Here is a 57,418-nt window from a genome sequence, read left to right on the forward strand (position 1 = left end):
GTGAAATCGCCTTTATCAGCGGGGTGCTGGACTCCCCTACCGCGCGGGAGCGCCTGGCGGGTTACAAAGAGGCGCTTGAGCAGGCGGGTTTAACCCCGCGTGACGAGCTGATTGTTGCCGGAAAATGGACGCCAGCAAGCGGCGCTGCGGGTGTTGAAAACCTGCTTGCCCGCGGGGAAAAGTTTAGCGCTCTGGTTGCCAGCAACGACGACATGGCCATTGGCGCCATCAAGCAGTTGAGCAACGCCGGGCTTAGGGTTCCCGACGATGTTTCGATTATCGGCTTTGATAACGTACCCACCGGCGCATTTCTCAGCCCGGCGCTGTCCAGCGTGAAAGAGCCGGTAAGTGACATGATTCATGAAGTGATAAACCGCCTGACGGCGATGCTGGACGGGGGCTATTTCTCCAAAGATAACCTTTACGCTTCTGACCTGATCGTGCGGGATTCGGTGGCGAAAGGTCCGCATTTTATGGCGAAATAACCTTACTCAGTAAAATCGGCAAAGGAGACTCACCCCGCTCTTTTGCCGGTTTTTTTATGCCGGAGCGCCCATCACCGCTTCAACCGTAAGAGCGGCAATCTGCCCGTCCTGCTCTTTAGTTGCCCCGGAAATACCGAGCGCGCCAATCACTACGCCTTGAGCATTGCGCAGCGGAACGCCGCCGTCTATCCCCACCAGCCCGCCGTTACTGTTTTCCAGCGAATAAGCCGGTCCGTTGGGGTGCAAATTAGCCCCAACATCGCCGCTGTTTGCCTGAAATAGCACCGCAGTTCGCGCTTTTTGCATCGCAATATCGATGGTTGCCAGGAAAGTCCCGTCCATGCGGGCAAACGCGGTCAGGTGGCCGCCAGCGTCCAGCACCACCGCCGACACGGGCGGCAAATCATGGGATTTCACCACGGTTTTAACGCCGTCGAGAAGCGCTTCTGCGAGAGTAAGAGTTAACATCACGGGGAAACCTTAATGGGTTAAAGGAGCCTGTTTTTTGGCGTCAATAACCGCCCAGGTGTGGATAATCAGGCCGAAGACCGCCAGAATCGCGCCAACCCAGCCGGTAGACTGCCAGCCAAAGCCCGCAGAAATGGTCACCCCGCCGAGCCATGCGCCGAGCGCGTTTGCAATATTGAACGCAGAATGGTTCATCGCCGCCGCCATGGTTTGCGCATCTCCCGCCACGTCCATCAGGCGAATTTGCAGCACAGAAGAGAGCGAAACCATAGTGCCGACCAGCATCACGGTTACCGCCCCAAGCCACGGATAATGCGAGGTATAGACGTAGGCGCTGAGCACCAGAATGGCCCATATCAGCAGCAGGCGAACGGTTTTCTCCAGCCCTCTGTCCGCCAGGCGGCCGCCTACGATATTACCGACGATCATCCCGAGGCCAAACATTGAGAGAATAACCGGGATCATGCCCACGGACTGATGAGCCAGCTCCAGCATGGTTGGCTTAACGTAGCTGAATACCGAGAACATACCGCCGCTGCCGATGGCCCCGATAGCCAGCGTCAACAACACCTGTTTGCGGGTAAGCGCCGTCAGTTCCCGCAGCGGACTGGCGTCTTTGTCGCCTTCACTCCACGGCACCCAGGCGCGAACCAGAATAAGCGTCAGCACTGCAAGCCCGCCGACGATGGCGAACGCGCTGCGCCAGCCAAACAGCTGCCCGATAGCGGCAACCGCGGGCACGCCCAGCAGGTTGGCAATCGTCAGGCCGAGCAACACCATCGACACCGCCTGGGCGCGTTTCGCCCGGTCAACCAGACTTGCCGCCAGCAGCGCGGCAACGCCGAAGAAGGTGCCATGCGGGAAACCGGCGAGAAAACGCGCCAGCATCATCGAGTAATAACCCGGCGCAAAGGCGCTCAGCAGGTTGCCGACGGCAAACATCGCCATCAGGACAATCAGAAAATCACGGCGCGCCATGCGTGCGCCGAGCACGGCCAGCAGAGGTGCACCAATAACCACGCCGAGCGCATAAATGCTAATCAGGTGACCGGCTGACGGAATAGAAACGTGCAGCCCGTTGGCAGCATCGGGCAATAAGCCCATGATGACGAATTCGCCGGTGCCGATAGCAAAGCCGCCCATACCAAGGGCGAACAGCGCTTTCAGCAGCCCGGCACGCGACAGAGAGGATGACCCCGCTTCCGCGCTTACGGTCTGTTCATTGAGTGATGACATAGCGTTTTTTACTTATGCAGGTGAACAAAAAAATGCGCCTCAGGCAGCGGTCTGCATGAGGCGCGGGACTCTTTTACGCCAGGTTATGCGCGGTGCGGTGGTGCCATAAATTCGGCGCCAAGCGGCTCCGGGATATGCTTATTCAGGATAGCGTCGATATCGCGCATGTCGTCAGCGCTAAGCTGCCAGCCATACACTTCCTCAACACCTTCAAGCTGCTGAGGGCGGCGTGCGCCCCACAGTGCAATAGTTGGGCCGGAGTCCAGCACCCAGCGCAGCGCCAGGGCCATGACGCTTTTGCCGTAGCGCTGGTGAGCAAAGGCTTTCAGCTCTTCAACCGCAGCCAGATACTGCCCAAAGCGCGGCGGCTGGAACTTAGGATCGAAGCTTCGCAGGTCGCCTTCGCCAAAGGTGGTTTGCGGATCCATACGCCCGGACAGCAGGCCGCGGCAGATAGCGCCGTAAGCCAACACCACCAGTTGATGATATTTCGCATAGGGCAGCAGTTCGGTTTCGGTTGCGCCACGTTCGAACAGGTTAAGCGGCGGCTGAAGCGTTGCCAGCGGGGCCACGCTGCGGAACTTATCCATCTGAGCCGGAGAATAGTTGCTGACGCCAAGCGCCAGGAACTTGCCTTCGCGGTGCAGGTCTTCAAGCGTACGGGCGGTTTCTTCTATCGCCACCAGCTTATCCGGCCAGTGAACCTGGTACAGGTCGATATAGTCGGTTTGCAGGCGGCGCAGCGAGTCTTCTATTTCCTTGCGGATGCGTTCCGGGGTGGAATTACGGGTAACGCGCCCGGCATCGTCCCAGTCCAGCGCCACTTTGGTGGCAATAATTGCCCCGTCACGACGGCCCAGCAGAGCCTTGCCCACCACCTCTTCAGAATGGCCAAAACCATAAACCGGGGCGGTATCAATCAGGTTAATGCCTCGCTCAAGCGCGGCGTGCAGTGTGGCAATCGACTCGTCGTCGTTGCTCCCGCCCCACATGCTGCCGCCAATTGCCCAGGTGCCCAGCCCGACACGGCTGACCGGTTTAGAAATGCCTGCGATGTGAATCGTTTCGACTGCCATTATTGACTCCCGTCTGTTCTGTGAATCTATAATAACTCATGTCAGGTTGAATTAATTTCAACGAACCCTTGATGATTGAGGCCACTTTTATGCCGGTTCCGGTACGCGGCGAGCTCGCCGATCTGAACGTTTTTCTCGCTATCTGCCGCCGCAAAAGCTTTCGCCTGGCGGCCGCTGAACTGGGGGTTTCCACCTCGGCGCTGAGCCATACCATGCGCGGGCTGGAGGAGCGCCTTGGCGTCCGCCTCCTCAACCGCACCAGCCGCTCGGTAGTGCCCACCGACGCCGGAGAGGCGCTGCTGGGCCACCTGGAAACCGGCTTTTCCCATATCCGCATGGCGCTGGACGAGCTGGATCATTACCGCGAATCCCCCGTCGGCCGGCTGCGCATTAACATCCCGCGCGACGCGGCTCAGCTGCTGTTCACTCCGGTGCTGGCGCGATTCATGACCATGTACCCGCGGCTCCAGCTGGAAATCACCGTCGACAATACGCTGGTAGACATTATCGGCAGCGGTTATGACGCGGGCATTCGCTACGGCGAAAGCGTTCCCCGGGACATGATTGCCATGCCGGTGACGCGCAAGCTGAAATGGATTGTCGTCGCCTCGCCCGGCTATCTGAAGAATAGCGCTCACCTGCCCTTATCACATCCCAACGATCTGCTGGCGCACCAGTGCATCCGCATGCGGCTCGGCAACGGAACGCTTTATAAATGGGAGCTGAATCATGCGGGAGAGGCGCTGGCGCTGGATGTGCCCGGCTCGCTTATCCTCAACGAGAGCGAGATGATTATTGATACTGCCTTAAACGGCTTCGGGCTTGCCTACTGCCTGGACGTGCGCGTGCGCCCGCTGCTGGAGAGCGGCCAGTTGGTGCAGGTTATCCCGGAATGGGTGTGCGAAGACGAACCGATGGTGATGTATTACCCCAGCCGCAGGCAGCTGCATCCGGGTTTGAGAAAGTTAATTGAGATGATGCGCGAAGTTACGCTGTACTGACCGGGATAACATCAGAGGTATATCCTTCTGCACCGAGCGCGACTCCTGAAACATGTGAATATTTCATCTGGCGGGTACGACCCGTTTGATTTCGATCAACGCGAAAAGCCCCCGTAAGCGCAAGATGCAGCGGCGGAAATAATAGATATCTTATTATCCCGTAACGAAACAAATAATCTAACAGGGTCGATGAGTGAATGATGAGTAAGCTGAAATTACTGGTGCTGGCGCTGGGTCTGGCCAGCGGTATGGCAAACGCCGCGCTGCCGCTGTTTAACGGGCACGGTGCGCCGGGCGATGTGCATATCGACAACGGCGGGCCGGTATACCTTAACGATAAAGAGATGGTTTTGAAGAAGGTGAACGATAACTTCTATGAAGCGCGGGGCCAGGGCGTGATTCTGTCTATCGCTATCATGCCGGACGGGACGGCCTCGGTGAGCTGGAACGGCAAACGCCGGGCGAACGGGATGATTGCGCCAGTTCAAAAATAACCACGCTTTCAGGCGGGTGAGTTTGCCTCACCCGCTGCACCGTTTATTCCGCTTTAGCCGGCTTAACGCGCTGGGTCAGGCCACGCAGGAAGTAGCGCAGGAACTGATCGCCACATTCGCGATAGTTTTTATGATCCGGGTTACGCATCATCGCGGTGATTTCCGGCATAGAAATGCGGAACTCCTGGGCAGTCAGGATCTCGAGCACGTCGTCGGACTTCAGCTCAAAAGCGATACGCAGTTTTTTCAGGATGATGTTATTGGTCATCCGGCGTTCGATCTTCGGCTCCGGCTTGCTCTCATCTTTGCCGCGTTTGAAATAGATAAGCCCGTTGAGAAAGTTTGCCATGATAAGATCCGGGCAGGCCTTAAAGCCTTCTTCGTCCTCTTTCTTCAGCCACGGAACGATTTGTTCCGCGGGGACGTCGGTGCCGGTCAGGGCAAGGATCTTAACGATTCCATCGTTATTCAGGTTCAGCATATAGCGAACGCTTAGCAATACGTCATTATTCAACATGGGGCAATCTCAGGGTCTAAAAACGGGCAGTATATAGATAAGCGAGCCCATTGTAATAAAAACCGAGCGTATTTACCCGCCAGAGCCTAAATTAGTGGCTATTTATTGGAAGCCTGATGGCGTAAAGTCAGGCTCAGGCTGATAAACATTTTCACGCTAAAAGGTAGACATTTGATCCTAAGACTCTGGCAAGAATCCGACCGCCCTTTCTTACGCACCCTTTACCTCCATTCCCGCCGCGAAGCCTGGCCCTGGCTCGATAGCAGCAGCTGGCACCTCGAAGATTTTGATAGCGTGACTCAGGATGAAAAAATCTGGGTAGCCGAAGATGATGGGCATCGCATCGGCTTTGCTTCGGTATGGGAGCCGGATAACTTTTTACATAACCTGTTTGTTAGCCCGGACTACCACGGTAAGGGCGCGGGCAAGGCGTTATTGCAGAAAGTACAAAGTGAATTCACCAGCACCGGCTCGCTGAAATGCCTGGTGAAAAACCAGCATGCCGCCGAGTTTTATCAGCGTAACGGCTGGCATATTGAAGCCACCGGGGACAGCCCGGACGGCGAGTATTATTTAATGCATTTTGTGTTGGGCCGCTGATGCTAAACCTCCCCCTTAGCGGGAGAGGTTTATAGCGAAGTCCGCCGTATTATACCGCTCTGAAAGCGATTTCAGCCGGGATAACTTCCCCATTCCAGTAAAGCTGAGCCGCAACGCTCCCCGCCAGCTCGCGGTAAAGTGTGGTGATATCGCTTTCCGGGCGGTTAACCACCGTTGGTTTACCGGCGTCCAGGTCTTCACGCAGCGAAATATGCAGCGGCAGCTGACCCAGCAGGGTTGTGTGGTATTGCTGCGCCAGTTTCTCCGCGCCGCCGGTGCCGAAAATAGGCTCGTGGTGGCCGCAGTTGCTGCAAATGTGGATACTCATGTTCTCGACGATGCCGACCACGGGCACTTCGACCTTCTCAAACATCACAATGCCTTTGCGGGCGTCGATAAGCGCGATGTCCTGCGGCGTGGTGACCACCATCGCGCCGGTTACCGGGATATTTTGCGCCAGCGTCAGCTGAATATCGCCTGTGCCGGGCGGCATATCGATAACCAGATAATCCAGGTCCGGCCACAGGGTTTCCTGCAGCATCTGCATTAACGCTTTGCTCGCCATCGGCCCGCGCCACACCATGGCATTTTCGTCGGTCACCAGGTAGCCAATGGAGTTGGTTGTCAGCCCATGAGCGACAATCGGTGCCATATGTTTGCCGTCCGGCGAGGTTGGGCGCTCGTGCTCCGCGCCCAGCATGTTCGGAATAGACGGGCCATAAATATCGGCATCCAGAATGCCCACTTTCGCCCCTTCGGCAGCCAGCGCCAGCGCCATATTGACCGCCGTGGTGGACTTACCTACCCCGCCTTTGCCGGAGCTGACGGCGATAATGTTTTTCACGCCGTTCACGCCGGGCTGGTTTTTCACCCGCTTAAGGGTGGCAATCTGGTGGGTCAGCTTCCAGTCCACCGCCTTCGCGCCGGTGATGCGCAGCAGATCCGAACTGCAACTCTCTTTTAGCGCTTCAAACCCGCTTAACCAGGCAAACGGCATTTGCAGTTCAACGTGCAGCGTGTCGTCCAGCATCGCAACGTGGTGCAGCGCTTTCAGGGCGGTGAGATTGTGTTTCAGGGTAGGGTGCTGAAAATTTGCCAGGGTCCCGGCGACCATCGCGCGTAGCTGTTCCGGGGACTTGCTGGACGGGGATTGAGAGTTCATCCCGGCTCCTTATGTTTTTATCGGACATTGCAGTGTGCTAAGCATACCAGAAAGGCGAACAGCTATTCATATCCGGTTATTGCGGGCTTTGGGGTTACTAATCAATTGCCAATCCGGTAATATCAAAACCCCTTTTTTAAATCAGAAGATGCAATTCCCACTATGGCTCAAACCGCGAAGAAAATATTGGTAACGTGCGCCCTGCCGTACGCAAACGGCTCAATCCACCTCGGTCACATGCTGGAGCATATTCAGGCTGATGTCTGGGTCCGTTACCAACGAATGCGCGGCAACGAGGTCAACTTCATCTGCGCCGATGACGCTCACGGCACGCCTATCATGCTGAAAGCTCAGCAGTTGGGCATTACCCCGGAACAGATGATTGCCGAAATGAGCCAGGAGCATCAGACCGATTTTGCCGGCTTCAACATCAGCTATGACAACTATCACTCCACCCACAGCGACGAAAACCGCGAGCTGTCGGAGCTGATCTACGGCCGCCTGAAAGAAAACGGTTTTATCAAGAACCGCACCATCTCTCAGCTTTACGATCCGGAAAAAGGCATGTTCCTGCCGGACCGGTTCGTAAAAGGCACCTGCCCGAAATGCAAAGCGCCGGACCAGTACGGCGATAACTGCGAAGTCTGTGGCTCAACCTACAGCCCAACCGAGCTTATCGACCCTAAATCCGTGGTCTCCGGGGCAACGCCCGAGATGCGTGACTCCGAGCACTTCTTCTTTGACTTGCCTTCCTTCAGCGAAATGCTGCAAGCGTGGACCCGCAGCGGCGCGCTGCAGGAGCAGGTTGCGAACAAAATGCAGGAGTGGTTCGAGTCCGGCCTTCAGCAGTGGGACATCTCCCGCGATGCGCCTTACTTCGGCTTTGAAATTCCAAACGCGCCGGGTAAATATTTCTACGTCTGGCTGGATGCGCCAATCGGCTACATGGGCTCCTTCAAGAACCTGTGCGACAAGCGCGGCGACACCACCAGCTTTGAAGAATACTGGAAGAAAGATTCCTCTACCGAGCTGTATCACTTCATCGGCAAAGACATCGTTTACTTCCACAGCCTGTTCTGGCCAGCCATGCTGGAAGGCAGCAACTTCCGCAAGCCGACCAACCTGTTTGTGCACGGCTATGTGACGGTAAACGGCGCGAAGATGTCCAAATCTCGCGGCACCTTTATCAAGGCCAGCACCTGGCTTAAGCATTTTGATGCCGACAGCCTGCGCTACTACTACACCGCCAAGCTCTCCTCACGCATCGACGATATCGACCTTAACCTGGAAGACTTCGTACAGCGCGTGAACAGCGACATCGTGAACAAAGTGGTTAACCTGGCCTCCCGTAACGCTGGCTTTATCGCCAAGCGCTTTGACGGCCAGCTGGCGGCGGAAATTGCCGATGCCGACCTGTACAAAACCTTTACCGACGCGGCAGCAAGCATCGGTGAAGCGTGGGACAGCCGCGAGTTTGGCCGTGCGGTCCGCGAAATCATGGCGCTGGCCGATATCGCTAACCGCTATGTAGATGAGCAGGCTCCGTGGGTGGTGGCAAAACAGGAAGGCCGCGATGCCGACCTGCAGGCCATCTGCTCCATGGGCATTAACCTGTTCCGCGTGCTGATGACTTACCTGAAGCCGGTGCTGCCAACCCTGACCGAGCGAGCTGAAGCTTTCCTTAACGCCGAGCTGAGCTGGGACAGCATTCAGGAGCCGCTGCTGAATCACAAAGTGAACAGCTTCAAGGCGCTGTATAACCGTATTGAGATGAAGCAGGTGGAAGCCCTGGTAGAAGCGTCTAAAGAAGAAGTTAAGGCGCTGTCTGCTCCGGTCACCGGCCCGCTGGCCGACGATCCGATTCAGGAAACCATCACCTTCGACGATTTCGCCAAAGTCGATATGCGTATTGCGCTGATCGAAAAAGCAGAATTTGTGGAAGGCTCTGACAAGCTGCTGCGCCTGACGCTGGATTTAGGCGGCGAGAAGCGCAACGTGTTCTCCGGTATTCGCTCCGCATACCCGGACCCGGCGAAGCTGGAAGGCCGTTTAACCGTAATGGTGGCGAACCTTGCGCCGCGTAAAATGCGCTTTGGTATTTCCGAAGGCATGGTGATGGCCGCAGGCCCTGGCGGGAAAGACATCTTCCTGCTCAGCCCGGACAGCGGTGCTCAGCCTGGTATGGCGGTTAAATAAAAACAAAACCCCGGATATCCGGGGTTTTTCTTTTGTCAGGCGTCTCTGGCCTGCCCTACCGTTTTGTCCTTCAGGAACAAGAACATCAGCCCCAGCCACACTAACCCACCCAGCAAGTTAAACAGGCTGAACAGCCCGTTGCCGCCAAATTGATAAGCGTGCTTGCTCAGCTCAATACCCACGGTAAAGATCAGCATTTGCAGCATCCCCATCGCCGCAGACACCGTGCCTTTACTCATGTCGCTGGCGAACAGCGTCAGGCGGACCAGGCCGGCGTTTGCAAGGCCAATCCCGAATGCATACAGGCTCAGACCGGCGGTCATCCACAAATAAGCGTGGGATGAAACCACCGTCGCCACGGCGGCCACAATCAGACCAGGCACAATCCACCAGCCGCCCATAATAATCAGGCTGCGGACGCTGCGGCGTGCGGTCAGTTTTGCCAGCACCAGGTTACCGAGGATCAGTGCGCCAAAAATCGGCACCTGCAACAGGCCATATTCGTAGCTGCTGAGGTTTTCGCCGCTAATGATGATAACCGGCGACTGGGCAATCCACGCCAGCAGCGGCAGGCTTACGAAGCCGGTAGCCAGCGCGCCCGCCACAAAGCGGACGTTCTTCAGCACCAGCTTGTAATCACGGCCAAGCTCGGGCAAAGAGAGCTTTTCGCCGAGGCGGGTCGCAGTTTCAGGCATCGCTTTGTGCAGGCCAAAGAAGGAAACAGCGGCCAGCACGGCAAACAGCACAAACATCGTTTCCCACGGCGCAACGTGGATCCAGGCAGCCCCTACCAGCGGGCCGAGCAGCGGCGCTATCAGCGCTACGTTTGCCATCAGGGCGGTGATTTTAATGCACACCGCCTCTTCAAACGATTCCTGAATTGCGGCGTACCCCACCGCGCCAATAAAGCAAAGGCTGATGCCCTGCAGGAAGCGCAGGAAAGTAAATTGCTCAATATTTTGTGCCAGCAGCGTCGCCAGGCAGGTGACGATAAACCACACCACGCCGGTCAGCATTACCGGACGGCGGCCGATACGGTCGGACAGCGGCCCCAGCAACCATTGCAGGAACATGCCGCCCGCCAGATAGGCGGTCATCGAGGTCGGCACCCATTCAATACCGGCCTGGTATTGATCCACCACGGCCAGCATTCCCGGCTGGATCATATCGTTGGCGATATAAGTTGAGAATTCGTAGAGCACCAGGCAGAGCGGAAACAGCAACGCCTGACGGCCTAACGATTTGTTAGCTATCGTATTATTTTGCATTAGGAACTCAGAAGATAAAAAAACGCGCAGAGTGTATTCAATTGCCCGCGCGGATAACAGTTTGTTGCAGATGAAAAGCACGGGTTGTAAAAGCGCGCATATGATAACCCAATTGTATTAAGGATTTCTTAATCTGTGATGAATATTCTCTCCTCATCATTTTCCTACCCGCGCAGCACTCGCCGTTTACATAATGCAAAGTTTTCCTAAACCAACGGTAAATAAGACAAAACTGCTTTACCGACTGCCGCCACGCTTCTATCTTTTCCAGCTTTTCATCCTGATAATGCTGGCTATCATTTTTAGCTGGCTTGCCAGAGATGAAGGGCTGGATCGCTGGATAACCGGGTACTGGTTTGATGCCGCCACCCGGCAGTTCCCGCTACAGAACAACCGGCTGCTGGATTTGCTGAACCACCGCCTGTTAAAGGATTTGGTGATAGTCGGGGGAGCGCTGTCCCTGATGTGGGGCCTCTGGCGCCGCCAGCCACGGCTGGTGGTCGTGGCGCTCTTAATCGGCCTCGGGGCGTTAACCGTCGGCATCCTGAAGGATTTTAGCCACCACTCCTGCCCGTGGAGCCTGGCCGAATACGGCGGTAATGCCGTTTCTTATCCGCTGTTTGGCGCCGTTCCGGCAGGCAGCGGGCCGGGGAGATGTTTTCCCGGCGGCCACGCGTCCAGCGGCTTCGGGGTGATGGCATTGTTCTTTTTGTTTTATCGCGAACGCCCGCGCCTGGCGTGGTTTTGCCTGTTTGCCAGTGTCTTTCTCGGCATAATGATGGGCTACGGCCAGGTGATGCGCGGCGCGCACTTTTTCAGCCACAACCTGTGGGCGGGTTGGTGGGTATGGTTAACCCAGGTGGCGATTTATGGCCTGCTGTCCACCTGGCTTGTAAAGGAACAGGAAACGTTATGATGGAAAGTCTCAACCAGAATCTGTTTTTGCTGATTAACGCCACTCCGGCCTCTCCGGAATGGATAATCAAGCTGGCTATTTTCTTCGCCAAAGACCTGATAAGCATCGTCCCGCTGCTGATAGCCATTCTCTGGCTTTGGGGGCAGCGTAAGCAAATGACCGCCCAGCGCCAGGTGGTTATCAAGACGGCGATGGCGCTGATTATCAGCGTGATCCTCTCGTGGGTCATTGGGCAACTGTTCCCGCACGATCGCCCGTTTGTTACCGGGCTGGGCTATAACTTCCTGCATCATGCGCCGGACGACTCCTTCCCGAGCGACCACGGCACGGTGATTTTCACCTTCGCGCTGGCCTTCCTGTGCTGGCACCGCGTCTGGTCCGGTATTTTGCTGTTTGTTATCGGCTGCGCGATTGCATGGTCCCGCGTGTATCTCGGCGTCCACTGGCCGCTGGATATGCTGGGCGGCCTGCTGGTCGGCATGAGCGCCTGCCTGCTGTCGCAGCTGGTCTGGAACCTGCGCGGGCCGCAAATCCACCGACGCCTGCACCTGATCTACCGTTTTTGCTTTGCGCTGCCTATCCGTAAAGGTTGGGTGCGTGACTAAGCCTCTTGCGGCAGGTAAAATACGTTAACTAAAGCCCTGCCTTAGCGGGGCTTTTTAATGTTCAGAGGCCGCTATGGAAACCCGCCGTGACGAGCGCATTAACCGCCTGGTACAGGCGCTAAAGCGCAGCGATAAAATGCATCTTAAAGAAGCGGCACAGCTGCTTGGTGTGTCGGAAATGACCATCCGCCGCGACCTGAACAGCGAGCCGGGCCAGGTCGTGCTGCTTGGCGGCTATGTGGTGCTTGAGCCAAGAAGCGCGGGTGCCAGCCATTACCTGTTAAGCGACCAGAAAACACGCCAGATTGATGAGAAACGCCACGCCGCGCAGCTTGCTGCCCGCCACGTTGTTGCTCACCAGACGGTGTTCTTCGACTGCGGCACCACCACGCCCTATATCATCGATGCGCTGGACGACGAGCTGGTCTTCACCGGCGTTTGTTACTCGCTGAACACTTTTCTAGCCTTGCAGGACAAACCTAACTGCCGGGTGATTTTAAGCGGCGGTGAGTTTCACGCCAGTAATGCGATTTTTAAGCCGATAAACTTTCAGGAATGCCTCGGCAATATCTGCCCGGATATCGCGTTTCTTTCCGCGGCAGGGGTTCACCTTCGCCACGGCGCGACCTGTTTTAATCTCGATGAATTACCGGTTAAACACTGGGCGCTGAGCATGGCTCAGCAGAGCATTCTGGTGGTGGATGATACCAAGTTTGGCAAGGTGCGCGCCGCCTGCATGGGACCGCTGACGGCGTTTGATACAATAATCAGCAATCAGCCTCCCGCCGCAGAGTTTGTGGACTACGCCGCGGCGGAAAGCATTACTCTGGAGTGGTAAGCCTTACGAGAACCAGCTGCCGAACCAGCTGTGGAATTTCATCAGCACAAAGTCCCACATGCGGCTGAAGAAGCCGCCCTCTTCTACCGGCTGCATCACCATCAGCGGGCGCTGCTCGATAGATTTGCCGTTCAGCTGGAAGTCGATAGTGCCGACAACCTGCCCCTGCTTCAGCGGAGCGGTAAGCTGCGGCTGATTCAGCGTAAAGCTGGCTTTCAGGTTTTTAAGCTGGCCGCGAGGAATAGTGACCGAGCCGCCCTCGCCCGCACCAAGATTCACTTCGCTCTTATCACCGAACCACACGCGCTGGGTCACAAAAGTGGCATCCGGCTTAATCGGGGTTACGGTTTCATAGAAGCGGAAGCCCCACGTCAGCAGCTTTTCGCTTTCGTTAAAGCGGATGCGGTCGGTTTTAGCCCCGAGCACCACGGAGATAAGGCGCATATCCCCGGAAGTTGCAGAGGCGACCAGGTTGTAGCCCGCCCCTTCGGTGGTGCCGGTTTTCATGCCGTCCACGTTCAGGTTAGAGCTCCACAGCAGGCGGTTGCGGTTCGGCTGCTTGATGTTATTAAAGGTGAACTCTTTCTCTTTATGTACCGCATATTCGTCCGGCACATCATGAATCAGCGCCTGCCCAAGCAGCGCCATGTCGCGCGCGGTGCTGAACTGGCCAGGCGCATCGAGGCCGTGCACGGTTTTGAAGGTGGTATTGGTGAGCTTCAGCTTTTGCGCGTAGTTGTTCATCAGGCTGACGAACGAGTCCTGGCTACCCGCCACGTAATCGGCAATGGCGATGCTGGCATCGTTGCCGGACTGAATAATCACGCCTTTGTTTAAATCCTCAACCGAGACTTTATCGCCCGGCTTCAGGAACATCAGCGACGAGCCGCGCAGCACCGGGTTGCCGGTAGCCCAGGCATCTTTGCCGATGGTCACCATATCCGTGAGGTGAATTTTGCCGGCCTTGAGCGCCTGTCCCACCACGTAGCTGGTCATCAGTTTGGTCAGGCTTGCCGGATCCAGCTGCGAGTCAGCATTCCCTTCGGCCAGCACTTTCCCGCTGGCGTAGTCCATCAAAATCCAGGCTTTGGCGTCTACCTGGGGAGCATCTGCGGTCTGCTCAGCGCTCAGCGCAGGAGCCGCCACCAACAGCAGGGTCGTTCCCGCCGCTAAAGCACGTAACGTTGCAGGCATTTGCAAGCTCTTCATAAAACCACCTGAGTATCCATTCTTAAAAATCACGGCGCGCGCCGCCACCCATATGTCAGGATGTGAGTAATAACGCACGAATCCACTTAAAGAAACATAGAGTTGGTAAAGTTTGTTAAGTTTATTCGATATCTGGCCGACTTGCCGCCGTTGCGCTTATTTTTTTAGCTTTGGTTGAGTTGTTGTGGTGTTTTCGTCATCAAGCTGCGCGATACTCAACCTCCACCAGCAAAAAAAGGAACCATCATGATTACCGTTTGGGGCAGAGATAATTCCACTAATGTTAAAAAAGTGTTGTGGTGTCTGGAAGAGCTGAACCTGCCGTACCGTTCTATTCCCGCCGGAGGGAAGTTTGGCCTGACGCACGATGCAGAATACCTGGCGATGAACCCGAACGGGCTGGTACCTTGCCTGCATGACGACGCGCACGGGCTGACGCTCTGGGAGTCGAATACCATCGTGCGCTATCTCGCCGCTGAATATGGCCGCGATAAATTATGGGTAAATGAACCCGCCCGAAGAGCGAAAGGGGAAAAATGGATGGACTGGTCGGCAACAGCCGTTTCCGGCCCTTACCGCGACGTCTTCTTCAATATGGTGCGCCTGCCGCCCGAGCAGCGCAGCCAGGAGCAAATTGAGCGCGGCATCATCGCCTGCAATAAGCTGTTCGCCATTGCGGATGCGGAGCTCGCCAGACAACCCTGGCTCGGCGGCGATGCATTCGGCACCGGCGATATCGCCTTCGGCCCGCAGATTTACAGCCTGCTTAACCTCGACATTCCGTGGGACGCGGTGCCAAATCTACAGCGCTGGTATCAGCAGTTGACCCAGCGCCCGGCGTTCCAGAAAGTCATTATGATCCCGCTAAGCTGACGGGCTCAGCTTTAACAGCTCGCCGTGAGTTTCGTCGGTCAGGACATACAGATAGCCGTCCGGGCCGACTCTTACATCACGAATGCGCTGTTTTCTCCCTGCGCGATAAATAAATGGCCTTTGCCGTCAAACGCGCGGCGACAATAACATGCCGCAACGTCGGCCACAGGCCAGAATCCAGAACAGCTAAGGGCTGTCAATCCGGTGGCGACTAATCCCGAATAATTAAGAATAAGCTTCAAAAATATCGCTGTCTCAAATGCTCCTGACAGCACAAAGGGTGAATTAACCATTGATTGAATAAGCAATCTATTTTTTCGATTGTAGATACTTCCCTGTATTACTGAGGCAATTATTAAAAAGCATATCTATCTGCCTTTTATCTTCGGGCGTCTGTAACGGATATACTTTCGGTACATCAACGGCATTTGTAACTCTGTTAACTATACCCGCAACGCCGACAGGCCTACCTTTTGAATCATTATAGGCGCGCCCATCAGTAACAATATGCTGAGATGATAATTCATTAACTTTCATGCGAAAACCTCGAAATAAAAAGTAAAGTAATAATTTCCAGAACCTTTCAGCCTGAAGGGATATTTTTTCACAGAGTTTAAGCCATTATCTTTAGAAGTGATATTTTCACGTTGAGGAATGAGTGAAATCTTAATGTTTCAATAGCAGCACCCAGCGATGCCCGATGCCACTTTTATAAGCTTTAATCGCGTAGCCGGTTGATATGAATGGTCAAAAATATGATTTCATCGTGACTCAGGCTGTAGTTATAGTTTTTGCTGAGATAAGCGTTAATTTTATGAGCGCATTGCCAGGCCTGAGTCATTGCCTCTTTAATGCCTTCGTACAGGCTTTTATCTTCATGGCTGACCGCCTGGTTATTCATCATTCGCAGGGTGAAGAACTTCAGGTGGGTAATAATGCGCTGGTAGTTCAAAGAACTCTCATCGTATTTAATTTTTAATTCATACTTAATAATCGAAAGAACATCTTTAATGATATTAGCGCTCTGCATCGTGCTTTGCATATCGTTCACTTTGGCATTTGCCAGATGCAATGCAATAAATCCGGCCTCGTCTTCCGGCAGTTCAACCTCAAGCTTGCGGTTGATTAACGCGACGGCTTCGCTCGCCAGATCAAACTCCGGCGCGTAAAACTTTTTAATATCCCACAGCAGCATATTCTTTATCGCCAGCCCTTTTTTATGGCGCTGCACGGCAAAGTTAATATGGTCGCTAAGAGCAAAAATAAGCGACTCCTGTACTTCAATAGCCAGACGCTGCTGCGCCAGCTGCAAAATGGCCTGAGTGATCAGCAAGTGTTCCAGCGGAATAGAGTTCACCAGCTCGCTGAGCACCTCGCTGATGCCGCCGCTTTTTTTAATAAACTGGCTCTCTATTTCCTGTGCCGCAAGCGGGTCGCCTTCGCGTTTACCAAACCCGATTCCACGGCCAACCGCCACAATCTCGCAGTGCTTGTCATCAACGGCAATTACCGCGTTATTGCTCAAAACTTTCAGGACTGTAATCACTGAAACCCCTATCGGTTACTGATTGACGGCGGCAGCACTCCGGCGCTGCCGCTCGTCGCTGGCTGGTTGTTATAACGCGTTATTTTTCATAACGTCAGCATACCAGCCAGCGCTTTTTTTCGGGATTCGACGCAGATCCTTCAGGTCAAATTCGTCGCGATTAACATAGATAAGACCGTAGCGTTTGGCGCAACCCTGGTGGGTGGAAATCAGATCCAGCGCCGACCATGGCGTATAACCAAAGACCTCAACCCCATCGGTGATAGCCAGCTGCATCTGTTCAATGTGCAGGCGCAGGAAGTCGATACGGTAATCATCATTAATCTCGCCATTCTCATCGAGTTTATCAAATGCGCCCAGCCCGTTTTCGGTTATCAACAGCGGCAGATGGTAGCGGTCCCAGATTTCACGCAGCGTATTACGGAAGCCCACCGGATCGATTTCCGTACCAAACTGCGTACGCGGTAGATGCGGGTTCGCCGCCCCACGGTGTACGCCATCTTCCCCCGACTTCAGCAGCTTATTGCCGCCGCGCACCACTTCATCGTTGCCGTCGCCGCGGCTGGCCTCAACCGCCTGCGTGGTGTAGTAGTTAAACGCGATAAAATCTGGGCGGCCGCTTTTTAGTACTTCGGCATCCCCAGGCAGCATCTCCGGGGTGTAGCCTTTCTCTTCCATATAGCGCCAGGCCTGAGTGTTGTACTCGCCTCTCGCCGCCACATCCAGATACAGCCAGTTGCGAATAGCGTTGTAGTTAAAGGCCGCCTGAATATCTTCCGGCTTGCTGCTGGCCGGGTAAATCACCGCAATATTGGGCGCGGGGCCAATTTTTGAATCAGGATATTTAGTATGCAGATCCCGCATCGCCATCGCCTGCGCCACCATCATATGGTGGTTTTGCTGGTACAGGTTTTTCTTTTTATCGGCCTGGGTCGAGAGTTTAGGATCAAGCGTTCCCAGCGCCTCGCCCTGAAGGATCATTAAGTTCTGCTCGTTGATCGTCAGCCAGTACTTCACCTTATCGCCAAATTCATCAAACAGAACGTTGGCGTAGCGGGCAAAAGCATCGACGCTCGCGCGGTTATGCCAGCCGCCTTTTTCCTGAAGCGCCTGAGGAAGATCGAAGTGATACATCGTCACAATCGGCACAATATTATGCGCCAGCAGTTCGTCTATCAGGTTGCGGTAAAAATCTACCCCGGCTTTGTTAACGTCCCCTTCTCCGTCCGGGATTATTCGTGTCCAGGCAATTGAGAAACGGTAGGTTTTAAACCCCAGTTCGGCAAACAGGGCGATATCTTCGCGGTAGCGGTGGTAATGATCGCTGGCGACTTTGAAGTCGGTTGTTCCCTCGGGGTAGCTTTCACGGGCATCAATTACCGACGGCCCTTTACCGTCTTCGTTCCATGCGCCCTCAACCTGATAGGCCGAGGTTGAGGCTCCCCAGAGAAAGTTTTTTGGAAAGGGTTTGAGTTCCCGATATCTCATAGTTAACTCCTTAATGAATCATGATAAAGAGAGCAGCGTGTCGCCAACGCGAGCCTGCGGCTGGGTCTGTTTTTGCAGCTGTTGGTAACTGTCAGCATTGGCAATGATGACCGGCGTAATGGTGTCGTACCCCGCCAGCTCTATCGCTTCTCTGTCGAACTCGAGCAGCAGATCGCCGCGCTTAACCTGCTGGTTTTCTGCGACGTGGATTTGATAGTGCTCGCCGTTGAGCTGCACGGTATCGAGGCCAACGTGGATCAGAATTTCGGCCCCGTGTTGGGAGAGAATTTGCAGCGCGTGGCCCGAGTCAAAAGTGGCCGAAACCGTGCCGTCGACCGGGGAAAAAACTTTGTTGCCGTCTGGCCGGATGGCCAGGCCGTCGCCGACAACGCCGCTGGAAAAGACCTTGTCGTTAACCTGCTCCAGCGGAACGATGGTGCCGCTCATCGGTGCCACAATTTTTTCGGCACTCACGGCAGCAGCCAGGGTCGCCGCAGGCTTATTATCTGCCGTCGCCCCGGCGCTGCCTTCTTCGGGAATATCCTCGAAACCGACGATATAAGTAAGGACGGCAGCAAGTACAAACGAGACACAAATCCCAAGGATCAGCCCGCCGAAACCTTCACCATAGAAAATCGGCAGCGTCAGCAGGCTGGGGATACCGGTAGAAATCGCCGCGCTGTTAGAATACCCAACGATGCCGCCCCCGACCGCCGCCGCAATAACGGCGCAAACGAACGGTTTTTTCAGCTTTAAGGTCACGCCATACACGGCGGGCTCGGTGATGCCAAACAGAGCCGTAATAAAGGTACTTCCTGCCAGGGCCTTCATTTTCTTATTTTTGGTTTTCAGCATAACCGCCAGCACCGCCCCGGCCTGGGCAAATACCGCCGGTACGGTGGCAGCCTTGAGGGTGCTGCGCCCGATAGTCGTGATGTCGTTGATGATCACCGGCGTAAACGCCCAGTGCATCCCAAAGATAACCAGAATCTGCCAAACCGCGGCAATCAGCGCGCCGGCCAGAATCGAGTTAAAACCGAAGATGGTGACGAAGAAGCTGGCCGCCAGTTCGCTGGTATAAATACCGATTGGCCCGATGGTTATCAGCGTCAACGGCACCATAATCACTAACAGCAAAAACGGAGTGACAATGCTGCGCACCGTTTCATGGATGAATTTGTTGAACAGTCGTTCCAGCTGGCACATCACCCAGATGGATAAAATAATCGGAATGACGGTTGAGGTGTATTTCATCAGCACCACCGGAATACCGGCAAAGCTAACGTCCGCTTTGGTGTTGAAAAGCTCAATAATGGAGGGGTAAATCAGCGCCCCGGCTATCGACACCGCAACAAAAATATTGCCCTGGAATTTCCGCGCCGTGGTAATTGCCAGCATGATCGGCAGGAAGTAAAACAGGCTGTCCGCCGCCGCCGCCAAAATCACATAGGTGCTTTCGGTTTTGCTCATCCAGCCTTCTGCCAGGGCAATGCTCAAAAGCCCTTTCAGCACGCCGGATGCGGCCATCGCCCCCAGCAGCGGGGTAAAGATCGATGAGATAATGTCGATCATTTTGCTAAACACGTTGGTGTTATTGGACCGGCTGCCCTGCTGGCTAGCGTGAGAGTCATCCAGCAGGGATGAGATCTCTCCAATCTGGCGATATACCTCCGAAACCCGGTTGCCAATAACCACCTGAAACTGGCCAGAAGCCTTCATTGTGGCAATCACGCCTTCGAGCTGTTCGAGGCCAGCCACATCCACTTTATTGATATCACGCAGAGAAAAACGCAGTCGTGTAGCGCAGTGCACCACCGTCACGACGTTATCTTCTCCGCCAACAAGGCGCAAAACATTTTCAGCCAACCATTTGATATTCATATTATTTACCTTTCGCTTAGCGCGCTTTTGTTATCCATGGGCCAAAAAAAAACCTGACCAGCAGCATGTCGGCACAGGGCAACATGCTGCTGGTCAGGTTTCGCTCGGGCTTTACCCGATAACGTCCTTAATCAGGTTTCGTTATATAAAACTCCCTCGTGGCTAACAATCAACAGTTTGTGAATCTGTGACTGAGAGCAGAAAAATTGTTACCGGGAACAATGTGGAAACTCATTGCCGTCCAGCAATGACTCGCAGTGGCTGAAGTGAACCAGGCTAGATTCCTGCTGTACCGCCCAGACGCCTGCCTGGCCAAGCATAGCGAAGTGACGCCCGTTGTGAACCGGCACGATAACCTTATTGCAGTAGCGCCTGATGTTACTAATCAGGACCGGGAAAATGGGCCTGCTGATGTTCAAAGTGGCGTAATGCTTATTAAAGCGGACAACTTCACAACCCTGAGTGAATAAGGGGATCGCGCTGCTATTGAAGGCTCCCATCTCATCAATCCAGAATCCAGTCTCTGGCCGCTCGCGGGAGTGATTACTGAAAAATTTAATAAACGGCAACCCCTGCGCCAGGGATTTTGCCTCGCTGCTGACAATGCAGAACAACCCGTTATCGATAAACCAGCCGGCTTTTCTATCCAGCCACCCGGCCTCCTCCTCAAAAATACGCCTGCCGATACTTTCGTCCTGCATAGCGTAATTTGTTAACACCCGACACCCGTTAACCTCAACACGGGTTTCCAGTTCAACGCCTAATAATTGCCCATCCGGAGAGGAGATTGGCAGCGCCCAATGCTGCATGTTCATTAATATTCCCTTATTATCGTAACCCACTGATAATTGATCGTTTTTACCAATCAATCAAATAAAATTGATCGTTCTCGCAAAACCTACCAATTTTAGTGGTATATCCATCTGGTTGATTTAAGGAAAGATTAAAATCCACAATGAGATTAATCGCAGTCGATATCCAGCATTTTTCACCGCTCAATCAGCGCCCGGGGCTGAGGGTTAAAGCAACACCTGTTGAATGCAGGAGGGCGCGCTCAAAAAACGAACTGCAATTATCCAGTACAAATTCCGGCCCAACCTCTGTAGAATCGCTGCCTTAATATTTCTAATAATTGAACACTTTTTAAGCTATGAGCAATGTAACCCACCAGCCGCGTATCGGCTTTGTCTCCCTCGGCTGCCCGAAAAACCTCGTGGACTCCGAACGTATCCTGACCGAACTGCGTACCGAAGGCTACGACGTGGTGCCAAGCTATGACGACGCCGATATGGTTATCGTCAACACCTGCGGTTTTATCGACAGCGCCGTGCAGGAATCGCTGGAAGCGATTGGCGAAGCCCTGAACGAAAACGGAAAAGTGATCGTCACCGGCTGCCTGGGTGCAAAGGTAGATCAGATCCGTGAAGTGCATCCTAAAGTGCTGGAAATCACCGGCCCACACAGCTATGAGCAGGTTCTGGAGCACGTTCACCACTATGTGCCAAAACCTCAGCACAACCCGTTCCTGAGCCTGGTGCCGGAACAGGGCGTGAAGCTGACTCCGCGCCACTACGCATACCTGAAAATCTCCGAAGGCTGCAACCATCGCTGCACCTTCTGCATTATCCCGTCTATGCGTGGCGATCTGGATAGCCGCCCGATTGGCGACGTGCTGGCAGAAGCTAAGCGCCTGGTAGAAGCCGGCGTCAAAGAGCTGCTGGTTATCTCCCAGGATACCTCAGCCTACGGCGTGGACGTGAAGCACCGCACCGGTTTCTGGAACGGCGCGCCGGTCAAAACCAGTATGGTGAGCCTGTGCGAACAGCTGGCTAAGCTTGGCGTGTGGACGCGCCTGCATTATGTCTACCCTTACCCGCACGTTGACGACGTAATTCCGCTGATGGCCGAAGGCAAAATCCTGCCGTATCTGGACATCCCGTTACAGCACGCCAGCCCGCGTATTCTGAAGCTGATGAAGCGCCCGGGTTCTGCTGACCGCCAGTTGCAACGCATTAAGCAGTGGCGCGAAATCTGCCCGGATCTGACCCTGCGTTCGACCTTTATCGTCGGCTTCCCGGGTGAGACCGAAGAAGATTTCGAGATGCTGCTCGAGTTCCTGAAAGAAGCTCGCCTGGATCGCGTTGGCTGCTTCAAGTACAGCCCGGTTGACGGCGCAACGGCCAATGAGCTGCCGGACCAGGTACCGGAAGAAGTGAAGGAAGAGCGCTGGAATCGCTTTATGCAGCTCCAGCAGAAGATCTCCGCCGAACGCCTGCAGGAAAAAGTGGGTCGTGAAATTCTGGTGATGATCGACGAAGTTGATGAAGAAGGTGCGATTGGCCGCAGTATGGCAGACGCCCCGGAAATCGACGGCGCGGTTTACCTGAACGGTGAAACTAAGCTGAAGCCGGGCGACGTAGTACGCGTGAAAGTTGAAAACGCGGACGAATACGATCTCTGGGGTTCAGTCGTTTAATCCTTTCTGTCCTCCTCCACCCGGAGGAGGACAATTCTACTCAGAACGTATAGCTCATCCCCACCGTAAGCTCACGCAAATTATTCTTATTCACCATCGGGCTGTCGCTTATCGTATCCGGGTAAAAGCGCTGGGTAAGCTGCGCCCAGGTATTCCACTGCGGCGTCCAGGCATAGTTCATGGCGAGCCGGGCATAAGGCAGGAAGCTTGCCTGCGGCCGCCAGGTCGCTAACCCGGTCTTCGCCGATTCTTTATCAGAGATACCGTAGTAGTAGCGAGTATTCTGCGCGTTAGAGAAATCCACGCCCACTTCCGGCACCAGGGTAAACCCGCCCCACTGCGCCATCGCTATCCAGCCGGCGTTAGCAACCACGCCATTACTGACCCCCAGGGTATCCGCCGCCAGCGTGGCGCTCAATGCACCCAGCGGCGTGGTGTATAGCAGCTGCATGCCACCCATCATGGTGCTGTTACGATTATTCAGCCCACGCAGCGCAGGCGTTTGTCCCATTGAGGCGCGGTATTGTGTGTCGTAGTAATAGACTTTGGCGCGCAGCAGGAGCGTGTCGGTATTGATGAAGTTGTAGCCAGCCTCGGTGCCGTCGATATACCAGGTTTTCCCGTCATAGCCAATATAGGGCAGCGCCCAGCGTTCCTGATGGCGGGTCTGGTAGGGTAACTGATACAGGCCGCCCTGCACCCCGGCGGACCAGTTAGCGGCAGGGCTGGAGGTGGCAACAAGGAGCGGGCTTAACAGCAGAGCCCCGGTAATTTTTCGCATTTGTTCACTCCGGGGCGACGGCTTTACGGCATATCGCTACCCTTTAATCTTCGGATCCAACGCATCCCGCAGTCCGTCCCCCAGCAGGTTGAACGCCAGCACGGTAAGAAAAATGGCAAGACTCGGGAAAATAGCAACGTGCGGGGCAATAACCATATCAGCCCTCGCCTCGTTCAGCATCGCGCCCCATTCAGGGGTTGGCGGCTGAGCACCAAGCCCGAGAAACGACAGGCTGGCGGCGGAGATAATAGAAGTTCCGATGCGCATCGTAAAGTAAACCACGATAGATGAGACGGTCCCCGGCAGGATATGCCGGAAGATAATAATCGCATCCGGAGCGCCAATACTACGAGCAGACTCGATAAAAGTTTGCTGTTTAAGCACCAGTGTATTGCCGCGCACCAGGCGAGCGAACGCAGGAATACTGAAAATGGCGACGGCAATGATGACATTGGTCATGCCGCTGCCCATTATCGCCACCACGGCAATAGCCAACAGAATACCGGGGAAGGCAAACAGAACGTCGCAAATGCGCATCACAATGCGGTCCCACCAGCCTTCGTAATACCCCGCCAGCAGGCCGAAGAAGGTGCCTATCAACGCGCCAATCAGCACCGAAAAGACCCCGGCGGCCAGGGAAATTTGCGCGCCCACCAGCACGCGGCTAAAGATGTCGCGCCCGAGAGAGTCAACGCCAAACCAGTGCAACATCGAAGGCCCTTCGTTCAGCCGGTCATAGTCGAAATAGTTTTCAGCATCAAAAGGCGCAATCCAGGGGGCAATCAAAGCAACCACAAACAGCAGCAGCACAAACAATCCGGCGGTCATGGCCACCGGCTGCTGGCGGAAGCGGCGTAAGAACTCGCTCCACGGAGTGCGAATTTGGCCGCTGCGAACGGTGGGCATCGCGTTTACTATGGCCTGGCGTCGCCAGTTTAAAAGTCGCATCCTTATTTGTACCTGATGGCCGGGTTAATGGCGGCGTAAAGCAGGTCCACCACTAAGTTGATAACAATAAACTCCAGCGAAAACAGCAGCACTTCCGCCTGAATCACCGGGTAGTCGCGCATCTCTACCGAGTCCACCAGCAGGCGCCCTAACCCCGGCCAGTTAAACACTTTCTCGACCACAATCGAGCCGCCAAGCAGGAAACCAAACTGTAGCCCCATCATGGTGATAACCGGGATCATCGCATTACGCAGGCCGTGCTTAACCACGATAAGCGTCTCGCTCACGCCTTTAGCGCGCGCGGTGCGCATATAGTCCTCATGCAGCACATCGACAAACGAGGCGCGGGTAAAACGAGCCATCACCGCCGCGACGGCAGCACCAAGGGTTATCGACGGCAGGATGTAGTGTTGCCAGCTGTCGGCGCCTACCGTCGGCAGCCAGCCCAGTTCGACCGAGAAAACCTGCATCAAGAGCATGCCGAGCGCAAAAGCCGGGAACGAGATCCCGGAAACGGCAAGCGTCATACTCAGGCGGTCCGGCCAGCGGTTGCGCCAGACGGCGGCCACAATGCCGGTCACCAGGCCAAACAGCGTCGCCCAGGCCATGCTGGTTATCGTCAACCATAGCGTTGGCATAAAGCGGCTGGCAATCTCTTCGGAAACCGGGCGGCGAGAAACCAGCGAGGTACCAAAGTCGCCCTGCACAACGTGGGTGATGTAGTGCTGGAACTGCCGCCACAGCGGCTGATCCAGCCCCAGCTGTTTACGCACCAGTTCGATGACGGTGGCGTCGGCTTCCGGCCCGGCAATCAGCCTCGCCGGGTCGCCCGGCAGGAGGTGCACAAACAGGAATACCAGCACCGCCACAATAAGCAGCGTTGGGATCAGGCCGAAGAGGCGTTTGAGAAAATAGTTAAACATCGAGGCCCCTCCCCCTCACCCTAACCCTCTCCCCAGAGGGGAGAGGGGACGAAAGACAGAGTATGGAATCCTTCTCCCATAAACGGCGAGGGGACGAAAGGCAGAGCCTGGAACCCTTCTCCCATAAAGGGCGACGGGAAGAAGGACAGAGCGTGGCCCCCCTTTCCCTTAAAGGGAGAGGGAGCAGAGACCGACCTCGTTTTCCCCCTCTCCCTTCCAGGGAGAGGGATGGGGTGAGGGTACAAGCCACTCTACTTCAGGTCCGCATTATCAAAGCTGAATCCGGTATCCGGCATCACATAGAACCCGGTGAGGTTTTTGCTGTGGGCGGAAACCAATTTTTCTACCACCAGCGGCACCCACGGAGACTCTTTCCAGATGGTGTCCTGGGCGTCTTTATACAGCTTCGCTTTCTCCTGTGGATTGGTGGTTTGCAGCGCCCCGGTCAGGTCTTTGTCTACCTGAGGGTTGCTGTAGAAAGCGGTGTTGAACAGCGTTGGCGGCCAGTTCTGGGAGGCAAACAGCGGAGACAATGCCCAGTCAGCTTCACCGGTAGAGGCGGACCAGCCGGTGTAGAACATTCTTACGCCGCTCTCTTTCTGCCCTTTGGCTTCCACTTCAGCCGCACGCTGCCCGGCGTCCATCGCCGTCACTTTAACTTTGATCCCCACCTGCGCCAGCTGCTGCTGCGTAAACTGCAACACTTTCTGCGCGGTGCTGTGGTTATGGGAAGACCAGAGCGTTGTTTCAAATCCGTTCGGGAAACCGGCCTCTTTCAGCAACGCTTTTGCTTTGGCCGGATCGTACGGCCAGGGTTTGAATTTTTCCGCATAGGCGATAGACGGCGGCACCACACCTTCGGCCGGCGTTGCAAAACCGGAGAAGGCCACTTTCACCAGCGCCTGGCGGTTAATGGCGTAGTTAATAGCTTCGCGCACTTTCGGGTTATCGAACGGCTTCTGGGTGACGTTCATGCTGATGTAGCGCTGCATGATGGATGGAGAAGCCACCAGCTCCAGCTTGCTGTTTTTCTCCAGCACGCCTGCCTGCTCGTAAGGAATTGGGAAGGCGAATTGCGCCTCACCGGTTTGCAACATCGCCGCACGGGTGTTGTTGTCCACCACCGGGCGCCAGGTAATGCTGTCGAGCTTAGGCAGGCCCTGCTGCCAGTAGCCGCCGAATTTCTTCACCTTCACGAAGTCGGTCTGGTTCCAGGTATCAAGCTGATACGGGCCGGTACCAACCGGGTGGAAGCCAATCTCTTTCCCGTATTTTTGCAATGCGGCCGGGGAAATCATCGCCGTTGCAGGGTGGGCAAGAATGTTGATAAACGCCGAGAACGGCTCCTTCAGGGTGATTTTTACCGTGGTCGGGTCAACCGCTTCGGTCTTCGAAATGGCTTTATACAGGTTATAGCGTTTGAGGTGATTGTCAGGGTTGCTGGCGCGGTCGAGGTTGGCTTTTACCGCTTCGGCGTTAAAGTCGGTACCGTCCTGGAACTTCACCCCGGAGCGCAGCTTGATGGTGTACACCAGGCCGTCATCAGAAACTTTATAGCTTTCCGCCAGCACGTTTTGCAGCTTCATATCTTTATCAAGCCCGAACAGCCCCTGATAGAAAGACTTGGCCACCGCCTGCGACAGCGTGTCGTTGGCGTCATACGGGTCGAGCGTGGTGAAGTTGGAAGCAACCGCTACGACGACATCTTTAGCAGCGAAGGCGGGCGCGGCGATAACGGTGGAGGCAAGCCCCGCCGCCAGCAGCCATTTTTGCGTTGTGTTAGCTGTCATTATTGTTTTCCTTATAGTCGATTTTCACTGCTGCCGATGGCGTGACGGGCGACAAAATGCCCCGGCCCCACGGCAACCAGCGGTGCTACATGCGGTTCATCCCCCAGGCTGCGTGTGGCGCTGGGGATCTCGTCAGAGACTAAAACAGGCTTACGTCCCTTGCGGGATGGGTCTGCAACCGGCACCGCCGCCATAAGCTTGCGGGTATACGGATGCTGGGGGTTTTCAAACACCGCGCGGCGCGGGCCAATCTCGACAATCTGGCCGAGGTACATGACCGCCACGCGGTGGCTGATGCGTTCCACAACGGCCATGTCGTGGGAGATAAATAGAAAAGCGATGCCAAACTCGCGCTGTAAGTCGAGCAGCAGGTTCACTATTTGCGCGCGGATAGAGACATCCAGCGCCGAAACGGATTCATCGGCAATCACTACTTTCGGGTTCAGCGCCAGCGCGCGGGCAATGCAGACCCTCTGCCGCTGGCCGCCGGAAAACTCATGCGGATAGCGCCAGGCGTGTTCGGGCTGCAATCCTACGCGCTCAAGCAGCCAGGCTACGCGCTGCTGGGCTTCTTCCTTCGGCATTGCGTTATGCACCAGCAGCGGCTCCATAATCGAATAGCCGACGGTCTGGCGCGGATCCAGCGAAGCGTAAGGATCCTGGAAGATAAACTGAATGTCTTTGCGCACGTGCTGTAACTCGCCGTTGGGCAGGTTATCAATGCGCTGGCCGTTAAAGGTAATAGTCCCGCCCTGAGTTTCCACCAGCCGCAGCAGCGAACGCCCGGTTGTCGATTTCCCGCAGCCGGACTCTCCCACCAGCGCCAGCGTTTCACCGGGCAGCAGGTCGAAACTCACTTTTTCTACGGCATGAACCTGGCGCGTAACGCGGTTGAAAATGCCGCTGCGCAGCGGGAAGCGGGTGACCAGGTCCCGCACTTCAAGCACCGGCTTCGCGCCGGGCGGGATGGTGTCCTGCTCGATTTCCGGTTCCTGCTGGTTCGGCTCGCCCGCTACCACCAGCGGGAATTTTCGCGGTAAATCACTGCCGTTCATCGCGCCTAAACGCGGAACGGCGGCCAGCAGCGCCCGGGTATAAGCGTGCTGCGGGTGATTGAATATTTGATCCACTGGGCCGGTTTCTACCGCTTCGCCGCGGTACATCACCAGCACCCGGTCGGCAATATCCGCCACCACGCCCATATCGTGAGTGATAAAAATCACCCCCATTTGCATTTCGTCTTGCAATACGCGGATCAATTGCAGGATCTGCGCCTGAATAGTGACGTCCAGCGCGGTAGTGGGCTCATCGGCAATCAATACCGCTGGGCGACATGAAAGCGCCATCGCAATCATGACCCGCTGGCGCATACCGCCGGAAAGCTGATGAGGATAACGGCTGAGGATCGACTGCGCCTCCGGGATTCGTACGCGCTCAAGCATACGTTTCGCCTCCGCCAGCGCGGCCCGCCCATCAAGTTTTTGATGCAGACGAATAGACTCTGCTATCTGCTCGCCCACGGTAAACACCGGGTTCAGCGAGGTCATCGGCTCCTGGAAAATCATCGCCACATCCGCACCGCGCACGCGGCGCATCTGCGAATTGCTGAGCTCCGGCAGGCTGAGTACTTCTTTATTTCGGCGGCGCAGCAGCAGCTTTTCGCAGTTAACCTCTCCGCCGCCCTGCTCCAGCAGGCGCATCAACGCCATTGCGGTGACCGACTTACCGGAACCGGACTCGCCGACAATGGCCAGCGTTTCACCGCGGTTCAGGGTAAGCGAGAGGTGGCGCACCGCGTCGGTGACCTGCTGCTGCTGACGAAAGCGAATATTCAGGTCGCTGACAGCCAGTACCTGCTCGTCCGGTAGTTCATGGCCTTGCGACATTAACTCTCCTGGTCACGATAGATTCCTACGTTCGGGGCATCATTCACGAAGCCAAAGCCGCGATACATTCCTTCGCTGTTAAAAGGCAGCGCCACATTGCCCTGATTATCAATCGCTATCATGCCGCCGCTGCCGCCGAGTGCGGGCAGTTTTTCCAGCACCACGCGGTCTACAGCCTGCTGAAGGCTCAGGCCAGCGTATTCCACCAGGGCGGCGATATCGTAAGCCGCCAGCGTGCGCATAAAGACTTCACCCGTGCCGGTGCATGAAACGGCGACGTTGGCGTTATTGGCATAGCAGCCCGCGCCAACTATCGGCGAGTCGCCCACGCGCCCCGGCAGTTTGTTAGTCATCCCGCCGGTTGAGGTTGCCGCCGCAAGATTGCCGAACTTATCCAGCGCTACTGCGCCAACGGTGCCAAATTTTTTATCAGCGTCTATCGGCTCGGCTCCGTCGTGATCCAGCACGGTTTGCTGACTTTCACGGGCGCGGAGCAGCTGCTGATAGCGCTCTTCGGTTGAAAAGATATCCGCCGCTACCGGCTCAAGCCCCTGCCCGGCGGCAAAATGCTCTGCCCCCTCACCAATCAACAGGACGTGTGGACTGTTCTCCAGCACCTTCCTGGCGGCCAGAATAGGATTGCGGATATGGCTGACGCCCGCTACCGCTCCGGCCTCAAGCGTGTTGCCGTCCATTATGCAGGCATCCAGCTCGTGCTTACCCTCGCTGGTATAAACCGCGCCAATACCGGCGTTAAACAGCGGGCACTCTTCAAGCAGGCGCACCGCTTCGGTAACGGCGTCAAGAGCACTTCCCCCTTGCTCAAGGATCTGCTGCCCGGCAACAACAATGTCTGATAGCGCAGCGATAAACTGCAGCTCTTTTTCCTGCGTCAGTCGGGCGCGGGTTATAGCCCCGGCCCCACCGTGAATAGCGATAACGGCTTTAGTCATTCGGCATTGCCTGCAAAGAGTGGTATCCGGCAGCGTTTTTTCTATAAATATCAGAATAGTTGCCAAACATTGATACGATTTTTGAATATAGAAAGACGTAAATGTGTTGTAAAGAAAATTGACTTTAGTCTTCGGGACGCGGCAGGCAGCGTGCAGGCCCCTTCGCCGCAGCAAAGAGGCCAACTTACTAAGGGATAAGAAAAAGTTAGAACTTCGCGCTAATGCCGAGGTTGTAACTGGTCTGATTACCGTCGCTCAGGCCGGCCGTTTGTGATACGGCGGCAAAAGCAGAAACCGTAGCGGAAAGCGGCATGTCCGCGCCGACAGAAAGCTCGGCCCAGTTTTTATCCTGCTCTTCGCCGGTACGGCTGAAGGTTAGCGCGGTGGATTTCAGCCCGCCGTTCACGCTGTACTCGCGGTCGCCAAACTGGTGGCGGTAGCTTGCCTGCGCCCACGGATTAATGACGCCGGGGTGGGCATCAACCCGCCAGCCCGCGCTGCCAATCTGCGAATGCCCGTTCTGGTCGCCAAAACGCATCGCCGTGCTGCTGCTGCCGTTTTCACCGTAGCCATTTACGTGGCTGTAATCCCACGCATATTGCAGCGTCGGCCCCGTGGTCAGCCAGGGTGTCAGCGCAAAGTCATAGCCCGCGGTGAGCCTCGCTCCGTAGAGCCTTCCGTCGGTATCACCCTTTTCAGTGCGCGTTAGCTGCCCGAGAGTAATATCGCGCTGAATGTTGGTGAAGTCCGCAGAGAGGTAGTGAACGTCGCCGTTAAGCCACGCCTGGCCCACGCGCAGCTGGCTGAACAGCGCCGCCTGAACGCCTCTGGTGTCGTAGCGGTAGTTATCATCCGGCCGCTGGTTATCCAGCGAACCCGCAATCAGCCCGCCCACCAGCAGGCTGTCGTTAAGCTGGTAATCGACCCCGACGCTGAGGTTGTTGGTATTTCCTTTTCCTTCACCGCTGTAACGCTGATAGCCCCCGCCGTAGCCGCCGAACACGCCCAGCGAACCTACAGCGTTATCGTTATGGCGCAGTTGCTGGTAGCGACCGTCGAGCGTTGCCCTGCTGCCACGCACCATCGCCAGCGTGCCCTGATTAAGGCGAGTGACCTGCACCGGGGCGGCAATAATTGACTCAATATACTGGGCGATGATGCTGTGAACCTGCGGGCTGGGGTGGAAGTGATCGGCAAACAGGTAATCCTGAGACGGGTTGAAGCCCGGCGTTGAGCTGGTGCAATCGCTGGCAGACACGCCAGCCGGGCACGCCATGCCGGCGGTATTGGTGAGGCCAAACGCCTGCGGATTAACAAGGATTTCCTGGAACACGCCGTTGATGTCCGCGCGGGCAATATTTCCGCCGCGCTGCGACAGGGCTTTATCCTCAGCACCGTTGTAAAAATCGGTTAAGGCAGAAGCCTGCTGTGCCGCCGCGTCATAGGCGGCAATAAGCTGAGCGGCAGCAGCTTGCTGGACGAGCGGATTAGCGCTGACCACCGAGGCCGCGGCGCGAAGCGCATCGTGAATAGCCTGCTGGCGGCTGGCGAGATCCGGCGTTTTTGCGGCATCAAGCGAGGCGTAAGCGGCCTGAATCGCGGGCGTTGCCGCCGCGCCCAGCCCCACGCTCAGCACCATCTCCATCAGCGTTGGCGTCGCGCTGATGTCCGGCACATTCGGGACGACCACCAGCCCTGCCCCAGCATCCAGTAATGCACCAACCTGGGCTGCGGCATTTGCAGCGCTGTTCGCGGCAATGCCCTGCGCCAGCGCCGGTTGCGTTGCGGCGGCGGCCAAATCATTCCCGCCAATCCAGTGAATATATAAGCCGTTGCCGTCCGCCCTGCCGCCGGTCTGGCTCAGATATTGCTGCACCTGGCTTTGGGTATTATCAGCCGGGTTAAGCCCCGGCACGGCGGTCCCGCCGCCTGCCGCATAGTTACTCCCGCCGGTGCGTGAAGGGGTTAACGTCAGCCCGTAGCGGTCGGCCAGCTGCTCGTCATAAAGTTTGTTTTGGCTGCTGTTCCACGTCCAGCGGCCGTTATTACCGGTATCGCTGAGGCTGTCGCCGAATACGGCCAGCGAGTCAAAGGCGAATGCAGATGAAGTGAGTCCTATTGCCACGGCTAGCGTACTGAATTGAAATGCTTTTTTTATGTCTGTCATCAGTTCTTCCTTGCAGAGGTTTTGAGTAGCCACAATGACTATAGCCAATAGCCGTTTGCGTGCAGGCCGAGAGTAAGCAAGAAACGTGACAACGTGATGTAACGCATAGGGAGTAGAGGGGGAAATGATTTTGCTGATCCGGGACATGCAGCCCACGGCCATTTTCTGCCATACTAAGCCCTTATTTTGCCCCTGCCCCAGGAGTTATGCATGGAATTTACCGCCGGGCTGATCCCGCTTGAAACCGCACTTGGACAAATGCTTTCCCGCATTAAACCGCTCACCGAAACGGAAACATTGCCGCTGCTACAGGCTGCCGGTAGGGTTACCGCCGAACCGGTGATTTCTCCGCTGGATGTTCCGGGGTTTGATAATTCGGCAATGGACGGTTATGCGGTGCGCATGGCGGATATCAAAGCCGGGGGCGCATTGCCGATAGCGGGTAAAGCCTTCGCCGGGCAGCCGTTTAGCGGCGAATGGCCGGAAGGCACCTGCGTGCGCATCATGACCGGTGCGCCAATACCGCAGGGTGCCGAAGCCGTCGTGATGCAGGAAGAAACCAAATCTACCGAGTCCGGCGTACGCTTTAACGCCACGGTACAAAACGGCCAGAATATTCGCCGCCGTGGGGAAGACATCCGCCAGGGCGCAAGCGTGTTAGCCGCAGGAACAAAACTCACCGCGGCCGAACTGCCGCTGATTGCTTCGCTGGGCATTCCCGAAGTCACCGTTTACCGCAAGGTTCGCGTCGCCGTGTTCTCCACCGGGGATGAATTACAGCTGCCCGGCCAGCCGCTGGCCGAAGGCCAAATCTACGATACCAACCGCCTGGCGGTGCATCTCATGCTGAAAGAGCTGGGCTCGGAAGTTATCGACCTCGGGATTATTCGCGATGACCAGGACGCTCTGCGCGCCGCATTTAAAGAGGCAGACAGCCGTGCGGACGTGGTTATCAGCAGCGGCGGCGTGTCGGTTGGCGAGGCGGATTACACCAAACAAATCCTCGAGGAACTGGGCGAAGTGGGCTTCTGGAAGCTGGCGATTAAGCCTGGCAAACCCTTCGCCTTTGGCCGCCTGGAAAACAGCTGGTTCTGCGGCCTGCCGGGCAACCCGGTTTCCGCGGCGCTGACCTTCTATCAACTCGTACAGCCGCTGTTGACGACGATGGGCGGCCAACAGGGCAACCCTCTTCCGCCGCGGATGCGGGTGCGCACCGTCGGCAGGTTGAAAAAATCGCCTGGCCGCCTCGACTTCCAGCGCGGTATTTTACGCCGCAACGAGCAGGGCGACCTGGAAGTGCTGAGTACCGGCCATCAGGGCTCACATATTTTCAGCTCCTTCAGCCAGGCCAACTGCTTTGTGGTGCTCGAGCGCGAGCGCGGCAATGTCGAAGCCGGGGAATGGGTAGAAGTCGAGCCGTTTAACTCGCTGTTCGGAGGCTAACGTGGTCGAGCTTAGCGATGCAGAAATGCTGCGCTACAACCGCCAGATAGTCCTGCGCGGCTTTGACTTTGACGGCCAGGAAAAGCTGAAGGCCTCGCGGGTGCTTATTGTCGGGCTTGGCGGGCTGGGCTGCGCGGCGGCTCAATACCTTGCTGCCGCGGGCGTCGGGCATCTCACCCTGCTGGACTTCGACACCGTCTCGCTCTCTAACCTCCAGCGCCAGACGCTGCACCGCGACGCCGCTATCGGCCGGCCCAAAGTTGACTCAGCCCGGGAGATGCTGGCCGCCATTAACCCGCATATCCGGCTGGAGACGGTGAACGCCCTGCTGGACGAGCAGCAGCTTGCCGAGCTGGTGGCGCAGCATGAGGTGATTCTTGACTGCACCGATAACGTGGAGATCCGCAACCAGCTTAACCGCAGTTGCTTCCTGCATAAGCGGCCGCTGGTATCGGGGGCGGCGATTCGCATGGAAGGTCAGATAAGCGTGTTTACTTATCAGGCCAATGAGCCCTGCTACCGCTGCCTGAGCCGCCTGTTTGGCGAAGGCACACTAAGCTGCGTGGAAGCTGGCGTGATGTCGCCGCTGGTGGGAATTATTGGCTCTCTGGAAGCGATGGAGGCCATCAAACTGCTGGCAAATTACGGCACGCCAGCCAGCGGGAAAATCGTGCTCTACGATGCGATGACCTGCCAGTTCAGAGAGATGAAGCTGGCGCGTAATCCTCAATGTGAGGTTTGCGGCTGCGAATAAAGAAACGGGGATAATATTATCCCCGTTTCTTATCTTAGATGGCGAGATCGGTCAGCATGAGTTCGGCAATTTTAAAGTAAATAAGCAGCCCTGTGCCGTCGATTAAAGTGGTAATAAACGGGGCGGAAACCACCGCCGGGTCGATATTTACTTTACGCAGCAGCATCGGAATAATCGAAGATACGATAGCGCTCCACACCGTAATCGCTATCAGCGTCAGGCTCACGACCATCATCACTTCCATCCCTACGCCCAGCATCCACGCCCGGATAAATCCGGCGGTGCCGATGGTGATGGCAATTAATACCGAAGCGGAAATCTCTTTTCTTAATATCGCACCAAGATCCTTCAGCCCGACTTCTCCCAGCGCCATCGCCCTGACCAGGGTCGAGGTAATTTGCGTCCCGGTATTGCCGCCGGTGCCGATTAAGAGCGGGATAAAGAAGGCCAGCGCAATCGCCGCTTCCAGCTGGTCCTCAAAGGATTTAATCACCGAGCTGGTGTAAGCCTCGGCAACGAACAGCAGCAGAAGCCACACCGACCGTTTGCGCCACAGCGTGAAGACGCTGCTTTGCAGATAGGGTGTTTCCAGCGGGGATGAAGCCCCCTGTAGCTGGCTGTCGAGGGTGTTTTCATCTTCCAGCAGCTGCGCGATTTCCTGCGGGCCAAGCACCCCTTTCAGTTTTCCATAGCTGAGTACCGGAATGTAGTTTGAGGCGGATTTTTTAATCTCCATGCAGGCTTCATGCCGCGTTTTCTCAGGCGGCAGCGAGAAATGAACCGTTCTCATCAATTCGCTCAGCAACAGCTCTTTATCTGCCTGAAGCAGGGTTTTTACCGGCACCAGGCCGTACAGATGGTCGTCATCATCCACAACAAAGATTTGAGAAGGAATTTGCTCGTTTTTAATTTCCGAACAGAAGTATTCCCGCGCCTGGCCGACCGTTGTTCCCGGCGGAAGAGCGATAAAATCCTGGCTCAGATAACCCAGAACGGTGCTATGCGCTTCTGAGCCGGGCTGTTTAGCAGGCAGGAGTATAGATGCGCGAGAGTGCGCAGAAGTATTGGTTGAAAAGGTCATGATTTTTCCCCGGTTACTGTTTTAAAAAATAAACAGTCCTCATCCTGGGGCGAAGCAAGATATGAGAGTGCTGACGCTATCTCCATGTCTCGGTTTTAGCACTGTACAACGTATCCCCAAATGCGGGGGAAGTTACCTGGGGTTATACCTTGACTCGATATAACCTGTCCTAATCTTGGGCGTCTCTCGACGTCGTCAGATCAGTAACCTGTGTTTGTACAGGAGCCTCGCCTAACGAGATACTGCAAGTCTTCCGCGGCCTATAGTAGGGATCTCAGCCCGGGGCGCAAGTCAAAGAGCCTGCTTTGTTTAGGGTTTATTTATGCTTTCCTGTGCCGCTTCAGTCATACAGCCCGTCGCTATTTACCGCCGAGTGCCCCTTTCCGTAGCGTATACGCCGCACCGACTCACGGGCCTTAAGCGAGCCTGCCAGCAGGATATTCACCACCGGAGCGTCAGGCCGCATCAGGCGCTGCTGTAAAAGCTGCACCGCCTCTTCCCCCAGCTCGTCCCGTGGAACATGGACCGACGTCAGGGGCACATCGTGAATTTCCGCCAGATTGAAACCGTCGATACTCATCACCGACATATCCTGCGGCACGCGCAGCCCGGCCTTTTGCAGGGCGCTAACCGCCCCCGCCGCCATAAAATCGCCGCCCACCAGCAGCGCGCTGGGCCAGGCGGGGCGTGGTGTATTTGCCAGATAGTCGCTTACCAACGCCTCGCTTTCTTTAGCGCTAAAGCTTTGGGCGGTAATCAGGTGGCGGGTTTCATCGAACGAGAGGTTTCTGCTGTCCCAGGCATCGCGAATGCCCTCCAGGCGCAGCTCCATGGTATAGCGGCGCAGGCACAGCAGCGTCAGTACGCCTTTATGCCCCATATCGAACAGGTAGCTGGCGGCATACTGGCCGATAAGCTGATGATCCGGCGCGATGCCGGGCAGCCGCATTTTGCGGTCTCGGCAGTTGATCAGCACGCACGGTTTACCGAGATCTGCCGCCAGGTCGTGAATATGGGGGTCATCTATTCCCAGCAGGATAGCCGCTTCGCTGTCCGGCTGGTTCATCTTGCTTAAAAAGAGGTTGGCATCGCTGTCGTTTTCCTCCAGCGCGCAGAACCGCAGCCGCACGTCATGGGGTTCCAGCGCCCTGCCAACGCCCTGAATAACCCGGTAGTAAAATACGTCCAGCCGTTCATCAAACGCCCGCTGCGGAGCAAAAATCACCAGGCTATTCAGCAGCAGCCGTCCCGCCGCTATTCCCTGCAACACCCCCTTCTGCCGGGCGCACTCCAGCACCCGCTGGCGCGCCGTTTCGCTGGTATTGGCTTTACCGGCTAAGACTCGCGAAACCGTGCTTATCGATAGCCCCGTTTGGGCAGCAATTTCGGTGATTTTTAGCGTTTTACTCATTTTGTGATCGATGCCCATTTGTGAAATGAAAAAATTTTCATACCCGACAATTGCAGATTCTGCGTGAAAAAAGAGCATTAAACGCTCAGCAGATGCTGGATATGAAAACTTTTGCAAAAAATACGCTATTGGTTGGCTTATAACTCATCTACGCTGCCATTGTCGACTAAACAAAGCGCTTAGCTTTGATGAAAATAAATTTAAATAAATAAAAATCAATTAGTTAAAAAAACAAAGTATGCCGTGTGTTGGCATACCAATTCCACTAATTACCCCTACAAGGTGGAGCACAACTATGAGTCATGGCATCAATCAACCGGTGACCGCAGTCAAAACCAGGCGTATTTTCCGCAATTTGCGCTGGTGGGTGCTGGTGCTGTTTTTACTGGGCGTAACCGTCAACTACATCACCCGCAACGCGCTGGGCATCCTCGCGCCTGAACTGAAAACCTCCCTCGGAATAACGACCGAGCAATATTCCTGGATAGTGGGCGCCTTTCAGCTGGCTTACACCCTGTTCCAGCCCCTGTGTGGCTGGCTGATAGACGTAATCGGCCTGAAGATTGGCTTTCTGATTTGCGCCACTATTTGGGCGGTGATGTGCATGCTGCACGCCGGAGCCGGTAGCTGGCTCCAACTGGCAATCCTGCGCTTTATGATGGGTGGTGCGGAGGCGGCGGCTACTCCGGCTAACGCCAAAACCCTGGGCGAATGGTTCCCGAAAAAGGAACGCCCGATCGCAGCAGGATGGGCGGGCGTCGGCTTCTCAATTGGCGCGATGCTGGCTCCACCGATTATTTACTTTGCCCACGCCTCTTTTGGCTGGCAGGGTGCCTTTATGTTTAGCGGCGCGCTGGGCCTGGTTTGGGTCGTGCTGTGGTGGCTGTTCTATCACAACCCGGAACAGCATCCCAATCTCGGCAAAAGCGAGCTGGCGTTCATTAAACAGGACAACGAACCGCCAGCGGTGAAGCTGCCGTTTTTCACCGCCCTGAAAACCGTGTCTAAAAACAAGCGCTTTTACGGCATCGCCATTCCGGCATTTATGGCCGAACCGGCCTGGGCGGTGCTGAGTTTCTGGGTGCCTCTGTATCTCGCGAATGAGCGGGGAATGGATCTGAAACAGATTGCCATGTTCGCCTGGCTCCCGTTCCTGGCCGCCGATCTCGGCAGCATCGCCAGCGGCTACTTAACCAAAATTTACGCCCGATTCTTTGGCTGTAGCCGAACCAACTCGGTAGTTGCCAGTTCGGTCACCGGCGCTTTTCTGATGCTCTCCCTCGCGCTCGTTGCGCTCACAAAAGATCCCTGGGTCGCCATCGCCCTTATCTCCGTCGGCGGGTTCGGACACCAGATTATCTCCTGCATGCTGAGCGCCCTGGTGGTGGACTCGTTTGACAAGGGCCAGATGGCCACCGTCAACGGAATGCGCGGCTCTTGCGCCTGGATAGCCAGCTTTATTTTCTCGCTGATTATCGGCGTCACCGCCGACAAGATTGGCTTCAACCCGCTGTTTGTGGCCATGGGCTTCTTTGACCTGATAGGCGCGGTATTCCTGGTCGCCTTTATCGCCGAACGCCGCGCAAAACGTACCTGAATGGATAGAACACGATGAAAACGCTGAAAAACTGGACGCTGAAAAATCACGATGCCAACCAGGTGGTGTTAACCCTGGACGACAAGCATGAACTGCACCTTTATGTGCTGGAAGAAGGCATGTTCCGCGTGCTTATCAAACGCCAGAGCGGACTGGCGCTCAACAGAACCTGGAGCATTGCGCCGCAGCAGGACGTGCCCTGGGAGGGGCGCGAGCGTGAAAGCATGGAAGGTTTCCCCCTACCCGGCTTTCGCCTTGAACTGCTCGACGATGTTCTGTTAATCAGTACCTCAAAAATGCGCGTCACCGTTCACCAGCCTCTGTGGCTGGAGTGGGAATATAAAAACGCGAAGGATGAATGGCACCCTTTAGCCAGCGACCGTCCCACCAGCGCCTACCAGCTCAATGCCCACGGCGACGGCGTGGCACACTACCAGCGCCGCTTCAAAGACGAGCGCTTTTACGGACTGGGGGAAAAAGCTGGCCCGCTGAACCGCAGCGGCAAGCGTTATGAAATGCGTAATCTGGACGCAATGGGTTACAATGCAGCCTCCACCGACCCGCTTTATAAGCACATCCCTTTTACCATCACACGCCGCGACGACGTCAGCTTTGGCCTGTTTTACGACAACCTCAGCAGCTGCTGGCTGGATCTCGGGAATGAGATAGACAACTACCACGTTGCCTACCGCCGCTGGCAGGCAGAGGCGGGCGATGTGGATTACTACATGTTCCTCGGCCCGCGCGTGCTGGACGTCACCAAAGCCTTTGTGCGCCTGACCGGTAAAACCTTCTTCGGCCCGAAATGGAGCCTGGGCTACAGCGGCTCGACAATGCATTACACCGACGCGCCGGATGCCCAGAATCAGTTGATGAACTTTATCCGGCTTTGCGAGGAACACGCTATTCCGTGCGACTCATTCCAGCTGTCGTCCGGGTATACTTCGATCGACAACAAGCGCTATGTCTTCAACTGGAATTACGACAAGGTGCCGCAGCCGAAGCTGATGAGCCAGGCCTTTGCCGACGCGGGCATCAGGCTGGCGGCAAATATTAAGCCCTGCCTGCTACAGGATCATCCCCGCTACCGGGAGGCGGCGGCGAGCGGCCTGTTTATTCGGGACTCGGAAAGCGACTCGCCGGAGTGCTCAAGCTTCTGGGACGACGAAGGCTCGCATCTCGACTTTACCAATCCGGCCACGGTGAAATGGTGGCAAACCGGCGTCACCACCCAATTGCTGGAAATGGGGATCGGCTCGACCTGGAACGACAACAACGAATATGAAGTCTGGGACGGCGAGGCGCGCTGCCACGGCTTTGGACAGCCTATTGCCATCAAGCATATTCGCCCGGTTATGCCGCTGCTGATGATGCGCGCGTCAATGGAAGCCCAGCAGACCTTTGCCCCGGAAAAACGCCCGTACCTTATTTCCCGTTCGGGCTGCGCCGGGATGCAGCGCTATGTTCAGACCTGGAGCGGCGATAATCGCACCAGTTGGGAAACGCTGCGCTACAACATCCGCATGGGCGTGGGTATGAGTTTGTCCGGGCTGTTTAACGTCGGGCATGACGTCGGCGGCTTCTCGGGTGACAAACCGGACGCAGAGCTGTTTGTTCGCTGGGTGCAAAACGGCGTGATGCATCCCCGCTTCACCATTCACTCATGGAATGATGATGCCACGGTAAACGAACCGTGGATGTACCCGGTCGTCACGCCTGCCATTCGCGCCGCCATCGAACTGCGCTACCGCCTGCTGCCCTGGTTCTACACGCTATTGTGGCAGGCTCACGCCGACGATGAGCCGATGCTGAGGCCGACGTTCCTCGACCATGAACACGATGAAAAAACTTTCGAAGAGTGCGATGAATTTATGCTGGGCCGCGATGTGTTGGTTGCAAGCGTTGTGGAGCCGGGCCAGCGCGAACGTACTTTGTGGCTGCCGCAAAACGAACACGGCTGGTATGACTATTACACCGGGCAGTGGTACAGCGGCGGGCAGCACGTCACCGTTCAGTCTCCGCTGGAGCATCTGCCGCTGCTGGTGCGTGCCGGGGCAGCGTTGCCGCACAGCAGCCGCATTAGCTATGTCGATATTAAGGCCGATGATCTTCGCGAACTGAAGATTTATCCGCTGCCCGGCACCGGGGTTTCTCATGGCTCGCTGTTTGAAGACGATGGCGAATCCTGGGGATATAAATCGGGCAATGCGCTGTGGCTAAGTTGGGAAATTAACTGTTCTGCTCAAGAGATTAATGTGGTCTTTAGCCGGAAAGGCGATTACCAGCCGGCCTGGCGCGAGATTAACTTATCTCTGCCTGCGGGGGAAAAACGGCGTCTGCTGGTGAACGGCGTGGAATGCGAGGTGTGGGCGCTGTAATTGCCCCTCACCCCGGCCCTCTCCCCAAAGGGGCGAGGGGGAAAACAGGTGGGAGCAATAACTATAATTCGATCTGTCCCCTCTCCCTTTTCAGGGAGAGGGTTCGGGTGAGGGAAAAATTACCCGTCGATCCCTTTACTGCGCAGGTAATCTTCGTAGCCACCGGTGAAGTCAATCACGCGTTCTGGCGTAATTTCCAGCACGCGAGTCGCCAGGGAGCTAACGAATTCACGGTCGTGGGATACGAAGATAAGCGTCCCCTGGTACATCTCCAGCGCCATGTTCAGCGACTCGATGGATTCCATATCCAGGTGGTTTGTCGGTTCGTCCATGATCAGGATGTTTGGTTTTTCCATCATCAACTTGCCGAACAGCATACGACCCTTCTCACCACCGGACAGCACTTTGGCCGGCTTTTTGATGTCGTCCTGGCTGAACAGCAGGCGACCAAGGATGCTGCGCACCGCCTGCTCGTCATCGCCTTCCTGCTTCCACTGGCTCATCCAGTCGAACACGGTGAGATCGTTTTCGAACTCGTATTCGTGATCCTGAGCGTAGTAGCCGATTTGAGCGTTTTCAGACCATTTAACGCCGCCGGATTCCGGAGTAAGTTCGCCTACCAGGGTTTTCAGCAGCGTGGTTTTACCGATGCCGTTAGCGCCCAGGATTGCCAGCTTCTCGCCGACTTCCAGCAGCAGGTTAACGCCTTTAAACAGCGGACCGCTTTCAAACCCTTTGGTCAGGGCTTCCACTTCCAGCGCATTACGGAACAGTTTCTTGTCCTGCTCGAAGCGAATGAACGGGTTCTGGCGGCTTGAGGCTTTCACTTCGTCCAGCTTGATTTTATCAATCTGGCGGGCGCGAGAGGTTGCCTGACGAGATTTAGAAGCGTTGGCGCTAAAGCGGCTAACGAAAGATTGCAGGTCGGCAATCTGCGCTTTTTTCTTGGCGTTGTCAGACAGCAGGCGCTCGCGAGCCTGGGTGGCCGCGGTCATGTATTCGTCGTAGTTGCCCGGGTAAACGCGCAGCTCGCCGTAGTCCAGGTCGGCCATGTGGGTGCAGACCATATTCAGGAAGTGACGGTCGTGCGAAATAATAATCATCGTGCTGTTACGCTCGTTAAGCACGGTTTCCAGCCAGCGAATGGTATCGATGTCCAGGTTGTTCGTTGGTTCGTCGAGCAGCAGGATGTCCGGGTTAGAGAACAGCGCCTGCGCCAGCAGTACACGCAGCTTCCAGCCCGGGGCCACTTCGCTCATCGGGCCGTAATGCTGTTCCAGCGGAATGCCCACGCCGAGCAGCAGTTCACCGGCGCGCGCTTCTGCGGTGTAGCCGTCCATCTCGCCGTAGGTCACTTCGAGGTCGGCAACTTTGTAACCGTCTTCTTCGCTCATTTCCGGCAGAGCATAAATGCGGTCACGCTCCTGCTTTACTTCCCACAGCTCGCCGTGGCCCATGATAACGGTATCGAGCACGGTGAATTTTTCGAAGGCGAACTGATCCTGACGCAGCTTACCGATGCGCTCGTTCGGGTCGAGAGAAACGTTGCCCAGAGTCGGCTCAAGGTCTCCGCCGAGGATTTTCATGAACGTAGATTTGCCGCTACCGTTAGCGCCGATCAGGCCATAACGGTTGCCGCCGCCAAATTTAACGGAGATATTTTCGAACAGCGGTTTGCTGCCAAACTGCATGGTAACGTTGCTGGATACAAGCACTGGTATGTCCTGGAGAAATAAGTTGTCGAGATTTTGGAATGTGATTTCGGCCACATTATGCCATAACTATGATAAAGGGTCGCCCCGCATCTTAACCGTACAATAGTTAAGCAATGTGAAAAAAATGTGATTTCATCCACATCTGATTTCCCAGATGAAGGTAATGCACATATAATGCGCGGCTAAATCGTCCATGAACACTCACTAGCTGGCCCGTCTGGCATAACACTCGCACAACATGAATATGAAATTACGCTCGCTTTTACTGGCTTTTGTGGCTGTCGCGTCTTTCTGTAAAACAGCCTCCGCAGTGACCTATCCATTGCCGACTAACGGCAGCCGTGTGGTTGGTCAAAATCAGGTTATCACTATTCCGGAAGGCAGCACCGCGCCGCTGGAAGAGTATGCCGCGCAGTACCAGATGGGGCTTTCCAACATGCTGGAAGCTAACCCGGGTATTGACCCGTATCTGCCGAAAGCGGGTACGATTTTGAATATTCCTCAGCAATTGATCCTACCGGACACCGTGCACGAAGGGATTGTTATTAACAGCGCCGAAATGCGCCTCTACTATTACCCGAAAGGCACCAACACCGTTATCGTGCTGCCAATCGGTATCGGCCAGTTGGGTAAAGATACCCCGATTAACTGGACGACTAAGGTAGAGCGCAAGAAAAACGGCCCAACCTGGACGCCAACCGCCAAAATGCACGCTGAATACGCGGCAGCAGGCACTCCGCTTCCGGCTGTGGTACCGGCTGGCCCGGACAACCCAATGGGCCTGTACGCGCTGTACATCGGTAACCTGTACGCGATTCACGGCACCAATGCCAACTTCGGTATCGGCCTGCGCGTAAGCCACGGCTGCGTGCGTCTGCGTAACGAAGACATCAAGTTCCTGTTCGACAACGTGCCGGTTGGCACCCGCGTTCAGTTTATCGACGAACCGGTTAAAGCCACCACCGAGCCTGACGGCAGCCGCTACATCGAAGTTCACAACCCGCTGTCTACAACAGAAGCGCAGTTTAACTCCGGTGAAATCGTGCCAATCACTCTGACCAGCAGCGTGCAGAAAGTCACTGCTCAGTCTGATGTGGATACCAGCGTAGTAGATCAGGCGATTCAGAACCGTTCCGGTATGCCGGTTCGTCTGAACTAATCTGCCTCACGATGTTCGATAAGGCGGCCTCCGGGCCGCCTTTTTTATTGCAGTAATAAAGAACAGCAAACCTTCACGCAGGGAATATTTGTTATGCTGATAATTCATGATGTGATGGATAGCACATATTTGGGTTTAATTGTATGATGAATGCGTTTCTTAAAGGGTAACCTCTATGCGTAACTCGTTCACGGTAATCTGGCAGTATCTTCGTTCTTTTGTCTTAATTTACTTATGCTTATATGCAGGCATTTTTGTCGCCTCGCTGCTGCCCATCGTCATTCCCGGCAGCATTATCGGCATGCTAATTCTGTTTGTGCTGCTGTCGCTGCAAATCCTACCGGCGAAATGGGTAAAACCCAGCTGCCACCTGATGATTCGCTATATGGCGCTGCTGTTTGTCCCCATCGGCGTGGGCGTTATGCAGTATTACGACGTGCTGAAGGCGCAGTTCGGCCCGGTGGTCATTTCCTGTTTAATCAGCACGCTGGTGGTGCTGGTGATTGTGAGCTGGAGTTCGCACCTGGTTCACGGCGAAAGAAAAGTGGTTGGCGAAAGCGAGGCAGATAACAAATGATGCATTATATATGGTGGTCCTTGCCGCTGACGCTTATCGTCTTCTTTGCCGCCCGCAAGCTTGCCGCCCGCGTGCAGTCTCCCCTGCTGAACCCGCTGCTGGTTTGTATGGTGGTGATTATTCCGCTGCTGCTGGTAACCGGCATTCCCTACGACCATTATTTTAAAGGCAGCGAGGTGCTTAACGACCTGCTACAGCCCGCCGTTGTGGCGCTCGCCTTTCCGCTTTATGAGCAAATCCACCAGATCCGCGCCCGCTGGAAATCAATTATTACCATCTGCTTTATCGGCAGCATGGTGGCGATGACCACCGGGACTTCAATCGCGCTGCTGATGGGCGCTTCGCCGGAAATCGCCGCTTCGGTGCTGCCTAAGTCAGTAACCACGCCAATTGCCATGGCCGTTGGCGGCGGCATCGGTGGTATTCCTGCGATTAGCGCAGTCTGCGTTATCTTCGTCGGCATTCTGGGTGCGGTGTTCGGCCACACGCTGCTGAACCTGATGCGCATCAAGACTAAAGCTTCTCGCGGGCTGTCTATGGGGGCCGCTTCACATGCGCTGGGTACGGCTCGCTGCGCCGAACTCGACTTCCAGGAAGGCGCTTTTAGCTCGCTGGCGCTGGTGATTTGCGGGGTAATGACCTCCCTTATCGCACCGTTTTTATTCCCGGTATTGTTGAAACTCTTTGGCTAAAACCTGCAACAGATCGCGAAATTGTATTTTTCATTGCATACGTTGCATTATTAATGAGATACAGATCACATATTAAGCCCCATCAGTTCCGTAAACTAGGTTCCCGTTACCTGTTATGAGGCTTAAACATGCGTTCACGTTTTGATGCTGCTTTTGCGCAGCTCCCTGCTGCGCTGCAATCCGCTTTGCAACCGCTGCTTGCCGATGAACACTTCCCGGCGATGTTTACGGCAGCAGAAGTGGAAGCGCTGAAACATCAATCCGGGCTTGGCGATGACGATTTGGCGTTTGCTTTACTCCCGCTTGCCGCAGCCTGTGCCCGCGCTGACCTCTCGCATTTTAACGTTGGTGCCGTTGCGCGCGGCGTTAGCGGTAATCTCTATTTCGGCGGCAACATGGAATTCCTTGGTGCCACCATGCAGCAAACCGTGCACGCAGAGCAAAGCGCCATCACCCACGCCTGGATGCGCGGTGAAAAAGGCCTGGTTGATATCACCGTCAACTACACGCCGTGCGGCCACTGCCGCCAGTTTATGAACGAGCTGAACAGCGGCGTTGCGCTACGCATTCATCTCCCGGGCCGCCAGGCTTCAACCCTTGGCGACTATCTGCCGGACGCCTTCGGCCCGCGTGACCTTGAGATTAAAACCCTGCTGCTGGACGAAGAAAACCACGGCTTTGCGCTTAAGGGTGACGCGCTTGAGCAGGCCGCAATTACCGCAGCAAACCGCAGCCACGCGCCTTATAGCAAGGCCCCGGCTGGCGTAGCGCTGCAAATGCGCGATGGTAAAATCTTTACCGGCAGCTATGCCGAAAACGCCGCATTCAACCCGTCTTTACCGCCGCTACAGGCCGCTTTGAACCTGCTTTCGCTTAACGGTTACGACTACCCGGACATTCAGCGCGCCGTTCTGGCTGAGAAAGCCGATGCCCCTCTGCTGCAATGGGACGCCACTTCCGCAACCCTGAAAGCGCTGGGCTGCAACAACATTGAGCGCTTCCTGCTCGGCCAATAATCCTCCTCTGCGGGTGTACCCACACCCGCATTGTTGAAATTTGCCCCAACCGAACCCGCGTTTCTTGCTCTTGAGGGCCTGGTAAAGTAGCCTTGGATGAAATTTCACCCCGCGAAAGAGTCTGCAAGTTAATGTTGAAGCGAGTGTTTTACGGCCTGCTGGTGCTTATTGGCTTAACGCTGGTGGCTGCGCTCGGGCTGGATCGCTGGATTAGCTGGAAAACCGCCCCCTACGTTTATGATGAACTCCAGGACCTGCCCTACCGCCAGGTCGGCGTTGTGCTGGGCACAGCCAAGTATTACCGCACCGGCGTGATTAATCAGTATTACCTGTTCCGCATTCAGGGCGCGCTGAACGCGTACAACAGCGGGAAAGTTAACTATCTGCTGCTGAGCGGGGATAACGCCCAGCAAAGCTACAACGAGCCGATGACGATGCGTAAAGACCTGATTGCCGGCGGCGTTGATCCGGCGGATATCGTGCTTGATTATGCTGGCTTCCGCACGCTGGACTCTATCGTTCGCACCCGCAAAGTGTTTGATACCAACGATTTCATCATCATTACCCAGCGCTTTCACTGCGAGCGTGCGCTATTTATCGCCCAGCATATGGGGATTCAGGCGCAGTGTTATGCCGTGCCTTCGCCGAAAAACATGCTGACGGTGCGCGTTCGCGAGTTTGGCGCACGCCTCGGCGCTCTGGCGGATTTGTATCTGTTCAAGCGGGAGCCTCGTTTCCTCGGCCCGCTGGTGCCGATTCCGTCGCAGCAGGAAGTGCCGGAAGATGCGCAGGGTTACCCGGCTGTGACGCCGGAGCAGCTGCTGGAATTACAGAAGAAGAAATAAAAAAATCCTCTCCCTTTCCGGGAGAGGATTAGCCTGCGGGGAACTATTACTTCTTGCGCGCGTACTTCAGGGAGTCCAGCGCAACGGCGAAGATAATGATCCCGCCCTTGATGATGTACTGCCAGTACGGGTTCACGCCGATATAGGTCAGGCCGTAGTTGATAACCGTAAAGATGATTACGCCTGTTACTACCCCCACTACCGTACCCACGCCGCCGCTAAACGACACGCCGCCCACCACGCACGCCGCAATCGCATCCAGCTCATACATAAAGCCCAGGTTGTTGGTAGCCGAGCCGATACGCCCCGCTTCCAGCATCCCGCCGAAGGCGTAGAACACGCCGGACAGGGCATAAATCATTATCAGGTTCAGCGCGACATTTACGCCGGACACTTTCGCCGCTTCCGGGTTACCGCCGATGGCAAAAATGTTTTTACCAAAGCGGGTTTTGTTCCACAGCACCCAAACGAAGAACACCGCAAACAGGGCGTAGAACGTTATGTAGGAGAGGCGGAAACTGCCCAGCGCTATAAACCCCTGGGTAAAGGTAGAGAAGTGAGAGTCAAAGCCGGAAATCGGTGAAGCGCCGACGAAATCGTAATACAGGGAGTTGATACCGTAGACGATAATCATCGTGCCCAAAGTGGTGATAAACGGCGTCACGTTCAGGTAAGCGATGATAATCCCGTTCACCAGGCCGATGACCGCGCCAACCGCACAGACGATAAGCAGCACCAGCGGGATAGGCATAGTGTGCATATCCGGGAACACTTTGTTGACGTTATCCATAGACTGCAACAGCGTCGCCGCAACAACCGCCGCAAGGCCAACCTGGCGCCCGGCGGAAAGGTCTGTACCCTGGGTCACAATCAGCCCCGCTACGCCCAGCGCGATAATAATACGCACCGAGGACTGGGTAAGGATGTTACTCAGGTTCAGCAGGCTTAAGAATGTCGGGTCCTGGAAAATAATAATTGCCAGCAGCACCAGCAGCACTACATAGATGCCGCCTTCTTTTAGATAAGTTAGAAAACTCTTTTTATTTAACACACTCATTTTTAATAGCCCCTAAATCATCACAGGTGCACAGACGCAAGACGTAAAATTTCGTTCTGCGTTGTTGTTTTGGTGTCTACAATTCCGGCCACGAGCCCGTTGCTCATTACCAGGATACGGTCTGTAATCCCTAACAATTCCGGCATCTCGGACGAAATGATAATGATCCCTTTCCCTTTTTTGGCAAGCTCGGCAATCAGCTGATAAATTTCGAATTTAGCGCCAACGTCAATGCCGCGCGTCGGCTCATCGAGCATCAGTATCTCCGGCTGGGTCAGCAGCCAGCGGCCAATAATGACCTTCTGCTGGTTTCCGCCCGAGAGCGAGCCGATAGAAGTACGGTGCCCCGGCGTCTTCACACGCATCGAGTCGATAACCCACTGGGTATCGCTCTTCATGCGGGTGTTATCCAGCAGCCCGACCTTGTTTTTGTAATTCCGAATATTGGAAATGAGTGAGTTAAAGCCGATATCCAGATAGGCGTAGATCCCGGTCGAGCGACGCTCTTCCGTCACCAGCGCAAAACCGTGGTTTATCGCTTCGTTCGCGTTGTGATTATTGATTTTTTTGCCGTGCAGCTTAATGGTGCCGCCTGACTTCTCACGGATACCAAACAGCGTTTCCACGATATCGGTACGCTTCGCGCCGACCAGCCCGGCAATGCCGAGGATTTCGCCCTGGTGCAGGTCAAAGGAGATATCGCGAATAGAAGGCTGGCGCAGCGAGGTCAGGTTGCGAACTTCAAGAATAACCTCACCCGGCACGTTGGACTTGTCCGGGAAACGCTGGTTCAGCGAACGACCAACCATCATGGAGATGATTTTGTCCATATCCAGCCCTTCCAGCGGCTGGGTGGCAATCCACTGCCCGTCACGCAATATCGTAATTTCGTCGCACAGCTGGAATATTTCTTCCATTTTATGGGAGATATAAACAATCCCGCAGCCGCGATCTTTTAATTTGCGAATAATTTTAAAGAGATGATTAACTTCTTTTTCCGTCAGGGACGATGTTGGCTCATCCATAATAACGATTTTGGCGTTATAGGAGAAAGCTTTGGCAATTTCAATCATCTGCATTTGAGAAACGGATAAAGTCCCGACGCGGGCTCGCGGATCGATATCAATATCCAGCTCATCAAAAATCTCTTTGGTATCGCGGTACATCTTATCCTGATCGACAAACACGCCTTTGGTCGGGTACCGCCCGAGCCACATGTTGTCCATTACGGTACGCTGTAATACCAGGTTAAGTTCCTGATGCACCATAGAAATACCATTTTCCAGCGCTTCTTTAGTGCTGCTGAAATTAACTTCTTTTCCCTGAAAAAGGATACTGCCGGAATCTTTGCTGTAGATCCCAAAAAGGCATTTTAATAATGTCGATTTCCCCGCACCGTTCTCACCCATCAGGGCATGAATAGAGTGTGGACGAACTTTTAAATTAACATTATCCAGTGCCTTAACGCCGGGGAAGGATTTATTAATGTTGGTCATTTCCAACAAAAATTCCGACGACGTAGCTGAATTATTATCGACCATAGTTATACCTGTGTCGCTGAGTAGCCGGTCTGAAACCGGGCGCAGGGACCCGCGCCCGGATAAAACGGTATGACTTACTTGCCGACGAACTGGGCCAAGTTATCTTTATCCACGCCTACATAAGGTACGCGGACAATCTTGTTCTCAATTTTCCAGTTGGTGCCTTCTGCCGCTGGCTTACCTTCGGCAAGGTTTTTCGCCAGATCGAAGGTGGCTTTAGCCTGGTTGTTAGCATCGTTCAGCACGGTCCCGGCCATTGCGCCAGACTTAACCAGGGCCAGAGCTTCCGGCAGGGCATCTACGCCGAACACAGGAATTGAGGTTTTGTTGTGGGCTTTCAGCGCTTCTACAGCTCCCATTGCCATCGCATCGTTGTTGGCGATAACCACTTCGATTTTGTTAGCGTTAGGGCCGGAGAGCCAGGCATCCATTTTGTCTTTAGCCTGAGCGGTATCCCACATTGCGGTATCCAGCTGCAGCTGCTGAGTTTTCAGCCCCTTGTCGTTCAGCTCTTTGATAACGTAAGTGGTACGCGCTTCTGCATCCGGGTGGCCCGGCTCGCCTTTCAGCAGAACGAATTGCACCTGGCCGTCTTTGTTCAGATCCCACGCCGGGTTAGCCGCCCAGTGTTTAGCGATCAGGTCGCCCTGAATGATGCCGGACTCTTTAGAGTCGGTGCCGACGTAGTAAGCTTTGTCGTAGCTGTCCAGCGCTTTGCGGGATGGTTCTTTGTTGAAGAACACAACAGGTACGTTTTGCCCGCGTGCTTTTTCAATCACGGTGCCGGCAGCGGCCGGGTCAACCAGGTTGATAGCCAGCGCTTTAACGCCTTTAGCCAGCAGAACGTCAATCTGGTCGTTCTGTTTTGACTGGTCGTTCTGGGAGTCGTTCATCAGCAGCTGAACGTCTGGTGCGGCTTTACCGTCTTTCTCAATCGCCTTACGCACCACTGACATGAAGTTGTCGTCGTATTTGTAAATAGTCACGCCAATACGGCTATCAGCGGCGTGGGCTGCGGCACCAAACAGCATGCAGGACATCACGGCGGACAGGGTCAAAACCTTCTTATTCATGGTATCTCCGGTTTTTTATTTTGCAGGGTAGTTCGGGTTCGAAACCAGGCAGGACAGTAATGTTAATAAAAAGTTACTGAATGCCGAAGTTATCCTAAAAAAAAGCGCTTCCGTGTTCGGTAACAATCCAATACTGCGTTTTTTATGGTCGTTTTTGGCTAATCGCGCTGCTAAAAGTGAGTAGTCACGGTTACATTGCGTTTCAGCTGATAAAACGCTGACATAATAGTCAGCGCAATGTTAATTAACTGTGAATTTACTCACAGATTGAAACCGGTTACATCTAACTCTTTGGCAGCAGAGTGATCGACGCCACATTTTGCTTCACGGCCACCGAGTGGCGGCGAACTAAAGTCGGCATAAAACAGTGCGTTACATCACGATTCAACGTACCTGCCGCGCCCTGTAACGCCAGCTCCGTCGCCAGCCGCGCCATAGAAACGACCGGATAACGCACGGTCGTTAACTGCGGATCGGTGTAACGAGCGATGGGAATATCATCGAAGCCGATGATCGACACATGCTGAGGGACGATAATGCCGTTATCTTTCAGGGCGGTAAGCGCCCCGGCCGCCATGCTGTCGTTATAGGAGAAGATAGCGCTCAATTGCAGGTTACGGCCCAGTAGCTCAACCATTGCCGCTTCTCCGCCCTGCATATCCGGCGTGCCGGTGCCGACCCAGCTGTCCGGGGGCGTTATGCCCTGCTCCGCCAGCGCCTGAAGCCAGCCCTGATGCCGCTGGTCGTTGTCTTCAATTTGATGGCTGGAGGCGAGGTAGCCGACGCGCGAATGCCCCTGGTTGAGCAGCATGCGGGTAGCCATTACCGCCCCGCTGACGTTATCGAGGCAGACACAGCGGTGGGCGTAACCGGGGACGAGGCGATTAATCAGCACCATGCCCGGCACCTGCTCCAGGAAGGAGGCAAGCTCTTCGTCGCTCAGCGCCTTGGCGTGTACGATCAGGGCGCTGCACCGCTGGCGAATCAGCACCTCAATGGCGTGGCGCTCTTTCTCTTCCTGGTGGTAGCTGTTGCCGATGAGCAAATATTTATTATGCTGCTGGGCAACCATATCCACCGCTTTGACCAGTGCGCCAAAGAAAGGATCGGAAACGTCCATCACCACCACGCCGATGGTGTCGCTGACCTGAGTAGCCAGCGCCTGTGCGTTGGCGTTAGGACGGTAGCCCAGCTCGGTTACCGCCTGCATGACATTTTCGCGCGTTTCCGGGCTGACCAGCGCGCTGTTATTTAATACTCGGGATACTGTCGCTACTGAAACCCCGGCGATACGGGCAACGTCACGAATGGTTATCGGCGTTGGGGGAGTCGGTCTCATAGGTACACCCTGTTTTAGGCAAGGTGGCTATTCTGCGGCGAGCGGGGGTCAGTGCGGCGTGAAGTCGATCACAGGGATGAAAGCGGTTACATACAATTCGTTAACCTTTGTGACGAATATCATTATCTCTGAGTACCGCTTTGCGTCTGCCCTGATGCGCGAGCGGTTAGCTGCCGCCACAGCCATTCAACCGGCCCCTGGCGGAAATAACGCAGCCAGAATACCGACAGCAGCAGGTTCACCGCCCAGACTGCGGGGACAAAAGCCAGCAGCGACAGGCGGTCGAACTTCATAAACAGGCCAAAGCGGTAAAACAGCGTGGTGCAGATGACGCTTTGCAGCAAATAGTTGCTCAGCGCCATGCGCCCGACGCAGGCAATCCAGCCTACCAGCCTCAAACGTGACAGCTGCGGCCAGAACCCCCACGCCAGCGCGGCATAGCCAATCGCCTGAAACGGCGCACTTAGCTCTCGCGGTGCCTGTAACAGCAACGCACACCAGCGGTAATCCCAGGCAAGCCACCACTGAGCGGCCACCGCCGGGAGATTAATCCCCAAGCCGACGGCAATAAGAGTAATACCGCAGCGCCGGTAGTGACGCAGGCTAAATTGACCTTTGAGCCAGCCGCTGCGCATCAAGGCGGCGCCAATCAGCATCATGCCCGCCAGCTGCCAGCCGTACTGCGCGCCAAGCGCAACCAGGTTGGAAGAGAGTAAATCCACGCGGTTACTGATAGCTTCTTTGCCACCGCCAAGCTTCCACCACTGCTCGTATTGCAGGTTGGCCGCATCCGGCACCCAGGTACGGTTGGCCGCGTCGCCGGAGATAAACCCTAACAGCAAAAGCACGCCAATCCCGGTGAGGTAAAGCATGACGCCGGTATTAAACAGCTGTTTTTGCCCGGGCGCATCGCGGATCATACGCCAGCACACCAGCCCCACCAGGCCGTAAGCCAGAAGAATATCGCCGTCCCACAGCAGCAGAGCGTGGATAAATCCAAGCAGCACCAGCAGCGTCAGGCGCGACTGGATCCAGCGCGAACCGCGAGCCAGCAGCATTTGCAGCCCGGCCCCAAACAGCAGCGCAAATAAGGTCAGGAATTTAACTTCGGCAAAGAGATCCATCGCCGCCCAGGTCCAGGCGTCGCGCGAGGTGATTGAACCGTACCAGGCAGGATTGAGATAGGCCGCCTTCGGCAGGCCAAAGGCGACAATATTAAGCAGCAGGATACCAAGAATGGCGGTTCCGCGGACGAAGTCCAGGGTGACATTTCTCTCCACGGATACCTGCCTGAGATGTTAGCTGTGGCGCACTGCGCGCAGGAATTCCTGACGCGTATTCTGGCTCGACTTAAACAGGCCGCCGAGCGAAGTCGTGGTGGTGGCGCTGGTTGCGTCTTTAACGCCGCGCGCTTTCACGCAGTAATGCACTGCATCAATTGAAACCGCTACGTTATTGGTGCCAAGCAGGGTTTGCAGGGCAATCAGGATTTGCTGCGTCAGACGCTCCTGAACCTGCGGACGCTGGGCAAAGAACTGCACAATGCGGTTAATTTTAGAGAGGCCGATAACGGTCTCTTTTGGGATATACGCCACGGTCGCTTTGCCGTCGATGGTCACAAAGTGATGCTCGCAGGTGCTGGTCAGGGTGATATCACGCACGGTCACCATTTCATCAACCTTCATTTTGTTTTCAATGACGGTGATTTTCGGGAAGTTAGCGTAATCCAGGCCGGAGAAAATCTCATCGACATACATTTTAGCGATGCGATGCGGAGTTTCCATCAGGCTGTCATCGCTCAAATCGAGATTAAGCAGCTGCATGATTTCCGTCATATGTGCGGCAATCTGGCTTTTGCGGGTTTCATTATCCAGTTCACGCAACGGTGGACGCAGCGGCGTTTCCAGACCGCGCGCAACCAGCGCCTCATGAACCAGGGCGGCTTCTTTTGAGAGTGATGACATGCTGTTTTCTCCTGCAGGTGTGGCTGACCTCTGCCCTTCATGGGGCAAAGTGTCCGCACATTGTGCGGCAGCACGTACTCAGAATCCAGTAGTGCCGGGCATAATTATTGAAATCGTTAATACCGTTGTTCGACCGTTCGGATGGGAACAATACCGTTGCGGCCATAATGCGGGATGGCTAGACTCAGGTGAAGTGAAAGTTGTTCATAACAGACTGTTGAAAAACATCAGGCGAAAGAATAAATGTCCGGAAACATAAAAAATAAACGAGGGAAATCAGTTTATTGAATTTCGGCCAATCGCTACAGAGAGGGAAAAACACACTTTTCACTTTTGCCCGCAATCATACCTATTGAATACTTTTAAGGAGCCTCTGGATGGAATTACTGGAAGAACACCGATGTTTTGAGGGCTGGCAGCAGCGCTGGCGCCACCCGTCCAACGTGCTTAACTGCCCGATGACATTCAGTATTTTTCTTCCGCCGCCTGCAAGCAACACGCCCCCACCGGTGCTTTACTGGCTCTCCGGCCTGACCTGTAACGACGAAAACTTCACCACCAAAGCGGGCGCGCAGCGGGTCGCGGCAGAGCTGGGTATAGTGCTGGTGATGCCGGATACCAGCCCGCGTGGCGAAGACGTGCCTAATGATGCCGGGTACGATTTAGGCCAGGGCGCAGGTTTTTACCTCAACGCCACCGAGCAGCCATGGGCGGCAAACTTCCGCATGTACGACTACCTGCGAGACGAGCTGCCGCAGCTGATTGCGGATAACTTCAGCGTCAGTGAAAAGTCTTCAATTTTCGGCCATTCGATGGGCGGCCACGGCGCGCTGATAATGGCGCTGAAAAATCCGGGGCGTTTCAGCTCGGTTTCAGCGTTTGCGCCTATTGTTAACCCAACTCGCGTACCCTGGGGGCAGAAGGCTTTCAGGGCCTATCTCGGTAACGATGAATCGCGCTGGCAGGCATGGGATAGCTGCTGCCTGTTGAGTAAAGCAGAGGCGTCGGCAAAACTGCCGATACTTATCGATCAAGGGGATGACGACCAGTTCCTGGCCGACCAGTTACGCCCGGAAGAGTTTGAAAAGGTCGCGCAGGAGAAAGGCTGGCCGCTAACGCTTCGCATTCAGCCAGGCTGCGACCACAGCTACTATTTTATTGCCACTTTTGTTGAGGACCATCTGCGGTTCCACGCGGAGCACTTGCTGGGCTAGTTCTTTATTTCCTCTTCCTGCCGGGATGGTTAAGGTGTTTAGACCCCAGATATGCAACACCCAAATCATCCCGACGGGCACCGGCGATAATGACTGGCATCTTTTCCAGCTTCATTCAGGCCACAGCAAAAACATTTAGATGAAAGCTTTATCCCACAATGAAAGCTTTTCAGAAAGCAAATTCAGCTTGCGTGATTGCTGAAACATCAAATCAACATTAGCCGTATTTTTAATTCGCAAATCAGTGATTTTACTTTCCGCAGCTGTTTGTATTTCTGGACTTACAGTTGAAGAGTTATCTCTATTCATTCGATAATTATCCAGAATGGCCTTTGCCAACTGTTTTCTAATATCTATGTTTCTTTGCAGCTCCTTTTGATAAGCATCAAGCATTTCCTCCTTTGACCGAACAAGCCTATTTCGCATTACATCAATCGGCAATTTAATTTCTTCTGGCCTGGATATATATGCCAAAACGGCATATTGACATTTAGCTTTCGCCAGCAGATCGCCTGGTTTTCCGGACTGTTCTTCTTCTAACTCACGCACCTGTCGCAAAGTAATCTCATGTTTTTTTGTCATCGCTTCAAATGCTGAAAGATAAGGCAAAAAATTAACATCGGGTGGTGTTTCCGTATCCTGTTTTAAAAAAAACTCTAATGCAAGATTGAAGATAGTCTGATTGAATTCAATATGATGCCTGGGAAGGCTAACGCTCAATAAAGCCACCATAACTATATGGTTGAGCAAACTATAACTTTCATCAACCGAGCGTTTACTTCTCAACAACTCATCTTCAAGCTTAATATTCAAGCCTTCCACTCTGGCCCCACTTAAAACATGAATCATATATGCATTGTATTCCGCAGCATTCAGAAGGGTATCGGCTTTAATAAGCTTGCTGTTGTGTAAAACTGCGCGTGCGATCTGTTGTTGTCTTTCGGTTGGCATAATACTTCGGGGTAAATCTAAAGCATATCTTATATTATCAATTTTTGACTGGTTATTTTCGATAAAATGCTCTGTTTTACGGGCTGAAAACTCAAATGAGGAAGGAAATGAACCTCTTTTAGCACGCAGATCTCCAATATAAGTATGATCCAATGTAGTAGCAGCATTATGTAAAACCTCATGGACTACTGTGTCAACTAATCCGCCTCGACGCTTATCCTGCGGCAACATAGCTACCATGATTCTTTTCTTGCTGTCATAGGGCAACGCAATGGCCTGAACATTAGATAAATCAGGTTGCCGATATCTATATAAAACAAAAACATCATAATTAGATGTCTTTTGTTCTGAAAGAAAGCAATGTATTTTGTCGATGTTATTTTTAAATCTGGCATAAACCATGTCAGATATGGCAGAAATATCTTTTTTATCAATATTAACCAGTACATCATCATTCAGTCCAGTGGCTTCATCAAGCAATCCCTTTAGATCAGCCTTAATTTCAGGACTGATTTCAGCTTCATCAAAAAGTGCTTTTACTTTAGATACTTTTTCATAGGCGTGATTAACAGAAGTAATAACTTCCCCAGAAAACGCTTTTACCTCTTCATCCGGGTGTTCCAGGCCATCGGTAATTTTCTCAGATAATATCTCTGCATCGTAGTCCCGCATAATTTTCTGTATAGTAGCCTCCGCGGCTTCGGGAGATATTGTTTCCACAGGTTTGACAGATGCGAATGAATCTCTTACATGAGATTTTAGTATTTCCAGGCTCTGATAATAATCGTGAATAACTGATGAGGTAGTCGCCGGGCTTTCCAACTCGTCGCTGTAATCAGGTTCATCAAGAATATTATGAGTGCTTTTCTTAGAGAAGAATTTAGAAAAACTGTCAAGTTGATAGCCGATGCTTTGAGTTATTGGATTAACACCATTAAATGAAAATGTCTTAACGTGCTCTCCGGGAATCGCATCATAACTCTCAAGTTCACTGCATATCGCTTTAGTGCCAAGAAACCGAGCTACATTTTTTATGTTATATTTATGCAGTTGCTCTTTAGAAATCAATCCATTATTAGTGAGAAAATCCGCGACTGCAGGATATTTATTAATAACAACGTAGGGATGTGCCATTAAGAAATCCAGGTGCAGATCGGAATTATTAATATCATATCGAAAAACTGCCAACCCGTAATGATTTTCTACCAATTCATTTGATTCCCCTGTTTTAGTTAAAACATACACGGAATTATAATCAGTATCAGGAGAATCGATTATACGTTTTGCATCCACTAACCCACGCTGGATTACAACGAGATTATTGATCACATCTTCCTTATCTTTTCCCGTATACTTATTAATGTTTTCTACTAAGTCAAAGGCCTTTTTCTCCATATCATTGATCGATATACTCATAGACTCGATAGATATATTCTCAGTCAATTTTCTCCCGAAAGACATATTACTGGCAACAGTGAACTCATCATTTTTCTTGAACTTTAAAGAAACATTATCAAAAGTGCTCGCTCTGGCATTTTTTAAATTTTCTGGTAAGCACAAACTTGGTTATTTTATTCAGACTTATTTGATGATGGGTAGTTTTTTCAAAAGTTAATTCTCGGCTACCGGAGAAACCTGAATATGGCATTTCCCGGGCATTGTCTTCCTGTGCCGGCGGATATTCTGTTGATGGTGAATAAGCCTGAAACACAGGCATCTTATTTTTAGCGGATTCGCGCACCCTGCGGGCATTCTCCAGCCTGTAAGCTGCCAGGTGGAGTTCATTTCCTTTTTCTATGAGAAATCTACCGTTTCTGCATATCTCTAC

The 57,418-nt window shown here is 54.5% G+C and carries 50 protein-coding genes, 1 pseudogene and 1 riboswitch (2 of these 52 running past the window's edge); of the genes and pseudogenes, 20 read left to right on the forward strand and 31 right to left on the reverse strand.

Annotated elements, in window-relative coordinates:
• Positions 1 to 485: the end of a LacI family DNA-binding transcriptional regulator gene (locus tag HMPREF0201_RS13545; RefSeq protein ID WP_016537281.1), read on the forward strand. 562 nt of this gene lie to the left of the window's left edge; only the last 485 of its 1,047 coding nucleotides appear in the window; the start codon falls outside the window, past its left edge; its stop codon occupies positions 483 to 485.
• Between the two features lie 54 nt (positions 486 to 539).
• Here the strand turns inward: HMPREF0201_RS13545 and HMPREF0201_RS13550 are convergent, their stop codons facing one another.
• The 3 genes from HMPREF0201_RS13550 to HMPREF0201_RS13560 all read right to left on the reverse strand — a co-directional run bounded on the left by HMPREF0201_RS13550 (position 540) and on the right by HMPREF0201_RS13560 (position 3,265).
• Entirely contained in the window at positions 540 to 953 is a 414-nt protein-coding gene (locus tag HMPREF0201_RS13550) for a GlcG/HbpS family heme-binding protein (RefSeq protein WP_016537282.1), read from the reverse strand.
• Positions 954 to 965: 12 nt separating this feature from the next.
• The gene (locus tag HMPREF0201_RS13555) at positions 966 to 2,189 is read right to left on the reverse strand and encodes an MFS transporter (protein ID WP_016537283.1); all 1,224 of its coding nucleotides are present in this window, start codon (positions 2,187 to 2,189) and stop codon (positions 966 to 968) included.
• Positions 2,190 to 2,272: 83 nt separating this feature from the next.
• The gene (locus HMPREF0201_RS13560; RefSeq protein ID WP_016537285.1) at positions 2,273 to 3,265 is read right to left on the reverse strand and encodes an aldo/keto reductase; all 993 of its coding nucleotides are present in this window, start codon (positions 3,263 to 3,265) and stop codon (positions 2,273 to 2,275) included.
• A gap of 71 nt (positions 3,266 to 3,336) precedes the next feature.
• On the opposite strand from HMPREF0201_RS13560, the gene HMPREF0201_RS13565 reads away from it, so the two are divergent.
• Together HMPREF0201_RS13565 and HMPREF0201_RS13570 are read left to right on the forward strand one after the other, a co-directional pair.
• Positions 3,337 to 4,266, forward strand: a complete 930-nt coding sequence (locus HMPREF0201_RS13565) for a LysR family transcriptional regulator (RefSeq protein ID WP_115586347.1) — start codon at positions 3,337 to 3,339, stop codon at positions 4,264 to 4,266.
• A 200-nt stretch (positions 4,267 to 4,466) separates the two neighbouring features.
• Positions 4,467 to 4,760, forward strand: coding sequence for a hypothetical protein (locus HMPREF0201_RS13570; protein ID WP_209420413.1), 294 nt, complete (start codon positions 4,467 to 4,469; stop codon positions 4,758 to 4,760).
• 43 nt (positions 4,761 to 4,803) lie between these two features.
• Here the strand turns inward: HMPREF0201_RS13570 and HMPREF0201_RS13575 are convergent, their stop codons facing one another.
• A complete protein-coding gene (locus tag HMPREF0201_RS13575; protein ID WP_016537289.1) occupies positions 4,804 to 5,277 on the reverse strand; it encodes a YehS family protein in 474 nt (157 codons plus the stop codon).
• A gap of 171 nt (positions 5,278 to 5,448) precedes the next feature.
• Here HMPREF0201_RS13575 and HMPREF0201_RS13580 point away from each other — a divergent pair, with 171 nt between their 5' ends.
• The gene (locus HMPREF0201_RS13580; protein ID WP_016537290.1) at positions 5,449 to 5,877 is read left to right on the forward strand and encodes a GNAT family N-acetyltransferase; all 429 of its coding nucleotides are present in this window, start codon (positions 5,449 to 5,451) and stop codon (positions 5,875 to 5,877) included.
• Positions 5,878 to 5,926: 49 nt separating this feature from the next.
• Here HMPREF0201_RS13580 and apbC read toward each other — a convergent pair whose 3' ends face one another.
• A complete protein-coding gene (gene apbC, locus HMPREF0201_RS13585; protein ID WP_016537291.1) occupies positions 5,927 to 7,039 on the reverse strand; it encodes an iron-sulfur cluster carrier protein ApbC in 1,113 nt (370 codons plus the stop codon).
• Positions 7,040 to 7,201: 162 nt separating this feature from the next.
• Between apbC and metG the strand changes: the two genes are divergently transcribed.
• Entirely contained in the window at positions 7,202 to 9,235 is a 2,034-nt protein-coding gene (gene metG / locus HMPREF0201_RS13590; RefSeq protein ID WP_016537292.1) for a methionine--tRNA ligase, read from the forward strand.
• A gap of 35 nt (positions 9,236 to 9,270) precedes the next feature.
• Here metG and HMPREF0201_RS13595 read toward each other — a convergent pair whose 3' ends face one another.
• A complete protein-coding gene (locus HMPREF0201_RS13595) occupies positions 9,271 to 10,503 on the reverse strand; it encodes an MFS transporter (RefSeq protein ID WP_016537293.1) in 1,233 nt (410 codons plus the stop codon).
• A 193-nt stretch (positions 10,504 to 10,696) separates the two neighbouring features.
• Here HMPREF0201_RS13595 and HMPREF0201_RS13600 point away from each other — a divergent pair, with 193 nt between their 5' ends.
• From HMPREF0201_RS13600 to deoR, 3 genes are all read left to right on the forward strand, one after another.
• A complete protein-coding gene (locus HMPREF0201_RS13600; RefSeq protein WP_016537294.1) occupies positions 10,697 to 11,419 on the forward strand; it encodes a phosphatase PAP2 family protein in 723 nt (240 codons plus the stop codon).
• Positions 11,416 to 12,024, forward strand: coding sequence for an undecaprenyl-diphosphate phosphatase (gene ybjG, locus HMPREF0201_RS13605; RefSeq protein ID WP_016537295.1), 609 nt, complete (start codon positions 11,416 to 11,418; stop codon positions 12,022 to 12,024). The genes HMPREF0201_RS13600 and ybjG overlap by 4 nt, the downstream gene beginning before the upstream one ends.
• A gap of 73 nt (positions 12,025 to 12,097) precedes the next feature.
• A complete protein-coding gene (gene deoR / locus HMPREF0201_RS13610; protein ID WP_016537296.1) occupies positions 12,098 to 12,862 on the forward strand; it encodes a DNA-binding transcriptional repressor DeoR in 765 nt (254 codons plus the stop codon).
• A gap of 3 nt (positions 12,863 to 12,865) precedes the next feature.
• Here deoR and dacC read toward each other — a convergent pair whose 3' ends face one another.
• The gene (gene dacC / locus HMPREF0201_RS13615; RefSeq protein WP_115586386.1) at positions 12,866 to 14,056 is read right to left on the reverse strand and encodes a serine-type D-Ala-D-Ala carboxypeptidase; all 1,191 of its coding nucleotides are present in this window, start codon (positions 14,054 to 14,056) and stop codon (positions 12,866 to 12,868) included.
• A 261-nt stretch (positions 14,057 to 14,317) separates the two neighbouring features.
• Between dacC and HMPREF0201_RS13620 the strand changes: the two genes are divergently transcribed.
• A complete protein-coding gene (locus HMPREF0201_RS13620) occupies positions 14,318 to 14,944 on the forward strand; it encodes a glutathione S-transferase family protein (RefSeq protein WP_016537298.1) in 627 nt (208 codons plus the stop codon).
• Here the strand turns inward: HMPREF0201_RS13620 and HMPREF0201_RS23080 are convergent.
• The 6 genes and pseudogenes from HMPREF0201_RS23080 to HMPREF0201_RS23085 form a co-directional block, all read right to left on the reverse strand.
• Positions 14,936 to 15,040: pseudogene (locus tag HMPREF0201_RS23080) on the reverse strand (PQQ-dependent sugar dehydrogenase); the annotation flags it as partial. The gene HMPREF0201_RS13620 and the pseudogene HMPREF0201_RS23080 sit on opposite strands and share 9 nt — an antisense overlap.
• Before the next feature lie 213 nt (positions 15,041 to 15,253).
• Positions 15,254 to 15,481, reverse strand: coding sequence for a hypothetical protein (locus HMPREF0201_RS22860; RefSeq protein ID WP_072145786.1), 228 nt, complete (start codon positions 15,479 to 15,481; stop codon positions 15,254 to 15,256).
• A 181-nt stretch (positions 15,482 to 15,662) separates the two neighbouring features.
• On the reverse strand, positions 15,663 to 16,487 hold the full coding sequence (licT, locus tag HMPREF0201_RS13625; protein ID WP_039899362.1) for a BglG family transcription antiterminator LicT: 825 nt from the start codon (positions 16,485 to 16,487) through the stop codon (positions 15,663 to 15,665).
• 72 nt (positions 16,488 to 16,559) lie between these two features.
• A complete protein-coding gene (locus HMPREF0201_RS13630) occupies positions 16,560 to 17,978 on the reverse strand; it encodes a glycoside hydrolase family 1 protein (protein WP_016537301.1) in 1,419 nt (472 codons plus the stop codon).
• Between the two features lie 18 nt (positions 17,979 to 17,996).
• Complete coding sequence (locus tag HMPREF0201_RS13635) at positions 17,997 to 19,859, reverse strand: beta-glucoside-specific PTS transporter subunit IIABC (RefSeq protein WP_016537302.1); 1,863 nt, start codon at positions 19,857 to 19,859, stop codon at positions 17,997 to 17,999.
• Positions 19,860 to 20,068: 209 nt separating this feature from the next.
• Positions 20,069 to 20,674 carry a hypothetical protein gene (locus HMPREF0201_RS23085; protein WP_016537303.1) on the reverse strand — a complete coding sequence of 202 codons (606 nt, stop codon included), beginning with the start codon at positions 20,672 to 20,674 and terminating at the stop codon, positions 20,069 to 20,071.
• 335 nt (positions 20,675 to 21,009) lie between these two features.
• Between HMPREF0201_RS23085 and rimO the strand changes: the two genes are divergently transcribed.
• Positions 21,010 to 22,335, forward strand: coding sequence for a 30S ribosomal protein S12 methylthiotransferase RimO (rimO, locus tag HMPREF0201_RS13645; protein ID WP_039898454.1), 1,326 nt, complete (start codon positions 21,010 to 21,012; stop codon positions 22,333 to 22,335).
• A gap of 40 nt (positions 22,336 to 22,375) precedes the next feature.
• Here rimO and HMPREF0201_RS13650 read toward each other — a convergent pair whose 3' ends face one another.
• From HMPREF0201_RS13650 to HMPREF0201_RS13680, 7 genes are all read right to left on the reverse strand, one after another.
• Positions 22,376 to 23,116 carry a MipA/OmpV family protein gene (locus HMPREF0201_RS13650; protein WP_016537307.1) on the reverse strand — a complete coding sequence of 247 codons (741 nt, stop codon included), beginning with the start codon at positions 23,114 to 23,116 and terminating at the stop codon, positions 22,376 to 22,378.
• A gap of 36 nt (positions 23,117 to 23,152) precedes the next feature.
• Positions 23,153 to 24,064, reverse strand: a complete 912-nt coding sequence (gene gsiD / locus HMPREF0201_RS13655; RefSeq protein ID WP_016537308.1) for a glutathione ABC transporter permease GsiD — start codon at positions 24,062 to 24,064, stop codon at positions 23,153 to 23,155.
• A 2-nt stretch (positions 24,065 to 24,066) separates the two neighbouring features.
• Positions 24,067 to 24,987, reverse strand: coding sequence for a glutathione ABC transporter permease GsiC (gene gsiC, locus HMPREF0201_RS13660; RefSeq protein WP_016537309.1), 921 nt, complete (start codon positions 24,985 to 24,987; stop codon positions 24,067 to 24,069).
• A gap of 251 nt (positions 24,988 to 25,238) precedes the next feature.
• Positions 25,239 to 26,777: a glutathione ABC transporter substrate-binding protein GsiB gene (gene gsiB, locus HMPREF0201_RS13665; RefSeq protein ID WP_016537310.1), complete on the reverse strand. Its 1,539-nt coding sequence runs from the start codon at positions 26,775 to 26,777 to the stop codon at positions 25,239 to 25,241.
• A gap of 11 nt (positions 26,778 to 26,788) precedes the next feature.
• Positions 26,789 to 28,663: a glutathione ABC transporter ATP-binding protein GsiA gene (gsiA, locus tag HMPREF0201_RS13670; protein ID WP_016537311.1), complete on the reverse strand. Its 1,875-nt coding sequence runs from the start codon at positions 28,661 to 28,663 to the stop codon at positions 26,789 to 26,791.
• Positions 28,663 to 29,616 (reverse strand): isoaspartyl peptidase/L-asparaginase, encoded by a 954-nt coding sequence (locus HMPREF0201_RS13675; protein WP_016537312.1) that lies wholly within the window; start codon positions 29,614 to 29,616, stop codon positions 28,663 to 28,665. Before HMPREF0201_RS13675 ends, gsiA begins: the two co-directional genes overlap by 1 nt.
• 205 nt (positions 29,617 to 29,821) lie before the next feature.
• On the reverse strand, positions 29,822 to 31,783 hold the full coding sequence (locus HMPREF0201_RS13680) for an autotransporter domain-containing esterase (protein WP_039898456.1): 1,962 nt from the start codon (positions 31,781 to 31,783) through the stop codon (positions 29,822 to 29,824).
• A gap of 210 nt (positions 31,784 to 31,993) precedes the next feature.
• On the opposite strand from HMPREF0201_RS13680, the gene moeA reads away from it, so the two are divergent.
• Both moeA and moeB read left to right on the forward strand, forming a co-directional pair.
• The gene (gene moeA / locus HMPREF0201_RS13685) at positions 31,994 to 33,226 is read left to right on the forward strand and encodes a molybdopterin molybdotransferase MoeA (protein ID WP_016537314.1); all 1,233 of its coding nucleotides are present in this window, start codon (positions 31,994 to 31,996) and stop codon (positions 33,224 to 33,226) included.
• 1 nt (position 33,227) lies between these two features.
• A complete protein-coding gene (gene moeB, locus HMPREF0201_RS13690) occupies positions 33,228 to 33,980 on the forward strand; it encodes a molybdopterin-synthase adenylyltransferase MoeB (protein WP_016537315.1) in 753 nt (250 codons plus the stop codon).
• Between the two features lie 34 nt (positions 33,981 to 34,014).
• Here moeB and HMPREF0201_RS13695 read toward each other — a convergent pair whose 3' ends face one another.
• Both HMPREF0201_RS13695 and HMPREF0201_RS13700 read right to left on the reverse strand, forming a co-directional pair.
• Positions 34,015 to 35,061, reverse strand: a complete 1,047-nt coding sequence (locus HMPREF0201_RS13695; RefSeq protein ID WP_016537316.1) for a magnesium transporter — start codon at positions 35,059 to 35,061, stop codon at positions 34,015 to 34,017.
• Between the two features lie 73 nt (positions 35,062 to 35,134).
• Positions 35,135 to 35,307: riboswitch (M-box (ykoK) riboswitch) on the reverse strand.
• Positions 35,308 to 35,401: 94 nt separating this feature from the next.
• The gene (locus HMPREF0201_RS13700; protein ID WP_039899365.1) at positions 35,402 to 36,472 is read right to left on the reverse strand and encodes a LacI family DNA-binding transcriptional regulator; all 1,071 of its coding nucleotides are present in this window, start codon (positions 36,470 to 36,472) and stop codon (positions 35,402 to 35,404) included.
• A 295-nt stretch (positions 36,473 to 36,767) separates the two neighbouring features.
• Here HMPREF0201_RS13700 and HMPREF0201_RS13705 point away from each other — a divergent pair, with 295 nt between their 5' ends.
• Entirely contained in the window at positions 36,768 to 38,069 is a 1,302-nt protein-coding gene (locus HMPREF0201_RS13705; RefSeq protein WP_016537318.1) for an MFS transporter, read from the forward strand.
• Positions 38,070 to 38,083: 14 nt separating this feature from the next.
• A complete protein-coding gene (locus HMPREF0201_RS13710) occupies positions 38,084 to 40,447 on the forward strand; it encodes a glycoside hydrolase family 31 protein (RefSeq protein ID WP_016537319.1) in 2,364 nt (787 codons plus the stop codon).
• A gap of 119 nt (positions 40,448 to 40,566) precedes the next feature.
• Here HMPREF0201_RS13710 and HMPREF0201_RS13715 read toward each other — a convergent pair whose 3' ends face one another.
• Positions 40,567 to 42,162, reverse strand: coding sequence for an ABC-F family ATPase (locus tag HMPREF0201_RS13715; RefSeq protein ID WP_039898459.1), 1,596 nt, complete (start codon positions 42,160 to 42,162; stop codon positions 40,567 to 40,569).
• A 238-nt stretch (positions 42,163 to 42,400) separates the two neighbouring features.
• On the opposite strand from HMPREF0201_RS13715, the gene ldtB reads away from it, so the two are divergent.
• The 5 genes from ldtB (at position 42,401) to sanA (ending at position 46,451) form a co-directional block, all read left to right on the forward strand.
• A complete protein-coding gene (gene ldtB / locus HMPREF0201_RS13720) occupies positions 42,401 to 43,321 on the forward strand; it encodes a L,D-transpeptidase (protein WP_016537321.1) in 921 nt (306 codons plus the stop codon).
• A gap of 175 nt (positions 43,322 to 43,496) precedes the next feature.
• Positions 43,497 to 43,898, forward strand: a complete 402-nt coding sequence (locus tag HMPREF0201_RS13725) for a CidA/LrgA family protein (protein WP_016537322.1) — start codon at positions 43,497 to 43,499, stop codon at positions 43,896 to 43,898.
• Entirely contained in the window at positions 43,895 to 44,590 is a 696-nt protein-coding gene (locus tag HMPREF0201_RS13730; RefSeq protein WP_016537323.1) for a CidB/LrgB family autolysis modulator, read from the forward strand. Before HMPREF0201_RS13725 ends, HMPREF0201_RS13730 begins: the two co-directional genes overlap by 4 nt.
• A 128-nt stretch (positions 44,591 to 44,718) precedes the next feature.
• Positions 44,719 to 45,606, forward strand: coding sequence for a cytidine deaminase (cdd, locus tag HMPREF0201_RS13735; protein ID WP_016537324.1), 888 nt, complete (start codon positions 44,719 to 44,721; stop codon positions 45,604 to 45,606).
• A gap of 131 nt (positions 45,607 to 45,737) precedes the next feature.
• Complete coding sequence (gene sanA / locus HMPREF0201_RS13740) at positions 45,738 to 46,451, forward strand: outer membrane permeability protein SanA (protein ID WP_016537325.1); 714 nt, start codon at positions 45,738 to 45,740, stop codon at positions 46,449 to 46,451.
• Positions 46,452 to 46,497: 46 nt separating this feature from the next.
• On the opposite strand, the gene mglC is transcribed toward sanA, so the two are convergent.
• From mglC to folE, 6 genes are all read right to left on the reverse strand, one after another.
• Positions 46,498 to 47,508, reverse strand: a complete 1,011-nt coding sequence (gene mglC / locus HMPREF0201_RS13745) for a galactose/methyl galactoside ABC transporter permease MglC (RefSeq protein ID WP_016537326.1) — start codon at positions 47,506 to 47,508, stop codon at positions 46,498 to 46,500.
• A gap of 20 nt (positions 47,509 to 47,528) precedes the next feature.
• A complete protein-coding gene (gene mglA, locus HMPREF0201_RS13750) occupies positions 47,529 to 49,049 on the reverse strand; it encodes a galactose/methyl galactoside ABC transporter ATP-binding protein MglA (protein WP_016537327.1) in 1,521 nt (506 codons plus the stop codon).
• Positions 49,050 to 49,123: 74 nt separating this feature from the next.
• Positions 49,124 to 50,122, reverse strand: coding sequence for a galactose/glucose ABC transporter substrate-binding protein MglB (mglB, locus tag HMPREF0201_RS13755; RefSeq protein WP_016537328.1), 999 nt, complete (start codon positions 50,120 to 50,122; stop codon positions 49,124 to 49,126).
• A gap of 283 nt (positions 50,123 to 50,405) precedes the next feature.
• On the reverse strand, positions 50,406 to 51,461 hold the full coding sequence (gene galS / locus HMPREF0201_RS13760) for an HTH-type transcriptional regulator GalS (protein ID WP_039898461.1): 1,056 nt from the start codon (positions 51,459 to 51,461) through the stop codon (positions 50,406 to 50,408).
• A 122-nt stretch (positions 51,462 to 51,583) separates the two neighbouring features.
• On the reverse strand, positions 51,584 to 52,741 hold the full coding sequence (gene yeiB / locus HMPREF0201_RS13765) for a DUF418 domain-containing protein YeiB (RefSeq protein ID WP_016537330.1): 1,158 nt from the start codon (positions 52,739 to 52,741) through the stop codon (positions 51,584 to 51,586).
• An 18-nt stretch (positions 52,742 to 52,759) separates the two neighbouring features.
• On the reverse strand, positions 52,760 to 53,425 hold the full coding sequence (folE, locus tag HMPREF0201_RS13770) for a GTP cyclohydrolase I FolE (RefSeq protein WP_016537331.1): 666 nt from the start codon (positions 53,423 to 53,425) through the stop codon (positions 52,760 to 52,762).
• Between the two features lie 377 nt (positions 53,426 to 53,802).
• On the opposite strand from folE, the gene fghA reads away from it, so the two are divergent.
• Positions 53,803 to 54,639 carry an S-formylglutathione hydrolase gene (fghA, locus tag HMPREF0201_RS13775; protein ID WP_016537333.1) on the forward strand — a complete coding sequence of 279 codons (837 nt, stop codon included), beginning with the start codon at positions 53,803 to 53,805 and terminating at the stop codon, positions 54,637 to 54,639.
• 135 nt (positions 54,640 to 54,774) lie between these two features.
• Here the strand turns inward: fghA and HMPREF0201_RS13780 are convergent, their stop codons facing one another.
• Together HMPREF0201_RS13780 and HMPREF0201_RS13785 are read right to left on the reverse strand one after the other, a co-directional pair.
• Positions 54,775 to 57,033, reverse strand: coding sequence for a hypothetical protein (locus HMPREF0201_RS13780; RefSeq protein ID WP_147293946.1), 2,259 nt, complete (start codon positions 57,031 to 57,033; stop codon positions 54,775 to 54,777).
• 70 nt (positions 57,034 to 57,103) lie between these two features.
• A protein-coding gene (locus tag HMPREF0201_RS13785; RefSeq protein ID WP_016537335.1) for a hypothetical protein crosses the window boundary here: on the reverse strand, positions 57,104 to 57,418 show its final stretch. The gene runs 3,933 nt beyond the window's last position; only the last 315 of its 4,248 coding nucleotides appear in the window; its start codon lies off the right edge, out of view — the gene reads right to left on this strand; its stop codon occupies positions 57,104 to 57,106.

Origin of the sequence: Cedecea davisae DSM 4568, from assembly GCF_000412335.2 — a bacterium.
Lineage (GTDB): Bacteria > Pseudomonadota > Gammaproteobacteria > Enterobacterales > Enterobacteriaceae > Cedecea > Cedecea davisae.

Bases quoted from the DNA above. Each gene is read 5' to 3' on its own strand.
- HMPREF0201_RS13595 (WP_016537293.1), bottom strand. From the start codon at position 10,503: ATGCAAAATAATACGATAGCTAACAAATCGTTAGGCCGTCAGGCGTTG.
- dacC (WP_115586386.1), bottom strand. From the start codon at position 14,056: ATGCCTGCAACGTTACGTGCTTTAGCGGCGGGAACGACCCTGCTGTTG.
- metG (WP_016537292.1), top strand. From the start codon at position 7,202: ATGGCTCAAACCGCGAAGAAAATATTGGTAACGTGCGCCCTGCCGTAC.
- fghA (WP_016537333.1), top strand. From the start codon at position 53,803: ATGGAATTACTGGAAGAACACCGATGTTTTGAGGGCTGGCAGCAGCGC.
- deoR (WP_016537296.1), top strand. From the start codon at position 12,098: ATGGAAACCCGCCGTGACGAGCGCATTAACCGCCTGGTACAGGCGCTA.
- HMPREF0201_RS13555 (WP_016537283.1), bottom strand. From the start codon at position 2,189: ATGTCATCACTCAATGAACAGACCGTAAGCGCGGAAGCGGGGTCATCC.
- gsiC (WP_016537309.1), bottom strand. From the start codon at position 24,987: ATGTTTAACTATTTTCTCAAACGCCTCTTCGGCCTGATCCCAACGCTG.
- HMPREF0201_RS13560 (WP_016537285.1), bottom strand. From the start codon at position 3,265: ATGGCAGTCGAAACGATTCACATCGCAGGCATTTCTAAACCGGTCAGC.
- HMPREF0201_RS13635 (WP_016537302.1), bottom strand. From the start codon at position 19,859: ATGAATATCAAATGGTTGGCTGAAAATGTTTTGCGCCTTGTTGGCGGA.
- HMPREF0201_RS13630 (WP_016537301.1), bottom strand. From the start codon at position 17,978: ATGAGATATCGGGAACTCAAACCCTTTCCAAAAAACTTTCTCTGGGGA.
- HMPREF0201_RS22860 (WP_072145786.1), bottom strand. From the start codon at position 15,481: ATGAAAGTTAATGAATTATCATCTCAGCATATTGTTACTGATGGGCGC.
- mglA (WP_016537327.1), bottom strand. From the start codon at position 49,049: ATGGTCGATAATAATTCAGCTACGTCGTCGGAATTTTTGTTGGAAATG.
- mglB (WP_016537328.1), bottom strand. From the start codon at position 50,122: ATGAATAAGAAGGTTTTGACCCTGTCCGCCGTGATGTCCTGCATGCTG.
- gsiD (WP_016537308.1), bottom strand. From the start codon at position 24,064: ATGCGACTTTTAAACTGGCGACGCCAGGCCATAGTAAACGCGATGCCC.
- cdd (WP_016537324.1), top strand. From the start codon at position 44,719: ATGCGTTCACGTTTTGATGCTGCTTTTGCGCAGCTCCCTGCTGCGCTG.
- ybjG (WP_016537295.1), top strand. From the start codon at position 11,416: ATGATGGAAAGTCTCAACCAGAATCTGTTTTTGCTGATTAACGCCACT.
- HMPREF0201_RS13650 (WP_016537307.1), bottom strand. From the start codon at position 23,116: ATGCGAAAAATTACCGGGGCTCTGCTGTTAAGCCCGCTCCTTGTTGCC.
- HMPREF0201_RS13570 (WP_209420413.1), top strand. From the start codon at position 4,467: ATGAGTAAGCTGAAATTACTGGTGCTGGCGCTGGGTCTGGCCAGCGGT.
- HMPREF0201_RS23085 (WP_016537303.1), bottom strand. From the start codon at position 20,674: ATGAACATGCAGCATTGGGCGCTGCCAATCTCCTCTCCGGATGGGCAA.
- HMPREF0201_RS13550 (WP_016537282.1), bottom strand. From the start codon at position 953: ATGTTAACTCTTACTCTCGCAGAAGCGCTTCTCGACGGCGTTAAAACC.
- ldtB (WP_016537321.1), top strand. From the start codon at position 42,401: ATGAATATGAAATTACGCTCGCTTTTACTGGCTTTTGTGGCTGTCGCG.
- gsiB (WP_016537310.1), bottom strand. From the start codon at position 26,777: ATGACAGCTAACACAACGCAAAAATGGCTGCTGGCGGCGGGGCTTGCC.
- HMPREF0201_RS13725 (WP_016537322.1), top strand. From the start codon at position 43,497: ATGCGTAACTCGTTCACGGTAATCTGGCAGTATCTTCGTTCTTTTGTC.
- HMPREF0201_RS13695 (WP_016537316.1), bottom strand. From the start codon at position 35,061: ATGACCTTTTCAACCAATACTTCTGCGCACTCTCGCGCATCTATACTC.
- galS (WP_039898461.1), bottom strand. From the start codon at position 51,461: ATGAGACCGACTCCCCCAACGCCGATAACCATTCGTGACGTTGCCCGT.
- HMPREF0201_RS13710 (WP_016537319.1), top strand. From the start codon at position 38,084: ATGAAAACGCTGAAAAACTGGACGCTGAAAAATCACGATGCCAACCAG.
- HMPREF0201_RS13675 (WP_016537312.1), bottom strand. From the start codon at position 29,616: ATGACTAAAGCCGTTATCGCTATTCACGGTGGGGCCGGGGCTATAACC.
- HMPREF0201_RS13680 (WP_039898456.1), bottom strand. From the start codon at position 31,783: ATGACAGACATAAAAAAAGCATTTCAATTCAGTACGCTAGCCGTGGCA.
- HMPREF0201_RS13575 (WP_016537289.1), bottom strand. From the start codon at position 5,277: ATGTTGAATAATGACGTATTGCTAAGCGTTCGCTATATGCTGAACCTG.
- apbC (WP_016537291.1), bottom strand. From the start codon at position 7,039: ATGAACTCTCAATCCCCGTCCAGCAAGTCCCCGGAACAGCTACGCGCG.
- HMPREF0201_RS13700 (WP_039899365.1), bottom strand. From the start codon at position 36,472: ATGAGTAAAACGCTAAAAATCACCGAAATTGCTGCCCAAACGGGGCTA.
- HMPREF0201_RS13565 (WP_115586347.1), top strand. From the start codon at position 3,337: ATGATTGAGGCCACTTTTATGCCGGTTCCGGTACGCGGCGAGCTCGCC.
- sanA (WP_016537325.1), top strand. From the start codon at position 45,738: ATGTTGAAGCGAGTGTTTTACGGCCTGCTGGTGCTTATTGGCTTAACG.
- folE (WP_016537331.1), bottom strand. From the start codon at position 53,425: ATGTCATCACTCTCAAAAGAAGCCGCCCTGGTTCATGAGGCGCTGGTT.
- gsiA (WP_016537311.1), bottom strand. From the start codon at position 28,663: ATGTCGCAAGGCCATGAACTACCGGACGAGCAGGTACTGGCTGTCAGC.
- HMPREF0201_RS13730 (WP_016537323.1), top strand. From the start codon at position 43,895: ATGATGCATTATATATGGTGGTCCTTGCCGCTGACGCTTATCGTCTTC.
- HMPREF0201_RS13620 (WP_016537298.1), top strand. From the start codon at position 14,318: ATGATTACCGTTTGGGGCAGAGATAATTCCACTAATGTTAAAAAAGTG.
- HMPREF0201_RS13705 (WP_016537318.1), top strand. From the start codon at position 36,768: ATGAGTCATGGCATCAATCAACCGGTGACCGCAGTCAAAACCAGGCGT.
- moeA (WP_016537314.1), top strand. From the start codon at position 31,994: ATGGAATTTACCGCCGGGCTGATCCCGCTTGAAACCGCACTTGGACAA.
- rimO (WP_039898454.1), top strand. From the start codon at position 21,010: ATGAGCAATGTAACCCACCAGCCGCGTATCGGCTTTGTCTCCCTCGGC.
- HMPREF0201_RS13600 (WP_016537294.1), top strand. From the start codon at position 10,697: ATGCAAAGTTTTCCTAAACCAACGGTAAATAAGACAAAACTGCTTTAC.
- mglC (WP_016537326.1), bottom strand. From the start codon at position 47,508: ATGAGTGTGTTAAATAAAAAGAGTTTTCTAACTTATCTAAAAGAAGGC.